Origin of the sequence: Amycolatopsis balhimycina FH 1894 (genome assembly GCF_000384295.1) — a bacterium.
In the GTDB taxonomy this organism is placed as follows: Bacteria; Actinomycetota; Actinomycetes; order Mycobacteriales; family Pseudonocardiaceae; genus Amycolatopsis; species Amycolatopsis balhimycina.
This window is the reverse complement of the sequence record NZ_KB913037.1, coordinates 9,680,220-9,735,819: the sequence shown is the minus strand read 5'-3', so window position 1 is coordinate 9,735,819 and position 55,600 is coordinate 9,680,220. Positions and strand designations below refer to the sequence as shown.

The window sequence follows — 55,600 nt, the reverse complement described above, 5'->3', positions numbered from 1 at the left end:
GGTTCGAAGTGCCGTTCTGGCTGCCGTTGAGCTTGAACTGCAGGTTCGCCTGCGCCGTCGCGGGGAAGGTGAACCGGCCGATCCCCGACCGCAGCGCGGTGGTCAGCTCGGTCGTGACGCCGTTGCCGAGCCCGGCCGAATAGTACCCGGGACTCGCGGATTCGTTGCTGTGGCTGAAGGAGACGCTCGCGCCGGTGTTCACCGCGCCGACGGTCGGCAGGATCGGGACGTCGCCGTCGGCGCCGCAGCCCGGCCCCGACAGGTGCGTCAGGCTGAAGCCGGTGATGGCGGAGTCCTTGTACTCGTAGCCGCCGCCGTCGGGGCGGCTGGGCGTGTCGGGACTCCACTGGAGCATGCCGAACGGGACGTCCGCGCCGGGGAAGTCGTCCGCGGCGTTGGACGTGCCGATGAACGGGTTGACCAGGGACGCCGGGTCGGTGACGAGCGGCGCCGCGGAGGCGGGTACGGGGATCATTCCGGCTACTGCCAGGAGGGTCGCGGCGGAAAACCGCGTGAAAGTACGCAAGACCATGTCACTTGTCCTTCGCCAGTGAGCACAAGTTCAGCCGATTGCGTGACGAAACGGTCCTCGCGCGCTGACACCGTTGTCAACGGTCCGTGGTGATCCTGTCGCGTTCCGGACATGACCGGGTGAACCGATGAGTTTCGCGCTCTCGGCCGTCAGTACTGAAGTCCACTGAGTTCGAGGAGACAACCCATGGCGAAACTGCTCTACGCGTTCAGCTGCTCGGTCGACGGGTTCATCGCCGGCCCCGGCGGGGACATGTCCTGGCTGACCCCATACCTGGGTCCCGACCCGCTGGTCGACGAGCTGATCCCGCGGATCGGCGCGCTGCTCGTCGGCCGGCGGACCTACGGCGGGGACGACCCCCACCGCGGCACCGAAGGCGAGGGCAAGGCATTCGGCGGCGGCTGGGAAGGGCCGCAGTTCGTGCTCACCCACCGCCCGGCGGCCGCGGCCCCCGACGTCACCTTCGTGGGTGATCTCGAGGAGGCCGTGACCGCCGCGAAGGAGGCCGCGGGCGGCAAGTACGTCAACGTTCTCGGCGCCGGCATCGCCCGGCAGTGCCTCGAAGCCGGGACGCTCGACGAGATCCTCGCGCTGCCCGTCCCGGTGCTGCTCGGCGACGGCGTGCGGATGTTCGGCCACCCGGGCGGCCGGACGATCAGGCTCGAAGTCCTGCGCCCGAACTGGTACCGCGTGGTGCGCTAGGGGTTCACAGCTCTCCGACGGCCTCTTCGACCTTGCGCTGCAGCTTGTTCATCCCGCCGAGCCACCGGTCGGTGTCGGTGGCGCGCACCGCGTAGTAGCCCGCGACCTCGGGGTGGGGCAGCACCAGGAACCGCTTCTCCTCGATCGCCGCGAACAGCGCGTCCGCCACCTGCTCCGGCTCGATCGCCGACGCGCCCATCAGCAGCTGCCCGGCGGTGCCGGTGCTTTCCAGCATCGCCGTGCGCACGCCCTGCGGGCAGATCGCCTGCACGGTGATGCCGCGGTGCCGGTAGGTCGCCGACAGCCATTCGGCGAACGCCAGCGCGCCGTGCTTGGTCACCGAGTACGGCGCCGAGCCGAGGCTGGTCAGCAGGCCGGCGGCGGACACCGTCGCGACGAAGTGGCCCTTGCCGCGCTCGAGCCACGCCGGCAGCAGCAGGTTCGCCGCGCGGACGTGGGACATGACGTTGACTTCCCAGGTGCGCGCCCACATCTCTTCGCCGCTTTCGGCTCCGCCGAAGGGCGCGATCCCCGCGTTGGCGCAGAAGACGTCGATCTCGCCAAGGGTTCCGCGGGCGCTCTCGACCAGCCTCGCGACGCCTTCGGGACTCGCGACGTCCCCCGCGAAGGCCGTCCCGCCGACTTCCTTCGCGACTTCGGCGGCCTTGTCGCCGTCGAGGTCGGCGACGACGACCTGAGCGCCGTCGGCGGCGAAGCGGCGGGCCAGCGCGGCACCGATGCCGCCGCCGCCCCCGGTGACGACGACGCCGGTCACAGGCCACCGCCGAGGGTCACGCCGCCGTCGAGGACCACGGTCTGGCCGGTGATCCAGCCCGCGTCGTCGGAGAGCAGGAACGCCACCGCGCCCGCGATGTCGGACGGCAGGCCGAGCCGCTTCATCGGGTACGCCGAGGCGACCTCCTCCTCGCGGCCCTCGTAGAGCGCGGTCGCGAACTTCGTCTTGACCACGGCCGGGGCGACGGCGTTGACGCGGATCTTCGGCCCCAGCTCGGCCCCGAGCTCGACGGTCAGCCGGATCAGCGCGGCCTTGCTGACGCCGTACATGCCGATGCCGGGCGAAGCGCCGAGGCCGGCAACGGAAGCGACGTTGACGACCGCGCCGCCGTGCTCCCCCATCCACGCGTCGCGGGCGCGCTTGGTCCAGGCCAGCGGCGCGAGCACGTTGACGGCGAGGATCTTCGCCGCCGCGGCCGGGTCGATGTCCAGCGCCGGGCCGTAGGCGGGGTTGATGCCGGTGTTGTTGACCAGGTAGTCGAGCCGGCCGAAGGTCTCGATCGTCTTGGCGACCGTCTCGTCCTGGTGGTCGGTGTCGTCGGACTTGCCGGCCACGAACATGGCGACGTCCGGGCCGCCGAGGGAGCTGACGGCCTCTTCCAGGGCCTCCGGCTTGCGCGCGGTGAGGCAGACCTTGGCGCCGCGCTCGACGAGCGTCTTCGCGATCCCGAGGCCGATGCCCCGGCTGGCGCCGGTGACGATCGCGACGCGATCCTTGAACGAGTTCACGGCAGGGTGTCTCCTTCGGCTGTGGTGCCCGGCACATACCAAGCAGTCGGTCAGTGGCCATTATGCGCGATCCGGTCACGGTCTCAAGCCGGACACACGTCACACCCGTCGGGTCGGCGATGCCCGGAACGTGACCTTTTCCCGATACCTTCCTCCGCACCGGACACCGAGGGGGCCCCGTGCGCAAGACCGGCCTGATCATCGCCGCGGCGGCACTGGCCCTGGCGGCCTGCGACCCCGGTCCCACCGCCGCACCGCCTCCGGCCCCCACCACGCTGAGCGCGCCGGCCGCCGACGCAGCCCAGCTCGTGGCGGGCATCCGGGCCGGCGTCGCCGAGACGCCGTCCGCCACCTTCGCCATGACCGCCGTGCTCGGCACCACCACCTCCGACGTTCCCGGCTCCCTCACCCTCGACGGTGGCCGGGGCAGCCTCACGATGGTGATCCAGGGGTTCGAGACCCGCGTGATCCACGGGCGCAGCTACACCCGGATGCCCCAGGAAGTCATCCCGGGCAAGCAGTGGATGGGTGCCGACCCCGACAGCGCCGACCCGGTCAGCCGGGCGATGTCCGGGGGCGAGCCGCTCATCCAGAAGCTGCCCGACGTCGGCTGGGCCCTGCTGGTGGTCGAGCGGTCCGGCCGGATCGTGTCGGCGGAGCAGACCCGGCTGGGCGCCCTGCCGGTCAACCACTACCGCCTCGAAATCGACGGCGCGAAGGCACCGGAGCTGTTCCCGGAGTTCGCGCACCGGACCGTGAACGGCCAGGTGGACAAGCCGATGACCGCCAAGCTGCCGGCCGAGCTGTGGCTCGACGCGGCGCGGCGGCCCGTGCGGTTCGCCATCGACCTGACAGCCGCGTCCCCGTCGAATCTGCAGGGCGACCCCACGCTGAAGGCCACGACCGACTACCGCGACTGGGGCAAGGCGGTGGAGATCCCGGTGCCGCCCGCCGACCAGGTCGCCGACATCACCGAACTCTTGAAGAAGATGGGTACCTGACCCCGGTCCTAGCCGGGGTACAACGTGGGACCGGCGACAGCGCCGCCGCCACCAGTTCCGGGCCGTCGAGCAGGACCAGATCTGCCGGGGGCCTACCGGCAGCTGGTCTCCGCCGCGAGCGCGCACTACGCGCGTGCCCAGGCCGAAGCCGCCGTCCGCGCCGGTGGGGTCGTGGCCGCCGCGGGCCCCGAGCTCGCCGCCCGCTTCGCCGCCGACCCCGCGCTGTTCTCCGCCGACCGCTTCCACCCCTCGGCCGCCGGGTACGCCGTGATCGCCGACGCGCTGGCGCCGCACGTGCCGGCCGCGGCCGCGCACCTGGCCGCGTAAGAACCGTCAGCGGCGCGCGGAGAGCTCGGCCGGGTGCAGCTCGTACAGCGCATAAGCCTTGCGGATCACCGGCTGGGCCACGTTCCGCACGCGCACCCCGCCGGGCGTCACGCCCTGCTCGCACCCGAAGTGGGCGTGGCCGTGCAGCGCGAGGTCGGCGCCCACCTCGTCGATCGGCTCGCACAGCAGGTACGAGCCGAGGAACGGGTGGATCTCCGGCGGCTCGCCGTGCAGCGTCCCCGGGATCGGCGCGTAGTGCGTCAGGGCCACGACGACATCGGTGTCGAGGCTTTGCAACGCTTTGCGCAACGAATTGGCCGACGCCATGGTGTGCTCGACGAAGTCCTTCATCTCGCGCTCGCCGAAGCGGCTGGCGCACTTGCCGGCGAACCCGCCGCCGAAGCCCTTGACGCCCGCGACGCCCAGGGAGCCGTCCGGCAGGTCGAACCGGGCCGCCTCGCCTTCCAGCACCTCGACGCCGGTCTCCCGCAGCAGGTTGGCGATCACCTCGCCGGAGTCGCTGTGGTGGTCGTGGTTGCCGAGGACGGCGGCGATCGGCACGCCCAGCCCGGCGAGCTCGTCGGCCACCACGCGGGCTTCGTCGATCGTGCCGTGCCGGGTGAGGTCGCCGGCCAGCAGCAGGACGTCGGCGGTGCCCGCCAGGTGTTCCAGGGCCGGCCGGAGCAGGCCGCGGGAATCTTCGCCGAGGTGCACGTCCCCGACCGCGGCGATCCTCATGAAATCTCCTCCGCCCGCACCGGTTCCCGGACGTCGGCGACCCGGACGTCGTTGTGCACCAGCTCTCCCGTCAGGTACTCGTGGACGACGGCGTCCACCTCCGTCTTCCGCGCCGGACAGGTCACTTCGCCGGTCAGGTGGACGTGCTCGCCCCGGACGGTCACGTGCACGCCGAGCTCCGCGGTACGGGGGTCTTCGGCCAGTGCCCGGCTGAGCCGGGCGACGAGGTACTGCGGTGGTTCGGGCACGAGTGCCTCCTTCGGGTCGATCACGGCCAGGTCGCCGAGCAGGCTCAGGAACGCCCGGGCGTACGGGGAGGCCGACACCTGCACGGCGACCTCGGTCCACTCGACCTGCTCGCGCAGGTCCCGGGCGATCCGCAGCAGCGGCGCGAGGTCGCACCGGTGCGCGCTCAGCACGAGCAGCTTGTCCACCAGCAGGTCGGTGCCGGAGACGACCGGCGCCGCGGTGGACCCGATCCGCATCAGCGCGGCCCGGTCGAGCAGCTCGTCGGTCACCGGCCGGTGGTTGGGCCGGTGGATCAGGTCGACGAGGATGTCCCCGTCGTAGACCTTCGTCAGCCAGTCTTCCGGCGGGTGCACGCGCCGCAGCCCGGCGGCGGTGAGGACCTCCGCCGCGCGGTCCGCGTCGCCGGGCTTGAGGAACAGGTCGACGTCGTGGTCCGACGGCGGCCCGCCGCGGGCGTACACGGCCAGGCCGCCGGCGACGGCGAACCGGAGGCCCGTGCCGGTCAGCGCGGTCACGACGCGGGTCAGGCTCTGCAGCAGCGCCTCCGCTTCCATGGCTGGGGACTACCCGCCGCCGGGCCGGGCCTAACGCCGTTCACACGCTGGGCCGCTCCCGCAGCCACGCGCGGGCGCCGGCCAGGGTCGGGTACAGCGCGAGCGTGGCGTCCAGGTGGCTGAGCCGCAGGGTGCGCAGCACCGGCCGCCGGTCGGCGACGACCGCGAACGGCAGGTCCGCGGCGGCGGTCGCCGCGACGAGCTCGGCGATCACCTGCAGCCCCGCCGAGCCGCAGAACGCGATCCCGCCCAGGTCCACGATGAGCGCGCCCGGGCCGCCGTCGAGGGCCGCCCGGGCCCGCGCGCGCAGCATCGGCGCGGTGCCGAGGTCCAAGTCGCCGACCGCCGCGACGACGACGGCTTCGGGCAAGGTGCGGATCCGCACCGTCAGTACAGGCGTCCCGTCGTCGGCCACCGCGATCTCCCTCCATCGACGTCCAACCCTAGAACGTTTGCATCGTTTTGTCATCGATTTGCCGGGTAACCCGGGACAGGACGATCCCGCCCCGAGAAAGGACACGGCCGCGATGAGCACCGTCACCGAATCCGTCGACGTCGAGACCGACGTCACCACCGCCTACAACCAGTGGACGCAGTTCGAGTCCTTCCCGCACTTCATGGAGGGCGTCGACGAGATCCGGCAGCTCGACGACACCCACACCCGCTGGAAGGTCAGCGTCGCCGGGCAGACCCGCGAGTTCGACGCCACGATCACCGAGCAGCACCCCGACGAGCGCATCGCCTGGAAGTCGGACTCCGGCCCGACGCACGCGGGTGTCGTGACGTTCCACCGCCTCGACGACCGGCACACCCGGGTCACCGCGCAGCTCGACATCGACCCGGACGGCTTCGTCGAGAACGTCGCCGACAAGCTCGGCATCCTCGACCGCCGCGTCAAGGGCGACCTCGGCCGGTTCAAGACGTTCATCGAGGAGCGCGGCAGCCGGGAGACCGGCGCGTGGCGCGGTGACGTCGAACGTCCCGGGAACTGACCGCACCCACTGCCGCACTCCCCAGCCGCCCCCGCCGTTCCCTCGACGGCGGGGGCGGTCGTGCGCTGCCCGCGCGTCCGGTTTATCCCCGGAACACCCGGGTAGCCAGCCGCACTACCAGGCCGATGGTCCGCCATCGGCATCCACGAAAGGCGCGGAAGTGCCTCTCCCGCAGGAGGTCGAGATGACACAGGGACCCGGCGGTCAGTCACCGCCGCAGCAGCGGGGCAGCGGCTCGCCGTCGATGCCGGAAACCGCCAAGGACGAAGCCCGCGAAGTGGCTACCACGGCCGCCGACCGGGGTGGCGAGGTGGCGCAAACCGCCACGGACCAAGCGAAACACGTCGCGGCGCACGCCCAGCGGGAAGCCCGCGACCTCCTCCACGAAGGCCGTCAGCAGCTGCAGTCGCAGGCCAAGGACGGTCAGCGGAAGGCGGCCGAGAGCCTCCACCAGCTGGCCGGTCAGCTCGAGCGGATGGCGGAGCAGACCGACGCCCCCGGCGTCGCCGCCGACGTCGCGCGGCAGGTGTCCGACCGGACGCACTCGGTCGCCGACTGGCTGGAGCACCGGGAACCCGGTGACCTCCTCGACGAAGTGCGGCGCTTCGCCCGCCGCCGTCCCGGCTCGTTCCTCGTCGGCGCGGCCGTGGCCGGTGCCCTCGTCGGACGCCTCACCCGGGGCGTCGTGGCGCAGCAGAAGGAGGAAAGTTCGCCGAACGGCCAAGCGAGCATTCCGCAGCCGCACGCCGGCCCCGCCGCGACCCCGCACGTGCCGCAGCCGGGCACGACTCCCGCCGGGTACAACGCGCCTCAGCCCACGGAAGCCCTGCCACAGCCGAGCCGTCCGGCCGTGGCTCCCGGCGGATACGCCGGGCCCCAGCCCACGGAAGGCCTCCCGCAGCCGAGCCCCCGCTTCTCCGCGCCGGGGCAGGTGCCGTGATGACGCCGGGACCCGGGCCCGACCGGCCCGTCGACGTCGCCGACAGTTCGGTCGGCGAGCTGATGTCCAACGTCATGAAGGACCTCTCCACCCTGGTGCGGCAGGAGATGGAGCTGGCGAAGGCCGAAGTGAAGGCCGAGGCGGGCAAGGCCGCGAAGGGCGCGGGCATGCTCGGCGGCGCGGGGTTCGCCGGCTACATGGTCGTGCTGTTCCTTTCCCTGGCGCTGTGGCAGGGCTTGGCGAACGTGATGGACGCGGGCTGGGCGGCGCTCATCGTCGCGGTGGTGTGGGTGATCGCCGGCGCCGTGCTCTACGCGACCGGGCGGCGCGAGGTCCGCCGGATCAACCCGAAACCCGAACGCACCGTCGAGACGCTGCAGCAAGTCCCGGACGCACTGAAAGGCGGACGACCATGACCGAACCGGAGCGGCTCCGCCGCGAAATCGAAGGCACGCAACGGAATCTCAGCACGGACGTGAACGCCCTCACCGAAAAGGTGACCCCGGGCCGGATCGTCGAACGCCGCGTCGGCCGGCTGCGCACGGCGTTCGGCAACGCGCGGGACAGCGTCATGGGCACGGCGGCCGGCACGGCCTCGACCGCGGGCGACAAGGTGGGCTCGGTCGCCTCGGCGACCGGGGAAAAGGTGAGCTCGGCCGCCGACGCCGTCAGCGACGCGCCGGCGTCGATCCGCCGTGGCACGCAGGGCAACCCGCTGGCCGCCGGCCTGATCGCCTTCGGCGCCGGCTGGCTCGTGTCGTCCCTGCTGCCCGCGAGCGATCCGGAGCGCCGGCTCGCCGGCCGGGCGACCGACCTCGCCCGCGAGCACGTGGCACCGGCCGCCCAGCACGCCGCCGAAGAGCTGAAGGAGAACCTGCGCGAGCCCGTGCAGCAGGCGGCGGACTCGGTGAAGTCCGAAGCCGCGGACGCGGCGTCCACGGTCAAGGACGAAGCACGTTCGGCGACCGGCGACGTCACCGGCCGCGCCCAGGAGGCCCGGGAAAACGTGCGGTCCCAGGGCTGAGCCGCCACTCCGGGGCGCGGTCACCCGGCCGCGCCCCGGAGACCCCCGGCCGGCAACCCCTCAAGTCCTCAGAGGACTCAAAGTCCCCGGGCCCGTCCTCCGGTGATAATTTTTCCGGATACGCCCGTGCGGACCAGCCGTCGCGTCCCGCACGCACGGGCCGTTGCCGGGCCAGGGGCCGATCGGGCGGCGCGGGACCCGGGACTTTCGGCCGTTCAGGAGCCGTTCAGTCCCGCAGCGCGCCGGAATGCGAAGCACCACAAGGGTTCCCGGCGACCGTGTTGGTGGCCAGCGACCCGCGGTGCCGCGTATGGTCGTCCGGCGCAACCCTTGGGAGCGCTCCCAAACCGGCCCGGACGAAGGAGGACAGCGTGGTTCCCCGACGGATCCGCCCCCGCAAGACCCTGCTCTCCCTGGTGGTGACGGCGGTGACCGCCGTGCTGCTGGGCGGCGTGCTCACCGGCGTCGCCGACGCGCACGGTTCGGCCACCGACCCGCCGTCGCGCAACTACGGCTGCTGGAACCGCTGGGGCAGCGACTTCCAGAACCCTGCGATGGCGACCAAGGACCCGATGTGCTGGCAGGCCTGGCAGGCCGACCCGAACGCGATGTGGAACTGGAACGGCCTCTACCGCGAAGGGGTCAAGGGCAACCACCAGGGCGCGATCCCCGACCGCACGCTGTGCAGCGGCGGGCGTACGCAGGCGCCCCGGTACAACTCCCTCGACACGGTCGGCGCGTGGCAGATGGCGAACAAGGACAACCGGTTCACCCTCACCATCACCGACCAGGCCCACCACGGCGCGGACTACCTGCTGGTGTACATCACCAAGCAGGGCTTCGACCCGGCGACCCAGCCGCTGGGCTGGGGCAACCTCGAACTGGTCGCCCAGACGGGCCGCTACGCACCCGCGGGGCAGTACCAGGTCGCGGTGAACGCGGGCACCCGGACGGGACGGCACGTCGTCTACACGATCTGGCAGGCGAGCCACCTGGACCAGTCGTACTACTTCTGCAGTGACGTCAACTTCTCCGGACGCTAGCCGCTCCGGAGGCCGGGCGACCGGCCTCCGGAGTTCGTCACCGCGGCGCGTACCGGCCGAACCAGGCCGCCGCCGTGCGCAAGGGCGTCTCCACCGGCGCGATGGCCGGGTACCACGCCTTTTCCCACTCCAGGGAGACCCAGCCCGACCACGAACGCAGGAGTTCGCCGCACTCGCCGAGCGGGACCGCGCCCTCCCCCGGCGGCACCGGGGTGGGATCCTCGAGGCTGACGGCGTCCTTGACCTGGAAGTAGCCGAGGTAGGGGCCGAGCACCTCCCGGGTGACGGCCGGTGCCTCCCCGGCGCGCCACGGGTGGACCGCGTCCCACAGCACGGCGGCCAGGTCCGGTTCCCCGAACCCGGCGACCAGGTCCAGGGCCGCGGCCCCGGTGGGGTGCGAGTCGTGCGTCTCGACCAGCAGCCGCACCCCGGCGTCGCGCAGGTCGCCGAGAACCGCGCCGATGCGCGGCCGCGCGTCACCGTCGCCGCCCGGGAAGACGCGCACCGCCGGCGCGCCGATCCGGTGCGCCAAGCCGATCAGTGCCTTCAACTCGTCGACCACGGGTTCGTCGGCACCGGGCGCGGCGACCTTCGCGTAGCCGGCCAGGGCGGCGATGGCCAGCCCCTGGTCGGCCAGGAAGGACCGCACCCGGTCGGCGGCGTGGCCGGACAGTCCCCAGTGGACTTCCTCGTCCGGGTGCACGCGCAGTTCCAGGCCTTCGCAGCCGTGCGCGAGCGCGGTGCGCGCGGCTTCCCGCACGGGAACACCGGGCATGCCCAGCGTGCTGACCGCGAACCGCCACCCCATCGACGACCTCCGCTCGTTCCGGCGACCGTCCGAGTGTAAGCGCTTTCTTCGGCATTCGGCTCCGGGCATGCCGCTGCCCGCACCCGGGGTCACCTCGGGTGCGGACAGCGGAACCGGTGCGCCAAGCCTCGTTCGCGGCTTCGGGCTCGCCGGCCTACTAGCCCTTGTTCTGACTCCGCCCGGCAGGCGCACGACCGTTCGCGACGTCGGGCTTGCCGGCCTGCGTCGGCTGAGCCGCCGCCGGCTTCTCGGTCTGCTGCACGGGCTTCGCGGTCTGCGGCGAAGCCGGCTTGCCGGCCGCAGGCTTCGCAACCTGCTCCGCCGGTTTCGCGGCCGGCGGCGTCGCAGCCGCCGGCTTCTCGGTGGGCAGCGCAGCCGTATTACCGCTCGCCTGCGACGCCGGCTTCTCGTCCGGTTGCCCGGCGGCGTCCGCCTCGGCCAACGGGTTCGACCGCCGGACCTGCACCACCGCCACGATCGCCGCCGCCACCGCGCCCATCGCCACCAGCCACGGCCAGCGGGCCCGCTTGGTGCGTTCGCCGCGGGCCACGCTCTTGGCTTCCTGGAGCGCCACGGCCAAGTCCCGCTTCGCGGCCGTCACGACCTTCCGGCGGGCGCGGCCCGACTCCCCCGCCGAGCCCACGACGGCCGCGACCGCCTGCGCCGCCTTGCGGCCCGGGTCGCGCATCTTCGCCGCCCTGGCCAGCACCTCGTCGCGGGCGGCGGTCGAGTTCGCCAGCACGTCGCGGCGCGACGACCGCGTGCTCTTGTCGAGGTCCTTGGTCGCCGCGCGGCCGACCTTCGCGAGTTCGTCCTTGCTTTCGGCCAGCTTCCGGTCGGTGATTTCGACCGCCCGCACGGCCGCCGCCGCTCCCACCCGTGCGGCCTCCGCGGCGAGATCCCGTACGCCGGCCGCCGCCGTCTTCACCGATCGCCCGACCGGGGCGTCGCCCTGGCTCATGTGATCACCTCTCACTCGTCGCAGCAGGCTGGGCCTGCTCAGCTCACACCTGTGGGCTACCCACCGGAGGGCCGTCCGGAACCTGGAACACCCATCGGCGTCACGCCGGGCAGGCGAACGGCCGTTGCGGACGGCTCTTGCCGGGCCCTACGGTGACGACCCGGTGGTTCAGCCGCGAGCCGCCTGCCCGGACCCGTTGACAACGTTGTCGCAACCAGTTTCCGGAGGTTCCCCAGGTGACCGAATCCGACTTCGATCGACGCGAAGTGCTGCGCGCGCTCACCCTGCTGGGGGTCACGGGCGTGACGGCTGGGCTGTTCGGCGGATCCGCCGAAGCGGCCGGCCCGAGCCCGCTGGACCTCGAGTTCACGGTCGAAGAGCAGTTCCGGCCGTTCGCCCTGATCGCCCCGAAGTTCGTCCAGGTCGACACCCGGGCCCGGCCCGGTGCCCTGGTCGAGACCGGAGCACGGCCGAAAGCTCCCTACGGAACGGTGACCGTCGAAGTGGCCGCACCGGGCTCCCGGGTCGTCGCCGGGCTGGCCGGGAACGGCGTCTCGGTGCTCGGCACCTACGACGACGCCGTGGGACAGGCGGCCATCGAGGTCACCACGCCCGCCGGGACCACGGTGGTCAAGACCACGGCGGCGAAGCTGACGGCGCCGTTCGGTTTCGCCGTGGTGGTCAACGAAAACGCGGTCACGGTCCTGGCCGGCACGGGCACCGGGTGGCGGCCGCTGCTGACCGAACGCGACCAGGTCCGGGCGCGGATCGACCTGCGCGACCCCGCGGTGCTGCGCAAGCTGTCCTACGCCTACGGCAGCCGTGGGCCGGCGCGGCTCGGCCGGGTCCGGGCCGGCTACTTCGGCCAGGCCGGCGTCCGCGATCCCCACGTCGTGCAGTACGCCGACGGACGGCCCTACATCCGCCACGGCAAGCTCTACCTGACCATGACCAACGCCGGGCTCGGCTTCTTCCAGCAGGCCCACTGGGCGGTTTGGACGCTCGACCTCGCCGATCCGACGAAGCTGGAGCAGGTCGCGACCCTGTTCTTCGCGCGCGACGGCGTCGTGCTCGGCGACCACGCCGGCCAGATCGTCCGCGACGACGAGCACGACCGGTTCATCCTGCTCATGAGCTCGTGGGGCGACTTCGCCTTCACCGGCGTGCACGTGCGCCACGCCGTCACCCACGCCGACGTGCTTTCCGGCGTGCACGTCCTGCCCACCGAACAGCTCCCGCTGCCGACGAGCGTCAGCTCATGGGACCCCGCGCTGACGAAGATCGACGGCCGCTGGCACATCGCGTTCGTGGAAAGCCCGGCGCAGCAGCCGGCCTTCGTGTTCCACCCCGCGCTGGCGGCCGCCGCCCCCGGCGCCGACTACGACCGTGGCCTGACGCTGCTGGGCGCCGACACGTCGGTCACCCAGACCGAAGGCACCATCCTGCAGCGGGTGGGCGGCCGGTGGTACCTGTTCGCCAGCGACGGCAATGCCCGCGAATACCCGGTCTACGACCTGCGGCTGCGCAAGCTGGGCACGCTGAACGCGCCGTACGGCACCAACATCCCGCACCCGATGCTCGTGCGGATCGGCGATCGGTGGTGGCTGACCACCTTCGACGGCACCCAGTACGCCGAAGACGTGCTCGGCTACGGCGGGCACGGCGACTTCATCCTGATGCGCGCCTGATCAGGCCGGCCGCGCGGGCAGGCCGGCGGCGGTGACGAGGTCCGGATCGAGGAACTTGACGGCCCGGGAGAAGCGGTCTCCGGTCATCGTGAACACCCACAGGCCTTCGGCGCGCAGGGTCCCCGAAGCGTCGGGCCGGTAGCTGCCCGCCGCCGGCTGGCCGTTGGCCCGCGTGGGCAGCAGCCGGACGGTCCCGCCGGCGGCGAAGGCGTGCCGCTCCAGGAACGGCAGGCACACGTGCACCCCCTTGAACCAGACCGGGTGCGGCACGGCTTCGAGGCTGAAGTCGTCCTGGACGACCGCGCGGATGGCGGCGGCGTCCGCGGCCTCGAAGGCCGCGATGTAGCGGTCGAGCAGCGCCCGCTCGACGCCGGCGTCCGGCGTCCGCGGCGGCGGACCGTCCGGATCCAGGGCGTCGAGCCTGCCGCGGGCGCGTTGCAGCAGGCTCTTGACGGCGGGAACGCTGACGCCGAGGGCGTCGGCGATCTCGGCGGCGGACCAGGAAAGCACCTCCCGGAGCAGGAACGCCGCGCGCTGGCGGACCGGCAGGTACTGCAGTGCCGCGATCAGCGCCAGCCGCACCGACTCGCGCAGCACGACGACGTCCCCCGGATCGCCGGGCTGGTGCCCGAGCACGGCGTCGGGCAGCGGCTCGAGCCACGCGAGCGAGTCGTCACCGTGGACGCGGGCGTCCGGATCGTCTGCCGGTGCGCCGAGCCCGGCGGGCAGCACGCGCCGGTTCCGGTGGTTCAGCTCGGTGAGGCAGGTGTTGGTCGCGATCCGGTAGAGCCAGGTCTTGACCGACGAGCGCCCTTCGAACGCGTCCACGCCCCGCGCCGCCTTGAGATAGGTCTCCTGGACGACGTCCTCGGCGTCGTGGTACGAGCCGGTCATCCGGTAGCAGTGCGCGACCAGGGCCGGGCGAAGCGCGTCGAACTCGTCTCGCCACCACGCGTTTCCCGCCCGCGGGATCGTCTCCGAAGACACAACGCCCTCCCTGTTCGTGGGGTCCTGTTCATTGGACATCACCCGGCGGCAAAAGGAATCGGTCCTGGTGCAGCTGATCGCGGCCGAGGGCCGCGAGCAGGCGTTCCCCGGCCGGGCGGCCCGGCGGCAGGGCGACCGGATCGGCGAACACCCCGCGCCGGGTCGTGTCGTCGACGACCAGGGGCAGCACGGCGAGCAGCCGGGTGGCGAGCTCACCGGGGACGGGCCGGCGGGCGACGTCCCAGCCGTGGACGGCCGCCTCGATCGCGCCCACGACGACCAGCCGGTGACAGGGCAGCGGCAAGCCGTCGACGGCGACCGAGCGCCGCCCCCGGAGATCGCGGGCCGCGGCGCCGAACGAAACCGCCGCCCGGCCGAGCTCGCGGCGCAGCGTCCGCGCCGTGACCGGCCCGGCAGGCGGGGTGACCGGGCACGGCACGGCGCCGGAGGCCAGGGCCGTGGCCAAGCACCGGAGCGACGCCGTCAGGTGGGCCAGCGCGTCCGCGACGGTCCAGCCGGCGCAGGCCGACGGGCGGCGAAGATCGGCGAGACCGATCCCCGCCGCCGACGTCACCGCGTAGTCCAGGGCCGAAGCGAGGACCACCTCATCGACGGGGCGCCCGGCCATCCGGTTCCTCGGTCCGGCGCAGGGTCTCGAGGGCGCCGCGCAGCTGTCCGGGTCCCGCGCGGTAGAAGCGGGGCCCGTAGGACACCCTGGCGACCCCCAGCGCCGCCAGGGTGTCCAGGTCCAGCGCGGCGCCGGTGTTGCCGTTGACCGGGCCCGGCACCTCGGCGACCAGCCGGGCGACGTCGTCACGGCTCGTCATCCCGATCGGGTAGACGCAGTCGGCACCGGCCTGCCGGTACAGCCGGCCCCGCCGGATCGCTTCGGCCGGCCGGGTTTCTTCGGGAATCCCGCTGGGCGGCAGGAACGCGTCGATGCGCGCGTTGACGACGACCGGGACGCCGGACGCGTCGGCGGCCGCGCGCACCCGGGCCAGCCAGTCGGCGTGCTCGGCAGCGTCGACGAGACCCCCGGCCCGGTGGTCGGTGTCCTCCAGGTTGCAGCCGACGGCCCCGGCCTCGAGGAGCCGGTCCACCAGCTCGTCCGGCTGGAGGCCGTAGCCGGCCTCGGCATCGACGGTCACCGGAACGGGCACGACGGCCGCGATCCGGGCGGCGGCGGCGAACATCTCCCGCCAGGGCGCCTTCTCGCCGTCCTGGTGGCCCAGCACGTCGGCCACGGCGGCGCTGGAGGTCGCCACAACCGGGAACCCGGCCTCGACGACGAGTTCGGCGCTGGCCTCGTCCCAGGCGTTCGGCAGGACGAGCAGCTTCCCGTGGTGGAGTTCGCGCAGCAGGTCGGCGTGGGCTTTCAAGTCGGACATGGACTCGCTCCTTCGGTTCGCGGCGCGGGGCAGCACCGGTTCCGAAGTCTTGGACGTCGAGCGGCCCCGAAAGGAATCGGAGCGCGGCCCGGGTCAGTGCCGCCCGGGTTCACCGGCCTTGCTGCGACGCGGCGGCGTGCGTGCCGAGATCGTCGAGGGTGAGCGGGTGCCGCGGCGGCTGTTCGAGGACGGTCCGGCGGGTGACGACCTGGCCGGGGCCGACATGCAGCAGCTGACCGGGCTGCAGGTGCTGCCAGCCGGGATCTTCGTCCATCGGCTCACTGGCGACGACGACGGCGCGGTGGTGGGCGAGCGGCCCGGAGCGGGCCCGGATGCGGCCGGCGGCACTGGCGTGTTCGAGGTGGCGGTCGCCGTGCGGCCCACCCGGCGCCCTGGCGAGGAAGCAGAGGTCGTGGGTGTCCGGGTACCGCAACGCCCACAGCTCGCTGGAGGTGGTCAGAACGAGGTTGAGCGCGTAGACGGGCAGGTGCGCGGCGGCCCACCGCGCGGCGGCGGTGATCCCGGCGCCGACGTCACCGTCGTGCTCGTCGATCTCCCGCGTGACGAGGGCGAAGAACCGCTCGGAGTCGGTGTCGCCTTCGACGAGGTCCCGGTAGTCGCCGAGCCGGGCTTCCAGCGCCGGCAGGTCGCCGATCACGCCGTTGTGGGCGAAGAGACGGCCGTGTTGCGTGAAAGGATGGGTGTTCCGGGGCTCGACACCGCCGGTCGAGGCGTAGCGGATGTGCGCGAGGAACGTCACCGACTCACACTGCTTGGCTTCGTAGGCGAACTGCTCGTCCGCGTAGGCGGCGAGCGGCTGTTTCCAGATCCGCGGCGCACCATCCGCGCCGAAGACCCCCAAACCGGTCCCGTCGGGTTCCCGCCGGCTCTGCGCGGCCAGGCTGTCCGGGGCTTCGAGCAGCCAGAAAGTGGCGTGAACCCGTTGTGGCGCAGCGGACAAACCGAACAGACGACACATCCCGCATCCTCCCGCTTCCGTAGCAGAGTTCCCGGATACCCGCGGCCGGCGGGCCGAACCGGATCGGACTGGATCCACCGGGCATGACCTCGTGGGTGTAGGCCCGTAGCCGTGTGGCTGCGGGCCTGTCCCCTATTCGGTTACGCCGCGACGGGCAGCGGTTGGTGGAGATTGTTTCGCCTGGGTTTTCGCCGCTTGTCCAAGAAGATCGGCGGCAGGAACTCCGGGAGACCGTCGGCGGCGATGCGGACTTCCCACCCGGAGCGATGCAACAGCCTGTGGTGGTGAGCGCACGTCAGCACCAGATTCCCCAGCTCCGTCGGACCACCATCCGCCCAATGGCGGACGTGATGGCCCTGACAGTGGCGGGGTGGGCGATGACACCCAGGAAATGCGCAGCCCCGGTCGCGCAGATACAGGGCGTGCCGGAGTGCGGGGCTGACCAGGCGACGCAGGCGCCCCAGGTCCAGCGGTTCGCTCTTCGTACCGAGGACCGCGGGGATGATGTTGCAGTCACAGGCATGCAACCGGGCCTCCGCCGCCGAGATCGTCCCGACATCACCGAGCAGCGCGGTGCCCACCCCGGACTTCAAATCCTCCAAGGAGACCGTGACCATCACGTGCGCGCGTTCACCGGCCTGCCTCGGCAACTCCGGAGAATTCAACGCCAGATCGACCGCGTCGGAGAACGCATCACCGTAACGTTCCTGCGGCGAGCGCAGGTCTGGGCCCTCGTCGGTGCTGCGGCGCTGCGCGAGAGAGTCGAGGAGCGCGCTGGCGCGGGCGCCGGTCTCATCGTCGAGTTTGCCGCTGATCTCCCACATCCCGGTTCTCTTACGCCGCAACGACAGTTCCCGGGTCGGGATGGCGATTTCGGTGTCGTCCGGCTCGGTGCCGTCGGGGTCGAGATGGGCCAGGATCCGGGCGCCCAGGGCAGCGACCTGCCGATGCCCGGCCTCCTCAGCAAAGCCGAGCAGATGCTGCTCGGCACCCTCACGATGCTCAGGCGGAACATCCTGCAACACCCCGACAATCACATCGATCATCGGGTCACTCAACCGCCCCGACCGAGCCACAACCCCAGTCGCAGCAGCGATCGCGGGAATCGGAGCGCCATCAAGGCTCACACCGGGATTGACCGCCCGCGCCCGCTTCACCATCCGCTCGGCCGAGGACTTCGGAACATCAGCCAGATGCTCGAGAAGGCGGGGGACCGATCGGTAACCGAACAGCTCCAGCACACCGCGCTGCTCGATCTCCACCAACAACGCCCCAACTTCAGCCTCAGCAGACCGGATGGACGCGAACAGGGCACCGAGACGGCCGGCGAGTGCCACCGCATCGGCTTGCCAGATCACGCGTTCGGCCATAACTCAAGAATACCGCCAATCGAACACCTGTCATCACACGATCAGGTACCACCAAAGCCAACCTGTCACAGCACCGGAACACCGACGAGAAAAGACGGAAGGGCTCGGTGCGTGGGGAATCGGCGTTGCCGACCACAACGAGAAAACAACCCGAGGAGCGCCGATTCTCCACGCCACGGCGAAGCCGCATCTTGAAACCCAGCCACAAGAGATGTAACCGAGGTCACCACCCACACGATGCAAGGAACCCCACCCACGTAGGGTGCGAGAAGAACGCCGACAGAGGAACAAAGGAGCACAATGGACGGCGTAGCCACGGCCACCGACGAGGCGAAAGCCGAACTGGCGCCGTTAGCCCGGCTACCGGTCCTGCTGCTCGCGGCAGGACCGGCAACGGCACTGCTGCTCACAGCAGGCCGCTACGGCTACTTCGGTGACGAGCTGTACTTCCTCGCGGCCGGCAGGCACCTGGCCTGGGGATACGCCGACCAGCCACCTCTGGTGCCGGCACTGGCCTAGGCGATGAACGCCCTGGCCCCGGGCTCGCTAGTGGTGTTCCGGCTACCGGCGATCCTCGCGACAGCGGCCGGGGTAGTCGTCACCGCGCTGACAGCGCGCGAACTCGGCGGAAAACGCAAGGCGCAGGCCCGCGCGGCGGCGGCGTACGCGATCTGTGGGCAGTTCGTCGGCAGCGGCCACTACCTCGCCACGTCGACGATCGACCCGCTGCTGTGGACGCTCGTGCTGTGGCTGCTGGTCCGCTGGGTCCGCACCCGGAACGACGCCCTGCTGGTCTGGCTCGGCGTCGTGACGGCCGTGGCGCTCAACGACAAGCTGCTCATCGCGGCCTTCTGGGCAGTGACCGCGTTCGCGGTGGCCGTGTTCGGCCCGCGAGAGCTGCTGCGCCGCCCCCAGCTCTGGCTGGGTGCCCTGATCGCCGCGGTCTCGCTGGTGCCCACGCTCCTGTGGCAGCGCGCGAACGGCTGGCCGCAGCTCGGCATGGGGGACGCGGTCGGCGCCGAGGTCGACGCCGCCGGCGGCCGCGCGAGCTTCGTCCCGAACCTGCTGGCCGGCGCCGGGTGGGTGATCGGCGCGCTCGGGGTGCTCTACGGCGTCGCCGTGCTGCTCGGGAGCAAGCAGCTGCGGCCCTACCGGTTCCTCGGCTGGACGGCGCTGGGTGTCGTCACGGTCTTCCTCGTCGCGAACGGGCGGTACTACTACGCGGCCGGGATGTTCGGCGTGCTGTGGGCGGCCGCCGCCGTGCACTTGGAGGCCAGGGAGCCCGCGCTGTGGTGGCGGTGGGTGCCGACCTGGCCCGTTTTCGTCGTGTCCGCCCTGTTCAGCCTGCCGTTCACGCTGCCGGTCTGGCCGGCGCACTGGCTCGTCGAGCACCCGGATGTGCCGCGGCCCGCCTACGCCGCCGAGGAGATCGGCTGGCCGGACCTCGCCGACGACGTCGCCGCGCTGCACCGGACCGCGCCCCCGGGGACGGCGATCGTCACCGGCGGCTACTGGCAGGCGGGTGCCCTCAGCCGGTACGGGCCCGAGCGCGGGCTGCCCGAGGCGTACAGCCCCAGCCGGGGCTTCTGGTACTTCGGCCGTCCGGCCGACGACGCCGGCAACGTGCTCTTCGTGGGCTACGACCCGTCGAAGCTCGCGAAGTACTTCGGTGACACCAGGATCGTCGGGCAGGTCGGCAACCGGCTCGGCGTGCGCAATGCGAGCGAGCACATGCCGGTCTGGCAGCTCACCGGCCGGACCGCGAGCTGGGCCGAGATCTGGCCGCGGCTCAAGGACATGAAAGCCTGAGTGGTCGGTTCCGGAAGTTCCCCGAAACACTTCCGAAACCGCCCACCAAGCCCTACTTCTTGACCGACTGCATGCAGTAGGTGGTCACCGCGAAGGAGCCCTTCATGCTCCAGGAAGCCGCCTGGTCGGCGCCGGGGAAGTCCTTGCAGATCTCCTCGACGGTCTTCGACAGACCGTCCATCTTGGTCAGGCCGTCCACCTGACCGAGCACCTTCGCCGCACCCTTCTTGCAGGGGGCGAGGTGGAGCTCGTCGTTGGCGCCGGTCGCCATGCACTCGCCGACGGCGGGCTTCCGGTTGTCCGGGTTCTTCAGGTCTTCCAGGCACAGGACCTTCGACGACAGGCTGCCCTGCCGCTTCCACTCCATCGAGGCGGCCGCGGACGGGACCTTGGCGCAGACCGCGGTCGTGAGCCCGCCCAGCGCGCCGCCGTCCTCGACACCGGCGACCTTGTAGCTCGCCTCCGGTCCACACGGGACCTTTTCGGTGTGGGCGGCATCGGAGAGGTCTCCCTTGACGCAGTCACCCACCACCGGCATGCCCTTGCCCGGGTTCTTCACGTCCTCCAGGCAGAGCAACGTGCCCTCCGAGGACTTGACGCCCTCCCAGTACGCGACGGTCGCGGTCGGGAACTGGTCACAGCCGCCGCCGACGGTCAGTGCCAGCTGAGACTGGTTCGCGACCTTGCCGACGATCTTGTAGCTGGCCTCCGGGCCACAGGCCACCGAGGTCACGCTGTCGGCGTTGTCCGTGTTGCCCTTGAGGCAGTCGCCGACGTTGCTGCTCTTGGCCGTGGACGAGGTCAGCCCGATCACGACCACGACCGCGAGGAACACGAGGGGAACACCGATCCGCAGCGCGAGTTTGAGGCCACCACGCTTCTTGGGCGGCAAGCCGAGCGGCGGAGGCGTCGGGTACGGCGCGGGCGGGTACTGCGCGGATGGGTACGGCGCGGACGGGTACGGCGGCAGGGCAGCCCCCGAGGCCGGGGGCCCGAAGGGATTCGCTTCCGGCGCGGGCTGCTGCGGTCTGTCTTCGGGCATCGTCATGGAAGGTCTCCCCCAGGTCTGAGCATGATTGCCAGCAGATCTTAGCCGGAGTTCAGTCTGTCGCCCCAGCCCGGATTGGCGCGACGCGCGTCCTGGGCGCCGCGCAGCGGGATTCCCCCGCCCCCCAACGATTCCAGGCGCGACCGCTAAGGCGTCCAGCCGGTGGCCGCGGCCCACTTCTCCGCCCGGCCGAACGCGGCGTTCACCCACTCCTGCTTCTCGTCGGCGTAGGCCTCGACCGTGCCGTCGGCGGCGTGCGCCTCGGCCAGCCGCAGCTTCACGTCGCGGTAGTCGTCGCGCTCGTCCGGGTTCGCGCGCAGGAAGTCGCGGAAGAGCAGCGCGAGCCGCCACGCCGGCGTCTCCACCGACCGGACGTGCAGGTTCACCGGGCGCTTCGGGTCGGCGCCGACGTGCAGGCACTTGGGCCACGGCTCGCCGCCGTCCTGGGCGTCGTCGCACCAGTCGCCCTCCAGCCGGGGGAAGCCGGCGTCGGACAGCAGCTCCCGCAGCGTGTTCGCGTCGTCCAAAGTGGACACCGTGAGCTGCAGGTCGAGGACGTCCTTGGCGGGCAGGCCGGGGATGGCCGTCGACCCGATGTGGTCGGCGCGGCGGGCCGGCTCCCCCGCCACCGCGCGGACTCGGGCGAGGACGCGCTCGGCCTGCGCCGGCCAGGTGAGGTCGTACGCGGCGATCTTCGGCGACATCGGCGGCCGCGGCCGGCGCAGCCGGACGTTCGCCTCGAACGGCACCAGCCGGTCCGCCCACAGCGCGTCGACCTCGGCGAGCACGGCGTCTTCGGCACCGCCGTTGTCCAGCCAGACGTCGGCGACGGCGCGGCGCTGCTCGGCGCTCGCCTGCGCCCGGATGCGCGCCCGCGCGTCCTCCTCGGCCATCCCCCGGGCCGAAACCAGCCGCCGCACCCGCACCTCGACCGGCGCGTCGACGACCACGACCAGGTGGTAGGCCGTGGCCAGCCCGTTCTCGACCAGCAGCGGGATGTCGTGGACGACGATCGCGTCCGGCTTCGCGGCGGCCATCAGCTCGCCGGTTCGGGCGCCGACCAGCGGGTGCACGATCGCGTTGAGCCGGCGCCGCGATTCATCGTCGGCGAACGCCTTCGCGGCGAGCACGGGCCGGTCGAGCGAGCCGTCCGCGGCGAGGATCCCAGGGCCGAACTCCCCGACCAGCCGGGCCAGTCCCTCGGTGCCGGGCTCGACCACCTCCCGCGCGATCCGGTCGGAGTCCACCAGCAGGGCGCCGTGTTCGGCGAGCCGGTTCGCCACGGTCGACTTGCCTGCCCCGATCCCACCCGTCAACCCCACACGCAACATGCCGATCACCCTAGTCACGCACGACAGCGCGCCCGGCGGGACGTCGGCGACGCAGAGGAACGGGCGATCCGCAAGTCGATCGTGACGCGTGACTCAACCGATATACGGACACGCCGCGTTGCTTACCCACCTTGCCCGCCGCCAGTGCGTACGGTGCGCGCGACGAGGTCGTCCACGCGGAGGAACCGATGGCGGACAGCAAGCACGCCGGGAGGCACCGGCTCGGCACGCCGGGGCTGGTGCACTGCGTTCTTCATCGCCCGGTGGCCGACGCACTGGCGGACTACCGCCGCACCTGGCTGAGCGCCCTGCTGGTCCCGGCCAAGCACAGTTTCGCCGGCCTTCGCCGCAAGGCTCGCGCCGCCGCGCTCGAGCGCATCTGGGTGCCGGCCGTCCGCCCGCGCACCCCGGTCGCGGTGGTCGCGCGCGCCGCCTGACCGCCGCTCAGCGACCGGTCTCGCGCGTCTCGATCGCGATCTCCGACGACAGCGTGCGGTGCACCGGGCACTTGTCGGCGATCAGCATGAGCCGGGCCCGCTGGTCGTCGTCGAGGTCGCCGTCCAGTTCGATCTCGCGGGTGATCCGGCTGAGCATGCCCCGCTCGGTTTCACACCGTTCGCAGTCCTCGGCGTGGATGCGGTCGTGCCGCAGCCGGATCGTCGCCCGGGTCAGCGGGATGCCCTTGCGGTCGGCGTACATCCGCAGTGTGATCGCCGTGCACGAACCCAGCGAAGCGAGCAGCAGCTCGTACGGGTTCGGGCCGGCGTCCACGCCGCCGACCGCGACGGGTTCGTCGACGAGCAGTGTGTGCGTCGCCGTCGTGACCTGCTGTGTGTAGGTGCCGTCGCCGGTCGCCGTGACGACGACCGTGCCGGGCTCGGGGTGGTTCATCAGTGTCCGTCCCTCCCGGGGACGCCGCACATCCGGACATCCCGCGCATTCCCAAGACCGGGGCGGATATCGTATCTTCTGCTGCGGATGGGTCACCCGGACGCCGCTTGCGCCCGGCTGCTGCGAAGGGGGTGCGCCGTGGCCACCAGGCATTTGCCGACGCGGCCGGCCGAACAGGGCAGCCGCGAACGCCATCTCGACGCGGCGTTGTCCGTGCTGCTGGACCGGGGTGTCCCGGGCCTGACCGTGCGCGGCGTGGCCGAGGCCGCCGGCGCGTCGACCCTCTCGGTGTACGCCCGCTTCGGCGGCCGCGCGGGCCTGCTCGACGCCCTGTACGAGCGCACTTTCGACTCGCTGCGGGAGCTGCTGGAGGGGCTGCCGCCGTCGAGCCCGGACGGTGTCGGCGACCTGCTGCACCTGGCGCTCGAATACCGGGGCTTCGCCCTGGAGAGCCCGGCCCGCTACGGGCTGATGTTCGAACGCCCGGTCCCCGGCTTCGACCCGGACCCGGCCCTGCGGTCGGCGGTGCTGCGGACGACGTTCGGCATGTTCATCGCCCGGGTCAACCTGGTGTGCCCGCCGGGTGCGGACGCCCGCTCGACGGCGTACCAGCTGTGGACGGCCATGCACGGCCTGGTCAGCGCGGAGCTGATGCTGGCTTCGCGGACGCCGTTGCCCGACTGGTTCATCCCGCCGACCGAAGAGGCGCACGAGCAGATGTACCGCCAGGCGGTGACGGCGATGATGACCGGCCTCGGCCTGCGCAACCGCTGACCGGCAGAGCAAAAGACCGAACGACGGAACCCCCGGTCCGAAGTGGACCGGGGGTTCCGTGGTCTAGCTCAGAGCGCTAGTGCTCACGCACCACCGGAGAGCTTCTCGCGGAGCGCCGCGAGCTGCTCGTCGGAGGCGAGGGTGCCACCGCTGCTCTTCGTGTCGGCCGGGGCCGAGCCCGAGGAGGTGTAGCTTTCCGCGCCACCCTCGATGCCGGTCGCCGCGTCGGCAGCCGCTTCCGCGTCCGCCTCGACAGCCTTCACGACCTGCTTCATGTGGGCCTCGTAACGAGTGTGCGCCTCGGCGTACTGGCGCTCCCACTCCTCACGCTGCTTGTCGAAGCCTTCCTGCCACTCCTGGGTGTCCGGGTCGAAGCCTTCGGGGTAGATGTAGTTGCCCTCGGCGTCGTACTCGGCGGCCATGCCGTACTGGGTCGGGTCGAACTCGGTGTCCGGCGTGACACCCTCGTTCGCCTGCTTCAGCGACAGCGAGATGCGACGACGCTCGAGGTCGATGTCGATGACCTTGACCATGACGTCGCCGTTGACCTGGACGACCTGCTCCGGGATCTCCACGTGGCGCTCGGCCAGCTCGGAGATGTGGACCAGGCCCTCGATGCCCTCTTCGACGCGCACGAACGCACCGAACGGAACCAGCTTGGTGACCTTGCCCGGCACGATCTGACCGATCGCGTGGGTGCGGGCGAACTGGCGCCACGGGTCTTCCTGGGTCGCCTTCAGCGACAGCGAGACGCGCTCGCGGTCCATGTCGACGTCCAGGACCTCGACCGTGACCTCCTGGCCGACCTCGACGACCTCGGACGGGTGGTCGATGTGCTTCCAGGACAGCTCGGAGACGTGCACCAGGCCGTCGACGCCACCCAGGTCCACGAAGGCACCGAAGTTGACGATGGACGACACGACGCCCTTGCGGACCTGGCCCTTGGCGAGCGCGTTGAGGAACTCGCTGCGCACCTCGGACTGGGTCTGCTCGAGGTAGGCGCGGCGGGACAGGACCACGTTGTTGCGGTTCTTGTCCAGCTCGATGATCTTCGCCTCGAGCTCGCGGCCGACGTACGGCTGCAGGTCGCGCACGCGGCGCATCTCGACCAGGGACGCGGGGAGGAAGCCGCGCAGGCCGATGTCCAGGATGAGGCCACCCTTGACGACCTCGATGACGGTGCCCTTGACGGGCTCGTCCTTCTCCTTGAGCTCCTCGATCGTGCCCCAGGCGCGCTCGTACTGCGCGCGCTTCTTGGACAGGATCAGACGGCCTTCCTTGTCCTCCTTCTGGAGAACGAGGGCTTCGACCTCATCGCCGACGGTGACAACCTCAGCCGGGTCGACATCGTGCTTGATGGAGAGCTCACGCGAGGGGATGACACCCTCGGTCTTGTAGCCGATGTCGAGCAGGACCTCGTCGCGGTCGACCTTGACGATCGTGCCTTCGACGATGTCGCCGTCGTTGAAGTACTTGATCGTCTTGTCGATAGCCGCGAGGAAATCTTCCTCCGACCCGATGTCGTTGATGGCGACCTGCGGGGCCGCGTTCGGGGCGGTCGGGGCGATGGCGGTGTCGGTGGTCATTAGGCGGGTTGCTCCGGTGGATGGGAATCGAGGGTTGGCAGTTGTCAGCGCGATGTGTCGGCGCGATGGGAGCATACGACGACCCTGCGAGCAAACGTCCACCATGAACGACCGCGGCATTGACCCCGCATACGGTGCGCGACCCGAGTCCCAACCAGAAGCTGAGCGGAAGGCAGCGCGAACCCACTGCGCTAACACTTATCCTACGCGGCAGCCGCTAGGCGGCACAATCAGGGTCCCCCGTCGATCGCTAAGGTCCTCGCGGAAGCAAACCGCACGTACGAGGACGCAGGTGGAGCAAGCAGGCCACCGGGACCGGAGACACCATCATGCCACCGGAGGAGCCACCCGCGCCGGGGCGCCACGACGCCGCCGAGCACCGGCTGGGCACCACGGCGGTCGCCTACCGCGAGGTCGGCGGGCCGGAGGCCGCGGCCGCGAACCTCGCGTGGTGGGACGCCGACGCCGACGACTACCAGGCCGAGCACGGCGGGTTCCTCGGCGACGCCGACTTCGTCTGGTGCCCGGAGGGCGTGCGGGAGGCGGACGCCCGGCTGCTCGGCGACGTCCGGGGCAAGCGCGTGCTGGAGGTCGGCTGCGGGCAGGCCGCGTCCTCGCGCTGGCTGGCGGGCCAGGGCGCGCACGCCGTGGCGACCGACCTGTCGGCGGGCATGCTCCGCCACGCGCGGGCGGGCAACGAGCGCACCGGCCTCGCCGTGCCGCTGGTGCAGGCCAACGCCGAGCACCTGCCGCTGGCGTCCGGCAGCTTCGACGCGGCCTGCTCGGCCTTCGGCGCGGTCCCGTTCGTGGCGTCGGTGGACGCGGTCTTCGCCGAGGTCCACCGGGTGCTGCGGCCCGGCGCGCCGTGGGTGTTCTCGGTGACTCACCCGATGCGGTGGATCTTCCCCGACGACCCGGGCCCGCAGGGCCTCACCGTCACCCAGCCGTACTTCGACCGCACGCCGTACGTCGAGGTCGACGACGACGGCACCGCCACCTACGTCGAGTACCACCACACCCTCGGCGACTACGTCCGCGCGCTGGCCACGGCCGGGTTCACGCTGACCGACCTGGTCGAGCCGGAGTGGCCCGAAGGGCACACCCGGGTCTGGGGCCAGTGGAGCCCGCTGCGCGGCCGGCTCTTCCCGGGCACCGCGATCTTCCGCACGCACCGCTCGTGAACCCCCTGGAGGCGGAGCAGAACGCGCGCTTCGCCGCGCTCGATCCGCTGCTCCCGCCGATCGCGGCGCCGCCGGCGGCGAGCGAGCCGCTGCTGACGGCCGCGGGCGGCCGGAAGGCGGGCGGGCTGCTGACGCACGTCGTGCACGCCACGGGGGCGTGGCCGGCGCTGTGGGGGCCGTCGGAGATCTGGGACCTGACCGCGGTGCCGGGCGACAGCGGCGCGGCGGGCCTCGCCGCGCTGCTGGGCGCGTGGCGCGACCGGATGCGCGGGACGCCGGCCGGCCCGGACTCCGGCTGCACGCTGACCTGGCCGAGCCGCGACGCCGAGGCGTCGGCGGTGCTGCTGGCGCACGGGTTCGCGCCGATGACGTGCCTGGCGGTGCGGGCCGCCGTCCCGCCCGGGGCGCCGGGGCCGGCCCGGGTGACCGTCCGCCTCGCCGGGGAGGGCGACATCGACGCGCTGACCGAACTGCGGCTGGCGGAGTGGCGCTACACGTCGCTGGTCGGCACCGCGGTGCCGCGGCCGCGCGCGCGGGCGCTGCTGCGCGCCGAAGTCGTCCGTTCCCTGCGCTTCAGCGGCCTGGTCTGGCTCGCGGAGGACGACGGCGTACCGGCGGGGATGGCCTCCTGCGCGCTGGCCTCGCCGTCACCGGGCGACAGCATGCACGGACGGCTGTTCCCGGGCCGCTGGGGGTACGTCGACACGCTGTCGGTCGCGCCCGCGGCGCGCGGCGGCGGGGTCGGCCGGGCACTGATGGCGGTGGCGCACGACGACCTGCTCGGCCGGGGCGTGCGCGGCACGTTCCTGTTCTACCACCCGCCGAACCCGCTCTCGCCGGTGTTCTGGCACCGGCAGGGCTATCGTCCACTGTGGACCATGTGGATCCGGCGCCCCGCCTGGTCCTGATCTCGCACTCTCCGGGGGGAACCATGGACATCGCCGAGCCGCTGCTCGCGGCGCACCGGGCGCGCTTCGCGGCGGTCGACGCGCTGCTGCCGCCCGCCCCGCCACCGGCCGATGGCGAGCGCCTCGACGCGGCGACCGCGGACGGCACGCAGGTCACCGGGGTGCTGCAGCGGCACCGGCTCGCGCCCGGCGACGTCCCGATGCTGTGGTCGGCCGCCGACACGTGGCAGTTCTTCCCGTACTTCGGCGACACCGGCACCGAAGGCGCGGACCTCCTGCTGCGCGCCCTGAAGGGCCGCCTGGAGACCGAGGAGACCGGCGACGACTCGGCGTGCGTGGTCGTCTGGCCCAGCCGGGACGCCGAGGCGATCCGCGCCTTCCTCGACCACGGGCTCGTCCCGCTCTCCGCCATCGGCGTACGCACCGCTCCCCCGGCCGGCGCCGAGCCGGGGGTCACCATCCGCCGGGCCGGGCCCGGCGACTTCGCCGCGGCGCTGGAATTGGCCGTGGCGACGTTCGACTACACCGGGCTCGTCGCCGCGCCGCGCCGGGACAACACGGCCGAGCTGCTCGCGCCGTCGCTGCGGGACGCTCTCGCCGAGGACGAGCCGGCCGTCTGGCTGGCCGAAGAGGACGGCGAAATCCGCGCGCTCGCGCACTGCGCGTGGGTGGACACGCTGCCGGACACCGAAGCGGGTGAGCTGCTCCCGACAGGACGCTGGGGGTACGTGAACAACGTCGTGACCGCCCCCGGCGAGCGCGGCGGCGGGTTCGGCCGGGCGCTGATGGCCCACGTGCACCGGGAGCTGCACCGGGGCGGCGCGACCCGCACGTACCTCTACTACAACCCGACCAACCCGCTGTCCTCGGTGTTCTGGCACCGGCAGGGCTATCGTCCACTGTGGACGGCCTGGGAGGTGCGCCCGGCGGCGGCGCTGCGCTGACCCACGATCTGGTGAGCCACCCACAAGTGTGACGTGCGTCCGGTGATCTTGCCGCCGGCGCCCGCCGGGACTAGCTTTTGAACTGACCGGTCAGTTCAAAAGTTCTCGAAGCGGGAGAAACCGTGCAGGTCCGAGCCGATCGGGTGTCCCTCGAAGGGCACCACGGCACCTTGTTACCGCCCACCTCGCTGACCGTCGGCGAGGGCGACCTGGCGATCGTGCACGGCGAACCCGGCGTCGGCGTCACGGCGTTCGGCCTGGCGCTGGCCGGGCGGCTCAAGCCGACCACCGGCACGGTGCACGCCGAGGGCGTCGACGCGGGCCTGCCCGAGCTCGTCGCGGTCGTCGACGCGCCCGGTGTCAGCGAGCCCGACGACGCCCTGCCCCTGCGTGTGGTCGTCGGCGAAGAGCTGGCGCTGGCCCACCGCCCGGCGGGCAAGGAGGACGTCGCCCGCTGGCTCGCCGGCCACGACGCCGCGCCGTTCGCCGGCACGCGCTTCGAGAACCTCACACCGGTGCTGCGCACGCGGCTGCTCACCGAGCTGGCCGCGGAGCGCAAGGGCGTGCGCGTGCTGGTGCTCGACACCCCGGACCGGCACACGAGCGACGTCGACGGCTGGGCCGGGCTGGCGCGCGAGCAGGCCGAGCGCGGTTTCGCCGTGGTCGTGCTGGCCGCGACCACCCCGCTGTCCGCGCTCCCCTTCGCACCCGCGCGCATCGGCGCCACCGAGCAGCCCGAGCCGCGGCACCACTCCCCCGAACCCAGCCCCGAACCCGAACCCACCGAAGAGCTCACCGTGAGCACTGACGGAGACCCCGCATGAACGCCTTCCGGATCGCGCGCAACGAGCTGCGCCGCCTCTCCACCGGCACGTTGCCGAAGCTCGCCTTGGTCGCGCTCGTCCTGGTGCCGCTGCTCTACGCGTCCTTCTACCTCTACGCGAACTACGACCCGTACGGCCGGCTCGACAAGCTGCCCGCCGCGGTCTTCACCAGCGACACCGGCGCGAAGGACTCCAGCGGCCAGCAGCGCAACGTCGGCCGCGAGGTGACCGACGAGCTGGTCAAGTCCGGCACCTTCCAGTGGCACGAGGTGTCCGAGCCGGACGCGCGCGACGGCGTCCGCGACGGCAAGTACTCCTTCGCGATCGGTATCCCGAGCGGCTTCTCCGCGTCGCTGCTTTCGGTCGGCAACTTCCAGCCGCAGCAGGCCACGATCACGCTGACCACCAACGACGCCAACAACTACCTGTCCGGCACGATCGCCAAGCAGGTCGCCGAGCAGGTCCGCAAGACGATCGCCGAAAAGGTCGGCAGCGAGGCCGCGGACCGGTTCCTGGTCGGCTTCTCCACGATCTACGGCAAGATCCAGGAGGCCTCGACGGGCGCGTCGCAGCTCGCCGACGGTGCCACGCAGCTCAAGTCCGGGCAGCAGCAGCTCGCCGACGGCGCCGCCAAGCTCGCGGACGGCTCGTCGACGCTGGCGACCGGCCTGAGCACGTTGAAGAGCGGTACCGCTGCCCTGCCCTCGCAGACGCAGCAGCTCGCCGGCGGCGCTTCGCAGGTGGCCGCCGGGGACCAGAAGGTCGCCGACGCGGCGTCGATCGCGGCGAACGCGTCGTCCGACATCCAGGGCAAGCTCGACTCCTACCGCACCCAGCTGCAGACGGACCTGCGCGACGCGGGGGTGCCGGACGCCCAGGTGCAGGCGATCCTGGCCAAGGCCGACCAGCTGCGCTCCCCCGTCGACCAGGCGAACAGCAAGATCCAGCAGGCCAACGGCGACCTCGCGAAGCTCGCCGACGGCGCCCGCCAGGTGTCCGACGGCGCGGCCAAGCTCGCCGCGGCGTCCCCGCAGCTGGCGAGCGGCATCGCCCAGGCGTCCGACGGCGCGAACCAGCTGCGTGACGGCGCTTCGCAGCTCAACGACGGCGAGAAGACCGCCGTGAACGGCACGAACCAGCTCGCGGACGGCGCGGTGAAGCTGCGTGACGGTCTCGCGGCCGGGCTCAAGCAGATCCCGAACCCCGACGACCCGACCCGCGCGGCGACGGCCAACACGATCGCGGACCCGGTGGCGGTGAACGCCAACGGCGAGGCGTCGGCGGGGACGTACGGCGCCGGCCTCGCGCCGTTCTTCATCTCGCTGGCCACCTGGATCGGCGCGTTCGTGCTCTTCCTGATCCTGCGCCCGCTCTCGACGCGCGCGCTGACCGCGGGCGCGGCGCCGTTCCGGGTCGCGGTCGGCGGCTGGCTGTCCTCCGCGCTGCTGGGCACCGCGCAGGTGGTCGTCCTGTTCGGCGCGGTGACCTGGCTGGTCGGCATCCACATCGCCCACCCGCTGCCCGCGATCGGGTTCGCCGTGCTGGTGTCGCTGACGTTCACCTCGGTGGTGCACGCGCTCAACGCGTTCTTCGGCGCGGTCGGCAAGTTCCTCGGGCTGGTGCTGCTGGTCCTGCAGCTGGTCAGCGCGGGCGGCACGTTCCCATGGCAGACGATCCCGGACGCGCTGTACCCGCTGCACGTGGTGCTGCCGATGGGCTACGCGATCGACGGCTTCCGCCACCTGTTCTACAGCGGCGCCACGACGACGCAACTGCTCGGCGACATCGGGGTCCTGCTGGCCTACCTCGTGGGCGGGGTCCTGGTCTCGACCCTGGCCGCGCGGAAGCGTCGCGTTTGGACGGTGTCCGCGCTCAAGCCCGAGCTGAGCCTGTGAGCGGCGGGACGAAGCAGAAGCTCTTCGAGGCCACCCTGGAGCTCTCGAAGAGCCGTGGCCTGGTGGGGCTGACCGTCGACGACATCGCCGCGGCGGCAGGCGTCGCGAAGGGCACGGTGTACTACAACTTCGGGTCCAAGGACGGGCTGGTCGACGCGCTGCTGCGGTACGGCGTCGACATGCTCGCCGGGCGGCTGCGCGCGGCGGTGACGGACGCGGACCCGCTGGAAGTGATCGAGGCCCAGGTCGACACGACGCTGGAGTTCATCGCCCGGTACCCGGGGTTTTCGCAGATCCTGGTGAGCGAGCTGTGGCGGACGCCGGGCCAGTGGCACGGCACGCTGTCGTTGCTGCGCGAGGAGATCATCTCGATCGTGAAGCACCAGCTCGCGCGGCTGGAGGACGCCGGCCGCCTGCCCGCGGGAGTGGAGATCCCGACCGCGGCGGCCGGGCTGTTCGGCACGATGCTGGTGGTGGCGCTGGACTGGCAGGTGTTCGGGCCCCAGCGGACGCGCACCGAGGTCCGTGACGCGGTGATGGTGCTGATCCGCGGCTTGGGCCGCCGCTAGCCGGCGGCGCGCGCTTGTGCCCGGTACCGGCCGGGTGTCCGGCCGACGAGAGTGGTGAAAGCTTCGATGAAGCTGGTCGGGTTCGCCCAGCCCAGCCGCGTCGCCGTGTCGGTGACCGAGGTGCCCGCGCAGAGTTCGAGCAGCGCGCGCTGAACGCGCAGCAGCGTGCGCCACTGGTGGAAGCTCATCGACAGCTCGCTGCCGAACAGCCGGCTGAGGGTTCGTTCGCTCGCACCGGTCCGGCGTCCCAGCTCGGCCAGGGTCGCCGGGCTCGCCGGATCGGCGTGCAGCAGATCGGTGACGGCCTTGAGGCGCGCGTCGCCGGGCTCCGGGAGGCGCAGGGGTTCCTGCGGGGCACGAGCGAGCTCCGTGATGACCACCTCGAGCAGCAGACGGGCGCGGGAGCTGCCGGCCGGTTCGTGGTCGCCGAGCACCGCCAGGTAGGCCTCGCGCAGCAACGCACTGGCCGCGAACACCGAGGGCTGCGCCGGCAGCCGCCCGGCCAGTGCCGCCGGAACCCGGAGCAGCCCGACCACGGTCTGCCCGTGTGAGCGGCTGCTGTGCACGTGGAACGGCGGCACCCAGGTGACGCGGTTCGCCGGCGCCACCCAGGTGCCGGCCGCGGTCGTGGTGACCAGTGCCCCGGAGGTGGCGTACCTGAGCTGGCCGAAGTCGTGGAAGTGCGCGGCGACGTCCGCACCGTGGGCCAAGGGCCCGCAGACAGCCGCATCGTCGGTCGAGGGCACCGGCTGGGTCACGGCATCCACCCTAGCCAAATTGGCGGGTTGCCGGAGAATTCCGGCGGGACACCGGTGGTACGCCTTCGTCGCGGCGGCCATCGTTGAGGCATGCGAGTCATCACCCAGCACACGCTCGGCGGCCCCGAGGTCCTCACCATCGTGGACGCACCCGAGCCCCGGCCCCTGCCGACCGAAGTTCTCGTCCGGGTCAAGGCGATCGGGCTGAACCCCCTGGAACCCCGTCTGCGCGCCGGCGAATTCCCGCTGCTCGGCCCGCCGCCGTTCGTCCTCGGCTGGGACATCAGCGGCGTGGTCGAGGCGGCGGCGCAGACGTGGCGGTTCCGGCCCGGCGACGAGGTGTTCGGGATGCCGCTGTTCCCGCGGGCGGCCGGCGCGTACGCCGAGTTCGTGGCCGCGCCGGCGTTGCACCTGGTGCGCAAGCCCGCGTCGCTCTCCCACGTCGAGGCGTCGGCGTTGCCGGTCGTCGGGCTGACGGCGTGGCAGGGCCTGGTCGACCTCGGCGGCGTGACCGAGGGCGACCGCGTCCTGATCCACGGCGGAGGCGGCGGGGTCGGCCACGTCGCGATCCAGATCGCGAAATCACTGGGCGCGCACGTGATCACCACCGCCGGCGCGGGCAAGCGGGAGTTCGTCGAAGGCTTGGGCGCCGACGAGGTCGTCGACTACACGGCGGCCGACTTCACCGAGGTGGTCGGCGACGTCGATCTCGTGCTCGACACGCTCGGCGGCGACACCGCTTCGCGCTCGCTCGGCGTGCTCCGGCCGGGCGGGCACCTCGTGACGGCGGTCGCCGAGGAGGACACGGCACTCATCGCGAAGTTCGAGGCGGCCGGCATGCGCTTCAGCGGCATCGCGGTCGAACCCGATCCGGTCGCCCTGCGCCACTTGGCCGCGCTGGTCGAACAGGGCAAGCTCCGGGTCCACGTGCAGGAGACGTTCCCGTTCGAGCGCATCGCCGACGCACACCGGCTGATCGAGCGCGGTCATCTCCGGGGCAAGATCGTCCTCACCGTCTGATGCTCCCGGGCATGGGCCGCGGGGGCGCCCCCGTTTTCCACGCTACCGGCCGCCACCGACAGTTTCGGCGCCGCAAGTTCGTGAAGGCCACCTTGAGGAACTCTATGTTCCTCAAGGTGGCCTTCACGGAATCGAGCAGGCTCAGCCGCGGTCCTCGATGCGGGCCCGGACCGCCGCCGCATAGCTGTCGACTGCCGTGGCCGCCGCCGTCAGCTCGCAGGGGCCGTCGATCAGCAGCCGCTTCGCCGGGAGGTACGCCTGCTCCAGGTCGGGGTCGCCCAGCAAGCCTTGTTCGCGGGCGAGCTGGTTGTCGGCGGCCAGGCGGGCGCGCAGCTCCTCGCGGCGCGCGACCAGGCCGTCCAGCACCGCGCGCTGGCGGCGGCCGTCCTCGACCGCCGGGGCCACGGCGTGCTCGTGGCCGTCGATGTGGCGCTCGACCCACTCGGCGTCGCCGTCGACCTCCGCCGAGCGAAGCTGCTTCAGCGCGCTCCGCAGCCGTTGGGCCCGGGCCGGCAGCATCGCGACGCCGGTGAAACGGGTCGCCACGCGCAGCTGGTACGCCTCGATCTCGGCGAGCTCCTCCACCGCCTTGGTGAGCACCTCCAGCCGGCCGGCGAGGTCGTCCGGGGCCGGGCGGGCACCGTTGGTGCTCGCGCGCACGGCCGCCACCCCGGGCGAGGACTCCTCCCGGAAACCGAGCAGCAGGCGCAAGCCGAGCTCGGCCGCGCGCCCGGCGAGCGGGGCGAGCACCTCGCCGACGAGCCGGTCGGGCTCGGCGGAGTCGTCGATCGCGTCGACGACCAGCGTGCGGCCGGCGACGCCGGTCGTGAGCCGGTCGGCGATCCGGTGCCGGACGGCGTCCGCGGTGCGGCCGGTCGCGTCGACCGCCAGGTCCACGCTGCCCGCCGGCGGCATCGGGCCGAGCGCGGGCGGCAGGCCGGGCACGCCGAGGGACCGTTCCCGGTCGGCGAGGACGATGCCGAACCGCAGTGCCGCGGCGGTCGGCGAACCGGCCTCGCCGGTGTCGACGACCCAGACCGTGCCCGGCTCGGCCTTGGCGAACCAGTCGACGACGCGCTGCACGAAGGAGACGTCGACGGCTTCGCCCACCGGGCGCGAGAAGCTGGCGTCGACGGCCGGGCCGCCCGAGGCCCAGATGCTGAGCTGGGGCAGGTGCCCGAGCATGGTCTCGACGGGCACCATCCAAGTACCGGTGTCCTTGCCGACGACCATGCCGACGAAGTGGCCGGTCGCCTCGTCGAGCACCGCCGTGCCGCCGAAGCCGGGGCCGAGCGATTCGGCCTCGGCGGTGCGGAACAGGCGGACCCACTCGCCGCCGGTCTGTTCCGGGCCGCCGAGCCGGGCGTGCATCCAGCGGCCGACCGAACCCGGCGGGAAGCCGAAGACGCGGACGAGCTGGTGCTCGCCGAGGGGCATCCGGTGCAGCGGGGCACGGAACACGCGGGATTCGGGGCGTTCCAGGCGCAGCAGGGCGAGATCGCCGTGGCCACCACCGTCGGAAGGCACCCAGCAGCCCTCGACCACGGCCGCGGCTCCGGGCAGTGCCTCGGCCAGGCCGACGAAGTCGACGCTCAGCGCGGCTCGCGGACCTCCGGCGGTCTCGACGACGTGCGCGCTGGTGAGCACGTGGTACTCGTCGAGTACCGTGCCCGCGCCGCACACCCGGCCGAGTTCGTCGTGCAGCCGGACTCGCCAGCGTCGTCGCTCACGCTCGAACCCCATTCGGCGGACCCTACGCCGTGATCGCCGGGGTGTGGGCGCCGACCTCCCTACCCAGCGGTAATGGCTCACCCGAACGGAGTCCTCCGTTGGTCGGAACGCCGAGCGGTGTTGCGCACACGTGAGTATTCCGGTCAGACGCGTCCGAAAATCCGGCTGCCGGGAGCGGCCGGGTTGTCACCCGCCCAGAACTCGTACCAGTGCCCGGTGAACTCGTCTCGGGAGAGACGGCCGTCGCCGTCGAGGCCGAGGTGGGCGAAGACTTCGCCGTCCGGGGTGGCACCGCTCCAGGCCTCGATCATGCGGCGATACTCGGGCACCGAGATGACACCGTCGCCGTTTTCGTCGACGGCTTCGAACATCGCGGCGGCCGTACCGGTGACGGCGCCCGGCATCTTCGGGAGTTCGTCGACGACCTGGAGCACCTGCTCGAGCGTGACCTTGCCGCCGTGGCCGGCGGCGTCGTCCAGGGTGCCCCACCAGCCCATCATGATCGCGGCGAGCCGCTCCCCTTCGGGCGTGCCGGAGTCCGTGCCGCGGAGGCCGAGCCACCTCGCCGTGAGGGCCCGGAAATCGGACTCGGTGAGGTAGCCGTCGTGGTCGGCGTCCAGGGCGCCGAAGACGAGCGAGATCTTGCGCCGCTGGAAGTCACTGGCCATGGCTCCCAGCGTCGCCGCGGCGACGCGCCCCGACGACGTCCGCCCGAGTACTTCGGCGCCACGACCCGGTGATCCGGGTCGTGGCGCTGAGTAGGCACCCGGTCAGTGCGCGGCGTCGTTCCAGGACCGGCCGTAGCCGACCGAAACCTCCAGCGGCACCGCGAGGTCATACGCCGAGCCCATCCCCTGGCGCACGAGCTTCTCCAGCTCGTCCCGCTCGCCGTCGGCGACTTCGAGCACGAGTTCGTCGTGGACCTGCAGCAGGATCCGGCTCTTCAGCTTCGCCTTGACCAGCTCGCGGTGGACGTTGAGCATCGCGACCTTGATGATGTCGGCCGCGCTGCCCTGGATCGGGGCGTTGAGGGCCATGCGCTCGGCCATTTCGCGGCGCTGGCGGTTGTCGCTGTTGAGGTCCGGCAGGTAGCGGCGGCGGCCGAAGACCGTTTCGGTGTAGCCGTTCTTCGCCGCGACGCCGACGACCGAGTGGAGGTAGTCGCGCACCCCGCCGAAGCGGTCGAAGTAGGCCTCCATCTGCGACTTGGCGTCTTCGGTGGAAATCCGCAGCTGCTGCGAAAGCCCGTACGCCGACAGCCCGTACGCGAGGCCGTACGACATCGCCTTGACGCGGTAGCGCAGCTCCGGCGTGATCTCCTCCGGCGGCATCGAGAACGCCCGCGACGCGACGAACGTGTGCAGGTCCTCGCCGCTGTTGAACGCCTCGATGAGGCCCTCGTCCTGCGAGAGGTGCGCCATGATCCGCATTTCGATCTGGCTGTAGTCCGCGGTCATGAGCTCCGTGAAGCCCTCGCCGACGACGAAGGCGTCGCGGATGCGGCGGCCTTCCTCGGTGCGGACCGGGATGTTCTGCAGGTTCGGCTCGGTCGAGGACAGCCGCCCGGTGGCCGCGATCGTCTGCAGCAGCGTGGTGTGGATGCGCCCGTCGTCGGCGACGGACTTGATCAGCCCCTCCACGGTGGTGCGCAGCTTGGTCGCGTCGCGGTGCTCCAGCATGTGCTGCAGGAACGGGTGCTCGGTCTTCTCGAACAGGCCCTGCAGCGCCTCGGCGTCGGTGGTGTAGCCGGTCTTGGTGCGCTTGGTCTTCGGCATGCCGAGCTCGTCGAACAGCACGACCTGCAGCTGCTTCGGCGAGCCGAGGTTGATCTGCTTGCCGATCACCCTGTACGCCTCTTCTGCGGCCTGCGTGACCCGCGAAAGGTAGTGCGCTTCGAGTGTCGTCAGCTGCTCGAGGTCGACGGCGACGCCGGCGATCTCCAGCTCGGTGATGACCTCCAGGAGCGGCAGTTCCAGCTCGGCGAGCAGCTTCGCGCCGCCGATCTGCTCCAGCTCCTTCTCGAGCGCGCCGGCCAGCTCGAAGATGGCGCGGGCCTTGACCAGCTCTTCCTGGATCTCCTTCTGCTCCAAGCCTTCCGCGCCGCCGTCGAGCAGCGACAGCTGACCGTCGCCGCCGTCGGTCTCCGAGCGCAGCTCGCGGTGCAGGTAGCGCAGGGCGAGGTCGTCCAGCTCGAACGTGCGCTGCCCGGGCCGTACCAGGTACGCCGCCAGCGCGGTGTCCATCTCCAGCCCGGCCAGCGCCCAGCCGCGGGCGCGGATCGCGTGCAGCGGGACCTTGAGGTCGTGACCGGTCTTGCGGATCTTCGGGTCGGCGAACCACGCGGCCAGCGCCGCGTCGTCGGCCTGGTCCATCGCCGTGACGTCGACGTACGCGCCTTCGCCGTCAGCCGCCGCGAAGGCGACCGCGCGCAGGTCGGACCGGACCGACGTGCCCACCGTGCGGAAGGCCAGCGCCACCGGACGGCCCTCGCCCGCGTGCGCGGCGAGCCACGCGCCCAGCGCACCGGGCGCGAGCGCCTCGCCCGACACCTCGAAGCCTTCGTCGGCCTCCGGCTCGGCACTCTGCAACGTCGCGAACAGCCTGTCCCGCAACACGCGGAACTCCAGCTCGTCGAACAGCGCGTGCACCGCCTCGCGGTCCCACGGGCGCAGCTCCAGCCCGGCCGGGGCGATCTCCAGTTCGACGTCGCGGATCAGCTCCGTCAGCTGGCGGTTGAGCTGGACCGAGCTGAGGTGCGCCCGCAGCGCGTCGCCGACCTTGCCCTTGACCTCGTCGACCCGGTCGATCAGGTCGTCGAGCGAGCCGAACTGCCTGATCCACTTGGCCGCGGTCTTCTCGCCGACACCGGGGATGCTCGGCAGGTTGTCCGACGGGTCGCCGCGCAGCGCGGCGAAGTCCGGGTACTGCCGCGGGGTGAGCCCGTACTTCTCCTCCACGGCGTCCGGGGTGAACCGGGTCATCTCCGAAACGCCGCGCTTCGGGTAGAGCACGGTGACGTGCTCGGTGACCAGCTGCAGCGCGTCGCGGTCGCCGGTACAGATCAGGACGTCGAAGCCGTCCGCCGTCGCCTGCGTGGTGAGCGTGGCGATGATGTCGTCGGCCTCGAAGTTCTCCTTGACCAGCGACGGGATGCCGAGCACGTCGAGGACCTCCTTGACCAGGTCCACCTGGCCGCGGAACTCGTCCGGCGTCGCGCTGCGGTTCGCCTTGTAGTCGGCGTAGGTCTCCGAGCGGAACGTCTTGCGCGAGAGGTCGAACGCCACCGCCAGGTGGGTCGGCGCTTCGTCGCGCAACAGGTTGATGAGCATCGAGGTGAAGCCGAAGACGGCGTTCGTCACCTGCCCGGTCTTCGTCTTGAAGTTTTCCGCGGGCAGCGCGAAGAACGCGCGGTAGGCCATCGAATGGCCGTCGATCAGCAGCAGCTTCGGCCGCTCGGCGAGGCTGGTGTTTCCTGTGGCGTTGGCAACGGTCGTCTTCTCACTCGGGCTCACGGGCCCGAGTCTAGGCTGAGGGTCCGACACTCTTACGTGTCGCATAGGAACAGGAGCTTTGTGTGACGGAAAGTGCCGCCCCCATCGACGTGGACCGGCTGTCGGGGATCGATCCGGCCGCCGCGGACCAGCAGCTGAACGACAAGGTCGGCATGAAGCTCCTGGAAGCCACCGCCGAACGCGTCGTCGGCACGATCCCGGTCGAGGGCAACCTCCAGCCGTACGGCCTGCTGCACGGCGGCGCCAACGCCGTGCTCGCCGAGGCGCTGGGCTCGACGGTCGCCGCGCTCAACGCGGGCCCGGGTCGCGCGGCGATGGGGCTTGAGCTGTCCTGCACCCACCACCGGGCCGTCCGGTCGGGCACCGTCACCGGCGTGGCGACGCCCCTGCACGTCGGGCGCGGCACCATCACCGCGGAAATCGTGCTGACCGACGACGAGGGCCGCCGCACCTGCACCGCCCGGCTCACCTGCGTCGTCCGGGACCGCCCGCCGGGCGCCTGAGCCCCGTGGACCTCGACGTCGCCCAGGTCCGGGCGTTCGTGGTGACCGCGGAGCAGCGGCACTTCGGGCGGGCCGCCCAGGCGCTGTTCCTCACCCAGCAGGCGCTGTCGAAGCGGATCCGGAAGCTCGAAGACGCCCTCGCGACGCCGTTGTTCCTGCGCACGCCCCGCTCGGTCGAGCTGACCGCCGACGGCGAACGGTTCCTCCCGCACGCGCGCGAGCTGCTACGGGTGGCCGACGCCGCGGTGGCCGCGATGGGTGCCGAGGACCGGCCACTGCGCCTCGACCTCGTCGACCACCGGCTCTCCCCCATGTACCTGCTTCGCCGGCTCGCCGCGCACGAGCCGGGGCTGCGCATCGACCGGGTCGCCGGCCGCGGGTTCGCGAACGCGATCGACCCGCTGCTGTCCGGCGAGCTCGACGCCGCCTTCGGCCGGGTGTCCGGCTGCGGGCGGCCGCTGCCGGACGAGCTGGAGCACCGGCCGGTCCGGCTCGAGCCGCTGGTCGCCCTGCTCGCGCCGGAGCACCCGCTGGCCGGGCAGGACGTGCTGCGGCTCGACGAGCTGCGCGCCGACGGGATCTGGCTGCCCGGGCTCAGCGGCCCCGCCGAATGGCTGTCCTACCTGAAAGAGCTGTGCGAAGAGTTCGCCGTGCCGATCGACGACTCCGGCGTCAGCTACGACCTGCGGCACACGCTCGAGCAGACGCGGTACGGCAAGCGGCGCGTCACGCTGGCCGGCGCCGACATGGAACTGGCCCCTGACCTCAACCTCGAGGTCCTGCCGTTCGAGCCGTCACCGTTGTTCCCGTGGTCGCTGATCTGGCGGCGCGGGAAGGCACACCCGGCGCTGCGCCGGCTGCTGGCCGTGGCCGGGCGCACCAGCCGCGAAGAGGACTGGTGCGCCTACGATCCGGACCACGCCTGGCTGCCGGCCGACGACCTCAGCCTCGCAACCGCCGCGCGAACCACTCGGTGAACGCCGCGTCGACGCGGGCCGCCGCCGGCGTCCCCGGCGGGAACTCGTGCGCCATCCCGCCGACCGCCACCAGCTCGGCGCCCAGCTTGTCGCGCAGCGCCTGCGCCGGCTCCCGCACGGCGACGTCGTCGTCCGCGCCGGTGACCAGCAGCAGCGGCGCGGTCAGCTCGCCGGCCCGGTCCACGTAGTCGTAGCGCGCCGCGACCGCGCGGGACCGCTCGGTCCACGAGTAGGTCACCCCGAAGCGCCGCTCGTTGGCGGCGATCATCGGCGCGAGCTGGACGACCGGGCTGGCCACCGCGGCGGCCGCGATCCCGGCGTCCCCGCGCGCCAGCACCTCCAGGGCCACGATCGCCCCGGCCGAGCCGCCGAACACCCCGAGCGGCCCGGTCGCGCCCGGCAGCCGGTCGCGCAGTTCCGCCAGCGCGGCCGGGAACTCGCCCGCCGCCTGCTCGGTCACCGGCTCGAAGACGTTCAGGACGGCGTCCTCGCTCGCCCGCCGGAAGACCTCTTCGGGACCGCCTTCGGGCAGCCGCGCCCCGGAGAGTGGCAGCCCGAAGTACACGCGCCAGGCCTGGAGGCCCGCCATCGGCACGGCCTCGGCCATCGCCCGTTCACTGGCCGGCACGTCCATCAGGTGCCAGCCCGCCACCAGCGCCGCCGGCGCGTCCGGGTCCGCCGGCGGCACCGCCACGAACGGCACCCCAGCCGCCACACCCTCGACCATCTCGCCCATCCCGCACTCCTTCGTTTCCGGTTCCCCCCAAGCAAACCGCCGGGGAGCCGGGCGGGTCCAACAGCCGTTCCGGCGCCGCCGACAACCGATGGTTGTGACTCCGGACGCAAACCGGCCCCGCACGCCGAAGCGCACGGGGCCGGTGGCGAGCCTGCCCGGATGTCAGCCGACGCCCAGGTAGGCCTCCTTGATGCTGTTGTCCGCCAGCAGCTCCTTGCCGGTGCCGGACTTGGTGATCCGGCCGGTTTCGAGCACGTACGCCCGGTGGGCGCGGGACAGCGCCTGCTGCGCGTTCTGTTCCACCAGCAGGACCGTGGTGCCCTGCTTGTTGATCTCCGTGATGATCCGGAAGATCTGCTGGATGAACTGCGGCGCGAGCCCCATCGACGGCTCGTCCAGCAGCAGCAGCTTCGGCTTCGCCATCAGGGCGCGCCCGATGGCGAGCATCTGCTGCTCGCCGCCGGACATCGTGCCGCCCAGCTGGGTCTTGCGTTCCGCCAGCCGCGGGAACAGCTCGAACACCCGCTCCAGGTCCGCGCTGAGGTCCTTGCGGTCCTTGCGCGCGTACGCGCCCATGTCGAGGTTCTCCATCACCGTCATACCGGGGAAGATGCCCCGGCCTTCCGGTGCCTGGGAGATCCCGCGGACCACGCGGAGGTCACCCCGCAGCTTGGAGATGTCCTCGCCGGCGAAGGTGATCTTCCCGGAGGAGATCGGCCGGATCCCGGAGATGGCCCGCATCGTCGTCGACTTGCCCGCGCCGTTCGCGCCGATGAGCGTGACGATCTCGCCCTCGTTCACCGTGATGGACAGCCCGGTGACCGCCTGGATCCGTCCGTAGTGGACGGACACGTCCGACAACTCAAGCAACGTCATCGTCAGGCACCCCCAGGTAGGCCGCGATCACCGCGGGGTTCTCGCGGATTTCGGCCGGCACGCCTTCGGCGATCTTCTTGCCGAACTCCAGCACCACGATCCGGTCGGTCACGCCCATCACGAGCTTCATGTCGTGTTCGATGAGCAGGACCGTGTAGCCGTCGTCGCGGATCGTCCGGATCAGGCCCATCAGATCTTCCTTCTCCGCCGGGTTGAAGCCCGCCGCGGGCTCGTCCAGGCAGAGCAGCTTCGGCTCGGTCGCCAGCGCCCGCGCGATCTCCAGGCGCCGCTGGTAGCCGTAGGGCAGGTTCTTCGCCCGGTCGGCCGCCCGGTCGGCGATGCCGACGAACTCCAGCAGGGCCATCGCCTTCTCGACGGCGGCCTTCTCCTCGCGGTGGTGCCGCGGAGAGCGCACCAAGGCCCCGAGCAGGCTGGTCTTGTGCCGCGCGTCGGTGCCGACGACGACGTTCTCCAGCGCGGTCATCTCGGCGAAGAGCCGGATGTTCTGGAACGTCCGGGCGATGCCGAGCTGGGTGATGCCGTGCCGCGACGCCTTGCCCAGCGCCTTGCCTTCGAGCCGGACCTCGCCCGACGTCGGCCGGTAAACGCCGGTCATCGCGTTGAAGCAGGTCGTCTTGCCCGCGCCGTTGGGGCCGATCAGGCCGAGGATCTCGCCGCGGCGGATGTCGAAGGAGATCTGGTCCAGCGCGACGAGACCGCCGAAGCGCATCGTCACGTCGTCGACCTCGAGGAGCGTCTGCCCCACCTCGACGTCGATGTCGCGGTCCGGCGCGACGACCTCGGCGACTTCGGCGTCGTGCTCGGCCCGTTCCTCGACCGACATGTGCTGCAGCTCGGCGACGATGCCGCCCTCGGCGGTGACCTCGGGGCCGCCGTTCTGGGGGTCGGTCATGGCTTGCTCCCCGGGGTCGGTTCGGTCTGCAGCGCACCGTCACTGCTGATCTGCTCGCCCCGGCCCAGCAGGCGCTGGTACGCCTGCCTGCCGTAGGCCAGCAGCCGCTGGCGTGCGCCGAGCAGGCCCTGCGGGCGGAAGATCATCAGGATGATCAGCGCCAGACCGAAGATCAGGTACTTGTACTCGGCGATCGCCTGGAACCGCAGCGGCACGTAGGCCACCACACACGCGCCCAGAATGACACCGACCTTGTTGCCCGAGCCGCCGAGGATCACCGCGGCGAGGAACAGCATCGACGTGACGACGTCGAACTTCTGGTTGTTCACGAAGCCGAGCTGGCCGGCGTAGAGCGCCCCGGAAAGGCCGCCGATCGCCGCACCGCTGATGAACGCCCAGATCTTGAACTTGAACGTCGGCACGCCCATGATCTCGGCCGCGTCCTCGTCGTCCCGGATGGCCACCCACGCGCGGCCGACCCGGCTGCGCTCCAGGTTCCCGACCAGGAACAGCACGGCGATGATCAGCGTGACGCACAGCCAGTACCACGGGATGCCGTTCGAGTTGTTGAACAGCGGCGACCCGTCGGCGTTCGTGCCCGGCGGGTGCCCGACCTCCTTGAACCCGGAGTTGCCGCGCAGCGGGCCGACGTTGTCGGCGAGCAGGCGGACGATCTCGCCGAACCCGAGCGTCACGATCGCCAGGTAGTCCCCGCGCAACCGCAGCGTCGGCGTCCCGAGGATCACGCCGAAGACCATCGTGACGGCCATCGCGATCGGCAGCACGACGAGGAACGGCAGGTGCGACAGCGACGAGTCGGGGCTGGTGAACAGCGCCATCACATACGCGCCGATCGCGAAGAACCCGACGTACCCGAGGTCCAGCAGGCCCGCCTGGCCGACCACGACGTTGAGGCCGATGGCGACCAGCGCGTAGCGGGCCACCTCGAACATCGCGATCGGGAAGTCGTACCCGGGCTGCGTGGTCAGGATCGGCGGGTTCAGCACCGGCAGGAAGTAGATGAGCACCACCAGCGGGATCAGGACGACCCACTGCTGCACGCGGCTGAGGTTGTTCCACCGCTCGCTGAGCGAGCGTTTCCGGACGGCAGGCGCCGCCGGAGGAGTCGTGGTCGTCGTCATACCCGGGCCTTTCCGAGCGACTCACCGAGGATGCCGGTGGGCCGGATCATCAGGACCAGCACCAGCAGGACGAACGCGACGATGTCGCGCCAGCCGCCGCCGAACAGCGACTGGCCGTAGTTCTCGACGACGCCGAGCAGCAGGCCGCCGAGCAGCGCGCCGCGCAGGTTGCCGATCCCGCCGAGCACCGCCGCCGTGAACGCCTTGATGCCGAGGAGGAAGCCGCCCTGGTACCACGCGCCCTGCGGGATCTTCATCATGTAGAACAGGGCCGCCGCGCCGGCGAGCAGGCCGCCGATGAGGAAGGTCAGCATGATGACGCGTTCCTTGTTCACGCCCATCAGCGTCGCGGTGTCCGGGTCCTGCGCCACCGCGCGGATGCCGCGCCCGAACTTGGTCTTGTTGACGAAGTAGTTGGCGGCCAGCATCAGCACGATCGAAGCGATGACCGTGATGATCGTGACGTTGGTGACGCTGCCGCCGAAGAGCGTGAAGACCTCTTCGTTGCGCATCAGGCGGATGCCCAGCTCCGGGTTGCCGTGGCGCCAGATGAAGATGAGCTGCTGCAGCACGAACGACGCGCCGATCGCGGTGATCAGGAACACCAGCTTGGGTGCCCCGCGTTTTCTCAGCGGACGGTAGGCCACCCGTTCCAGGATCACGGCCGTGCCCCCGGAAACCGCCATCGACGCCAGCAGGGCGAGCAGCAGGAAGCCGACCAGTTCCACCACCGACAGCGTGGGCGTGTTGCCGGGCCGGAACCCGAGGCCGTAGAAGGTGAACCACGTCGCGTAGACGCCGTAGATGAAGACTTCGGAGTGGGCGAAGTTGATGAGCTTCAGAACGCCGTAAACGAGCGTGTAGCCCAGCGCCACGAGCGCGTAGATGCTGCCGTAGGCGAGCCCGTCGAACGTGTTGTTCCAGAACTGGTCCAGGAACGCGCTCACGTCGAACTTGATCCAGGTATCGCCCTGGGCCAGGACGAGCGAGCTCAGATCATGAGTCAATGACACACTAGTTCTCCATGTGGGACCGGGGTGCAGGCCCGGCGGGATCGAGCCGCCGGACGTGCACCCCGGTAATCAGAACGGAAGCGTTGCGCTACTTGATCTCGGTGTTGCGGACGATCTTCCCGCCCTCGACCTTGTAGGTCCACACGGTCGTGCTGGAGAGCTCGCCCTTGTCGTCCCACTTGAAGTGCTTGGTGATGCCCTGGCCGTCGTAGCTCTTCACGAAGTCGAGCAGGCCGGCGCGGTCCTTCTTGCCCGAGTCGATGCCCTTGAGCAGGATCGTCGCCAGGTCGTAGGCCTCGGGCGAGTAGGTGCCCGGGTCCTTGCCGACCGCGGCCTTGTAGGCGTCGGTGAACTTGGTGAACTGGTCAGCCGGGACACACGGGCAGGTGAAGTACGCGCTCGCGGCGGCCTCGCCGGCACCCTTGACGAACTCGTCGTCCTTCACGCCGTCCGGGCCGACGAACTTGGCCTTGACGCCCGCGTCGTTCAGCTGCTGCGCGAAGGGCGCGGCTTCCTGGTAGTACCCGGAGTAGAACACCGCGTCCGGCTTCTCGCTCTTGATCTTGTTGACCACGGCCGAGAAGTCGGTCTGCTTCGTCTTGACGCTGTCCTGGCAGGTGCCCTTGTCGCCGAGCGCCTTGATGGTCGAAGCCGCCAGGCCCGTGCCGTAGTCGGAGTCGTCCTTGATGACGCACACCTTGTTGGCCTTGAGGTCGCCGGTGATGAACTTCGCGGCGGCCGGGCCCTGGGTGTTGTCGTTGCCCAGACCGCGGAAGAAGGTCTTCCAGCCGTTCTGGCTCAGCGTCGGGTTGGTCGCCGACGGGGTCACCGTGACCAGGCCCGCACTGTTGAAGATGTTGCCCGCGGCCTTCGACTCACCGGAGAACGGCAGGCCGACGACGCCGATGATCGCCGACGTGTTGACGATCTGCGTCACGATGCCGGGCGCCTTGTCCGGCGTGCCCTCGGTGTCGAACTGCTCCAGCTTGACCTGGCAGCCCGGGTTGGCCTTGTTGTGCTGGTCCACGGCGAGCTTCGCGCCGTTCAGGATGTTCTGGCCCAGCGCGGCGTTGGCGCCGTTGATCGTGCCCGCGTACGCGATGGAGGTAGGGGCACACTGCGCCTTGCCGTCGCCGGCCGGGTCGGCCGCGTCGGCTGCGGCGGACGGGGCCGCGGCCTGGGACTGCGAGCTCGAGCTGTTGCTGCCCGAGCCACTGTCTGTCCGTGCCGAACACGCGCTGAGGGCGATGGCCCCGACACTGGCCAGCACGATGACCCTCGCAAGTCGTGCTTTCTGCACTCGTTCCTCCAAATGCCACCTGGCCGCCCGGTCGGGCGGCTGTCCCGGCGTGGGACCTGACTGGCCGCTGAAAGTAGCCGCCTCGGGGGCCGTTGCACAGAGTCACACGCGCTCTTGTAGCCACATCGTGACGGTCGTCACGAGTATTAACGTATGATTTACACCCGCTTGTCGTAAGCAGACCAGCGGGTCGTGACTCTCGGTGCGCAACAGCCCGCAGACCGCCCCCTTGACGCCTGGTTCAAGGTGTGCAGAGTCTACGGACCCGGCTTCGATCATGACGCCAGACCACGCCGAGAAGGTGCGCAAAGGTACCAAGTACGCCCATTCGGGCACCCGGAGCGTCACAAAAGCGGGGGTGGCCGTGGCCGAACCCCCGCTTTCGTGGTTGGGAGTCAGCTCCCGATGCTCTCCACGACGGCTTCCGCGACAGCCTTCATCGTGGTCCGGCGGTCCATCGCGGTGCGCTGGATCCACCGGAAGGCGTCGGGCTCGGTGAGCCCCTGCCTGCTCATGAGCAGCCCCTTGGCGCGGTCGATGACCTTCCGCGTCTCGAGCCGGTCGGTGAGCCCGGCGACCTCGGCCTCGAGCGCCTGCAGCTCGGAGAACCGGCTGACGGCGAGCTCGATGGCAGGCACGAGGTCACGCTTCGCGAAGGGCTTGACAAGGTAGGCCATGGTGCCGGCATCCCGAGCACGTTCGACGAGATCCCGCTGGCTGAAGGCGGTGAGGATGACGACGGGCGCGATCCGGTCGCCGGTGATCTTGGAAGCGGCCTCGATGCCGTCCAGCTTGGGCATCTTGACATCGAGGATCACGAGATCAGGCTTGAGATCGGTGGCCAGCGCGATGGCCTGTTCGCCGTCACCTGCCTCACCGACAACCTCATAACCCTCTTCACGCAGCATTTCGACGAGGTCCAGCCGGATGAGCGCCTCGTCCTCCGCGACGAGCACCCGACGCTGCGGCACGGTGGCAGCACCGTTGGCCTCGGTAGCCTGATCGGTCACCGGGGTCCTCCTGAAGACTTGGCGGGACGTTCGGTTTTCGCGGCTTTCCCGCGAACTTGAAGCCTACCGGGAACGATCCAGTCGAAGAGATGGCGTTCACCACGTAGTGGCCAGCGCGACACAGCGGTCCCCAGCCCCGAGCGCGGGCGGGGTCAGGTGATCCCGTAGAGTCACCACGTCGCGCCCCCGTAGCCCAACTGGCAGAGGCAACGGATTCAAAACCCGTCCAGTGAGAGTTCGAATCTCTCCGGGGGCACGAACAGCAACCTCACAAGGCCGCCCGCTGGGCGTTCCTTGCGAGAGCATCTCCTCGGTGATCCTTTCCGCTGCGCCGGTGATGTCCGGCAGCTGATCTTCGGGAAGTGTGATCTCCAGTGTCGCACGATCGCCGCCAGCGTCAATCCGGATGGTCAGCTGCGTGACCTCGAACAGCGTCCGCAGCAGCCGTTCCGGTGCCGTCGCCAGGTTCAGGGCCAGGTACGGGAGCGCATCGATCAGGCCCTTGTCCTCAGCTGTCGGCTTGGCTGCTGTGGCTCCGCCAGCTTGTTTGAGGTCGGCCAGCGCACTCGCCGCACCCGCCCGTTGCTGTTCCAGTTCGTTGTAGCGGCCCCTCAGGGCCTTCGTGAACGGGTCATCAGGATCACCGTCGGCGGCCTGCCGCAGGATGGAGTTCTGCTTCTTGGTCAGCTCGTCGAGGGCCTTGGCCAGCCGCTGAGCCTCCGCCTCTCGATCGCGATCGGCCTGGTCATCGACGCCCGCCAGCTCGGTCTCGAGAATCGCCCGGCGGTCCGAGCCGAACACGCGGTCGGCGAAGAACCTGGAGACGGCGTCGAGGACGGCATCCTCACGGAAGTACAGCGCCTTCTCGTGACCGAGGTACTTGTCCGGCCGACCTCGGTTCGTGTTGCTCGGTCGGCACAGGTAGTACGACTTGCCGTGCCGCGGTACGCCGATCATCCGTCTCCCGCACGAGCAGAACAGCATCCCGCGGAACAGGTAGGTCCGCTTGGTCTGGGGGTGGACGTTGCGGTCACCGCCGGCGCGAGAGCCCTTCTTGGCCTGCCTGCGAGCCGTGAGCTCGTCGTACATCCACTTCGGGATCAGTGGCTCGTGGGCGGGCTCGAGCGACCAGACCCACTTCACCGGGTCGTTGACCTTGCCGTGGCGTGACCGCGTGGCGCGGCGGTTGTAGACCTGGTAGCCGGTGTACTTGGGGTTGCGGAGGATGTCGTAGACGCTGGAGCGGCTCCACGCCCCGCGCGCTCGCTCCGGTCCCGGCGGCACGGGCGGCGGGTGGTTGGCCAAGTCCCGATTGAGGAGCGTGGCGATCGCGTCGCCACCCAAGCAGTCGTAGTAGGCCCAGGAAGCGATCTGGGTCACAGTCTCACTCCGCACGCCGTCGGGTTCGAGGCGAGTCTTCGTAATCCCCTTCGCGGCCTTCGCCGGGTTCGGATGCCGGAATGTCTTGGCCTTGTAGCCGTAGCAGGGCTTGCCGATGTTCCATCCCTCGCGGACGTGGGTGCAGGTGCCTCCCCAGGACTGTTCGAGGGTGTTCAGGACCTCGTACTCCGCGACGGACTGGTTGATCCGGCGCTGCAGGATCCGCTGGGCTCGGCTGCCCGAGACGCTGATGGTCTCGTTCGCGGCGAACAGCGAGACCTCGCACCGTTCGAGGTCTCGTTCGACCGAGAGTCCTTCGAAGGCCCGGCGCGCGACTCGCGCGATGCTCTCGCAGATGACGACGTCGAACCGGCGGTCCGGTCTCGCAGCCTCGGCCAGCAGGTCGGCGATGCCCCCGTCGCGGGCGATGGGGATGTCGAAGCGGTCGTAGTGGTCGCCGCGGCCACGCCGGTCCAGTTCCATCCGCCCGGACTCGACGTCGTAGAAGTGCGCGACGATGACCCAGGATTCGGGCAAGGCGGTCTTGGAGTTGCCCAGCTGGCGCAGGATCGACTGGCGGGGATCCTGCTGCTCCTCTGTGGAGGTTCGTCCCAGGAAGGCGACGCGGACCTCGTCTCGGAGCAGGGCCAGGGGCATACCCAGGGGCGAGACCGCGTGGTCGGACAGTCCCGATGGCCCCGAGACACCGGGCCGGAGGGGTTGGCCAAAACCGGGCCGCCCTGGAACAGGAGGGTTGACGATCACACGGTTGGGTGAATTCATGACGATCAGGCATCCTTGGCGGGTTCAGCGGACGAGGCGTCAGCAGCCCAACGAAGAAGATCTGCCGAGGCGCGAGCAAGCCGGGCGCGCAATCCTTCAGCGCTTGCCCCACCGACAAGCTCAACGCGGCCAGAGAAATGACATTTCTCCCCGCGGGAACGATCCTGATCGTAACACCAAGTAGGACCACTCTGGCGCCATGCCATTTCCGTCACCACGACGTGTTCAGGGCCCGATTCCCCTGCCGAGACTGCCACTTCGACCACCGAGACCGTTCGCGAGACCGGGGCGAGACAGGCACGACTTCAGTTCACGTGTCTCGAGACCCACGTCAGGGATTTCCTTTGAGCGAGACACGCGAAAAGGCGTGGTCGACAATTCACCAGCGGCTCGCCTGAATACTTGCTCGCTACGACCGGTCGGCCAGCAGCGTGCTCACCAGAGCGCTGGTTTCCTCATCGAGCTCCAACTCAAGTGAGGCCGCGAGGGCGACGAGCTTGTCGGCCGTTTGGCGAACGGCTGCGAGATTGCCCGCGCGGTACTCGATGCGGAGCAAGTCTCGGTAAAGGATCTCGCTCACCGGCTCGGCAAGCAGCCCGCGCATGGCTGCCCGGCGTGCCGCGGGGAGGTCGCCGGCCTTCTGGTAGGCGTCAGCAAGGGTGTGAGCGACATCGACGATCGCATCGATCATCTCCCGCTGGTGCCACGAGCTCCACGCGTACCTGCCGGCCGGGACGTTGCCGAACGGGGTTCCCCGCACCAGATCGAGAGCTTGCTGCAGGTCCGAGACCGCGCTGTCTCGGTCGGCGAGACCACTGCGCGCCAGGTCTCGGAAGACGCGCCAGTCGGAGGTGAACGAGTCCGACATCCGGTAGCCGCCGTGACGGGCGTCGACGTTCGGCACGTACAGCTCGTCCTTCTCGTCCCGCCCGAGCCAGGTGCGGAGGCGGGAGATGTAGCCCTGCCGGGTCGCCGCGGACCACGGCTGGGTGTCCGTGCCGAGCTGGCGGGAGATCTCGTCGGCTGTCACGCCAGGGTGCAGGGCAAGGAACGCGGCCAGCTCGGTCAGGCGGTTGAGCTTCTTGCCCTCCACGGCTTGCGGGTCGGCTCCGTGCAGCCGCACCGGACCCAGCATCTGGAGGGAAGGCATTGCTGCCACTGCGGGACGCATCACGACCGGCCTCGTCGGCTCGCGGGCCTGGTGCGGCTCTGGCACCCCCTTTTTCTCCGGCGGGACGCCTCGGAACTCGCGGTGCAGTACCTGCTTGGGCTCATCCGCCTCGGCGAGGGCTGATACGAGTTCGCTGACCTGCACCGGTGAAAGCCTCTGCAGCTCGATGTCCTCGCCCAAGACCTCTACCGCTGTGAACCGGGTCGTCACGTCGAGGTGCCACGCACCGGGCAGCACGACGTCTTCGTCGTGAGCTGCCACGACGGCGTCCAGGCGAAGGGGCAGAAGGCGTTGCACGACGTCGCCGGTCAGCGGGATGGCCGACAGCAGCACCTGAGGCCGGTCCGGTTCGGGCTCGAGCGACTCGATGGCGTCTTCCCAGCCCGACGTGAACCGGAGTCGATCCGGGTGGGCCTCGGCTGAGGTCCTTCCCACGCCGACCAGCGTGATCTGCGTCCAAGCGGTCCATGGAGCCACGGCGAGGTCCCAAGCCATGGCGAGCAGGACAGGCTCGATCGCCTCACGGTCGCCGCCGAGGGTAAGGACGCCCGCTTCTCGCAGGTCAATCAGGACGAGGTCGCGCTTCTGGGTGTACCCGAGGGATACCAATGCCGGATACGGCGGCGGGACGTCGTCACCGTCGAGATTCGCAGTCGAGTCCAGGCGCCACTCTGTCTGCCCTGACTTGACGAACGGCTCGATCGGCTTGCTCTTCGCGGCGAGCCGAAGCGTGATGCCCTCTGCCCCGATCTTCACGGCTCGGAGCTTCGGCAAGTCGTCTCCAACGTGTCCCGCAAGCGTTTGCAGCGCCCGGGCCAGGTCCTCCACAGTGGTCGGATGCGCGGCTGAATGGAGAGCGTGTTCAAACGGGCCAGACTCTTTGATGTGGATGCGGTGTCCGGGACGGCGGCGCCGCTGTGCGCGGCGTCGCCGGATCACCAGCAGGGTGAGCAGGCCGGCGGCGAGGACGCCACCGACGCTCGTCAGCACGGCCGATGATCCATCGTCTGCATCGGCGGTCGGCGTCACGGTCTTCGGGGGCTGGCGGGTCGGGGTCGGAGTTTCGCCGCCAGGCGGCTTCGGCGGTTCGACGGGTTGAGGCGGCGGGGAAGGTGGTTCGGCCGGCGGACATGACTCGGGGACGCGGGCGAACACTGCGGCGGCCGCCGCCCCGCCGCCGCCTGCGGCAGGCTTCGGCGGGCGCGGTATGCGTAGAACGTCGCCGGGGTGGATTGTGTCGGGATCGTCCAGCAGGTGTCCGGTCGGCTGAGGTCGTCCGCGGTTGAGGTCGAAGATCTCGTGGTAGCGGCCTGCGTCGCCCAGCTGTTCGCGGGCGATCTGGGTCAACGTCTGGCCCGGACGCACGATGACCTCTTCGCAGTCGGGATCGCCCGGCAGATGGAGAACCCAGCCGGGCCGTAGCAGGCTGGGGTCTTGGAGGGAGCGGCCGTCAGGCTGGCGGACCCCGCGGTTGAGGTCGAAGACCTCCCGGTAGCGCGCCGCGCTGCCGAGTTCGGCGGCGGCGATCTTCGTCAGGCTGTCGCCGGGGATGACCACGTGCGTGGACGGAGTTCCGTCGGCGGCCAGCTCCGTAGCCTCAGCCGCTGTGCTGGTCAGTACGAGGAGTAACACGGCCGCAGCCATGTGCTGTGCCCACGCGGAGCCGGGAAGCCGTGGGACATTGGCACCGCAGAGCCGGGCAACCACTTCCAGCGCGATCGCGACCACCAACTGGAGCCAGGCGACGAAGCCCGCGCCGACCAACAGCAGCAGGAAGAGCTGGCCGGAGTCCTCGCTCGTCAGCCACGTGACGACCTCGGACGCCGACGGCATGTGGTCGGGCACGTACACAGACCGGAAGTGCCACAGCGCCATGGGCGGGACCGCGATGATCGCGATCAGCGCGGCAACGCCGACGAGCAGCCTCGCAGTCGTTCGCATCGCGCTCCTCCTAACCTGCGGAAACCACGACCGCCGTTCCGCTTCCGTGGACGGTGAACTCGGAGATTCCGATCGAGCTCAGGAAGACGGTCGGGCGGGTGATCGCGGTTTCGACGAAGAGGCGGCCGTCGGTCCAGCGTGCCGTCCCGCTTACCCCGGACGCGGTGAGGTAGCGCTGTGCCTCGACCACGGCCAGCTGGGGATCCATGTCCGGGTCGGTGCCCGCGGCCAGCGCGCGGGTCCGTAGTGCCTGGCCTCCGGCTCGCGCTGCTTCCTCGGCAATCGACGTCGCCTGGGAGTAGTGTCAACGGTCATTGGGAACTCCGGGCGGGCGGACAGCTGGTCTGCGGGCTGGCGGACAGTACTTGTCCGGGCTGATGGACAGCGGTTCTCCGGATCTTGGTTAGGTCAAGGGGACCACCCCCTTGCCCGCGATGGCTTCGGCGAGGCGGTGGCTGTCGCCTTTGGTGGTGACCAGGTGGGCGTGGTGCAGTAGCCGGTCGACGGTGGCCGTGGCGAGGGTTTTCGGCATGATCGAGTCGAACCCGCTGGGATGGATGTTGCTGGTCACCGCGATCGAGCGGCGTTCGTAGGCGGCGTCGATGATCCGGTAGAACGCCTCGGCGGCGTCCTGCCCGGCGGGCAGCATCCCGATGTCGACGACGATGAGGTCGCAGCCGCAGATCCGGGAGATCGTGCGGGCCACCGAGCCGTCGACCTTGGCTTTGCCGACCGCGGCGGTCAAGGTTTCCAGGGTGAACCAGGACACCCGCATGTCGTTCTCGATCGCCGAGTGCGCGAGGGCTTCCACGAAGTGCGACTTCCCGGTGCCCGACGGCCCCGCGACGGCCAGGTTCTCTTGTCTTCCAATCCATTCCAATGTGGACAGTGAGTTCTGGGTAGCCTCGGAGATCGAGGATTCCTCGGCGCGCCAGGAGGAGAACGTCTTGCCGGTGGGGAAGTTCGCGGTCTTGCGCCGCATCCGCCGGGTCGCGGCGCCGCGGCCGGTGACCTCCTCGCCGAGCAGGACGCGCAGCACCTCGGCGGGATCCCAGCGTTGCGCCCGCGCGGTGGCCAGGACGTCGGGTGCGGCTTTGCGCAGGTAGGGCAGCCGCATCCGGCGCAGCACCAGGTCCAGTTCCTCAGGCAGGGCGGGGGCTTTGGGGCTGCTCACTGGCCGAACACCTCCCAGCCGCTGGTGCCCGGTTGCGCGGAGTGGGCCTCATCGGCCACCACCACGTCACTCGGCGGCCCGGAGGAGGTCAGGTGGTCCAGGATCGAGGCGAGGTCGTCCTCGGCGAACCGGCCCGCGATCGCCGCCAGCCCCAGCGCGTCGTCGACCCGGCCGGCATCCAGGATCGCCGCCAGTTCCACCGCGCGGGCCATCTTGACCCGGATCCGGGTCACCCCGGTCGCAGCGGCTTCGACCAGCCACCGGCAAGCACCCTCGCCGAGGGCGAGGAACGCGACCTCCTCCGGAGTGCGTGCCCTGACCTTCGGCGGGCGAGGCAGATTCCCGCCCGGATGGTGCGGGTAGTGCGCGTCGTCGATGCGCGGAGAACCCGGAGTGGACAGCACATGCCGGGCGATCTCGGTCAGCCCGGCGGTGGTGTCGCCGACGATGACCAGCTCGTCGCCGGTGACGCGGGCCCAGACCTTGCTGCCCTGGTGCCCGTCGGGGGTGGAGTAGCGCACCGACCCGAACCGGATCGTCTGGTCATCGTCGACCAGGCGCTCCTCGCCGAGGGCGATCGCGTGCGGTTCGGCGGGCAGGACGTGCAGATGCTGCAGTTCGGTGGCCAGCCGGACATCCGGAGCGGCCCCGGTCTCGCGGTGGGTGCGGGCGTTGACCCGCTCGCACCACTCGACACACGCGTCCGCCAGGTCGGCGAACGTCGAGTAGGCGGGCAGCAGGTTCGCCGTGGTGGGCACCAGGTCCGCCTTGGCGATCTTGACGGTGTGCTCGGCGCCGCCCTTGGACTCGGGGTCGAACGGCTCACACGTTTCGACTTTGCAGCCGTAATACCGGCCCGCGGCGACGATCTCAGGGTGACGTACCGGCACCCCGGCGACCCGGTCCATCGTCACCGTCCGGGGGTTGTCGGTCAGCAGATATGTTGGTGCGCCACCGATCCGACGCAACGTCGCATCCACACAGGACACCAGAGTGCCCAAGGTCTGGTCCCATGCGGGCAGCACCACGCGGAAGCGCGACCACGACAGCCACGCGCAGAACAACTGCGTGCGCCGCCCGCCGACTCGAGGGCCCTCACCCCAGTCGAACTGCATCCACATCCCCGGCTCCGGGGTCCACGGCCGGTACTTGCGGCGGTGGCCGGCCTTCCACGCTGCTTTCGCCTCGGCGACCGCGCGCCGGGTCGTGCGGTCGGTGCCGGTGAACCCCATCGCGACCAGCCGCTGATGCACCACATCGGCGCGGACCCGGCCCTGGGAGTTCGCCACCAGTTCCTCGATCTTGCCCAGGAACGGGTCGATCCCACGAGCCCGCCGCGCCGGGGTGAACGGGTCACCACCCGCGTCGCGGATCGCGACATAACGGGCGACGGTCTTCTCATCCACCCCCGCCAGCTCCGCTGCCGAGTGCGCACAGCGTGTCAAATCGAACGCTTCCAAGATGTCCATGATTTCCCTGTCAGACTTGGTCAAGGGACTCCTCCGGCCGCACGGGCGGGCAACTGATCAGCAACCAGAGCCAACCCCGCCGGAGGGGTCCCTACCTGCATTGATGTCAGGCGTGTCCCGGAGATCTCATGTCCATCGACCCGGAGATTTCATGTCCGCCCACCCGGACCGAACTGTCCGCCCACCCGGATTTTTTCATGTCCGCTGGCAGAGTAGGCCTGTCCTTTGCGGGTTCCATCGACGGCGAACCCGACGCCGACCAGCACCGCGGTGCTCAAGCCGAGGATCAGCACCGATGTTGATCCGCGTTCTCCACGCAGCGACCTCATGATCGAGCTCCGTACCGGTCGATCGGTGAGCGGAACTCCGATCGGAGTGTCTTCGAGCCGATCCCCGGAAGCAGATCGACCAAGGGCACAACGCAGGTGACGGTCGCGACGACATATCCCGTCTCCCCGAGCGACTTGGCGAAGTCGCGGGCGTCGACGGCCACGTTCAGGCTGGTGCACGCCAGTCTCTGCTCGGTAAGCACCGCGCGGGCGTGGCGGTCCGCCGTGATCGCAGCAGCCTGGCCGTCGCGAGCGATCGACGCCGCCCGGGCGGCGGAGCGAGCGGCGTCGTCGA

At 70.9% G+C, this 55,600-nt stretch carries 55 protein-coding genes, 1 tRNA gene and 2 pseudogenes (2 of these 58 only partly in view); 23 read left to right on the top strand and 35 right to left on the bottom strand.

All coding sequences use genetic code 11. From position 1 onward, the window contains the following. A protein-coding gene (locus A3CE_RS0144930; RefSeq protein ID WP_020646677.1) for a lectin crosses the window boundary here: on the bottom strand, positions 1-475 show its 5' portion. Its footprint begins 2,123 nt before the window's first position; only the first 475 of its 2,598 coding nucleotides appear in the window; it begins with the start codon at positions 473-475; its stop codon lies beyond the left edge, outside the window. Between the two features lie 243 nt (positions 476-718). On the opposite strand from A3CE_RS0144930, the gene A3CE_RS0144925 reads away from it, so the two are divergent. Beyond that, on the top strand, positions 719-1,234 hold the full coding sequence (locus A3CE_RS0144925; protein ID WP_020646676.1) for a dihydrofolate reductase family protein: 516 nt from the start codon (positions 719-721) through the stop codon (positions 1,232-1,234). 4 nt (positions 1,235-1,238) lie between these two features. Here A3CE_RS0144925 and A3CE_RS0144920 read toward each other — a convergent pair whose 3' ends face one another. Continuing rightward, entirely contained in the window at positions 1,239-2,009 is a 771-nt protein-coding gene (locus A3CE_RS0144920) for an SDR family oxidoreductase (protein WP_020646675.1), read from the bottom strand. Continuing rightward, the gene (locus A3CE_RS0144915; RefSeq protein ID WP_020646674.1) at positions 2,006-2,758 is read right to left on the bottom strand and encodes an SDR family oxidoreductase; all 753 of its coding nucleotides are present in this window, start codon (positions 2,756-2,758) and stop codon (positions 2,006-2,008) included. The genes A3CE_RS0144920 and A3CE_RS0144915 overlap by 4 nt, the downstream gene beginning before the upstream one ends. A gap of 179 nt (positions 2,759-2,937) precedes the next feature. On the opposite strand from A3CE_RS0144915, the gene A3CE_RS0144910 reads away from it, so the two are divergent. Together A3CE_RS0144910 and A3CE_RS59470 are read left to right on the top strand one after the other, a co-directional pair. Then, positions 2,938-3,759, top strand: coding sequence for an SCO4651 family lipoprotein (locus tag A3CE_RS0144910; protein ID WP_020646673.1), 822 nt, complete (start codon positions 2,938-2,940; stop codon positions 3,757-3,759). Between the two features lie 24 nt (positions 3,760-3,783). Next, complete coding sequence (locus A3CE_RS59470; RefSeq protein WP_260473780.1) at positions 3,784-4,086, top strand: SGNH/GDSL hydrolase family protein; 303 nt, start codon at positions 3,784-3,786, stop codon at positions 4,084-4,086. Between the two features lie 6 nt (positions 4,087-4,092). Here the strand turns inward: A3CE_RS59470 and A3CE_RS0144900 are convergent, their stop codons facing one another. Genes A3CE_RS0144900 through A3CE_RS0144890 form a run of 3 tightly spaced genes read right to left on the bottom strand, consistent with a single transcriptional unit; the run spans position 4,093 to position 6,042 of the window. Beyond that, the gene (locus A3CE_RS0144900) at positions 4,093-4,824 is read right to left on the bottom strand and encodes a metallophosphoesterase family protein (RefSeq protein ID WP_020646671.1); all 732 of its coding nucleotides are present in this window, start codon (positions 4,822-4,824) and stop codon (positions 4,093-4,095) included. Next, positions 4,821-5,627, bottom strand: a complete 807-nt coding sequence (locus A3CE_RS0144895; protein WP_020646670.1) for a nucleotidyltransferase family protein — start codon at positions 5,625-5,627, stop codon at positions 4,821-4,823. Before A3CE_RS0144895 ends, A3CE_RS0144900 begins: the two co-directional genes overlap by 4 nt. A 40-nt stretch (positions 5,628-5,667) precedes the next feature. Beyond that, on the bottom strand, positions 5,668-6,042 hold the full coding sequence (locus A3CE_RS0144890; RefSeq protein WP_020646669.1) for an STAS domain-containing protein: 375 nt from the start codon (positions 6,040-6,042) through the stop codon (positions 5,668-5,670). A gap of 112 nt (positions 6,043-6,154) precedes the next feature. Here A3CE_RS0144890 and A3CE_RS0144885 point away from each other — a divergent pair, with 112 nt between their 5' ends. The 5 genes from A3CE_RS0144885 to A3CE_RS0144865 all read left to right on the top strand — a co-directional run bounded on the left by A3CE_RS0144885 (position 6,155) and on the right by A3CE_RS0144865 (position 9,626). Then, positions 6,155-6,619, top strand: coding sequence for an SRPBCC family protein (locus A3CE_RS0144885; RefSeq protein ID WP_020646668.1), 465 nt, complete (start codon positions 6,155-6,157; stop codon positions 6,617-6,619). A gap of 184 nt (positions 6,620-6,803) precedes the next feature. Next, on the top strand, positions 6,804-7,559 hold the full coding sequence (locus A3CE_RS0144880; RefSeq protein WP_020646667.1) for a hypothetical protein: 756 nt from the start codon (positions 6,804-6,806) through the stop codon (positions 7,557-7,559). Then, positions 7,559-7,975: a phage holin family protein gene (locus A3CE_RS0144875; RefSeq protein ID WP_020646666.1), complete on the top strand. Its 417-nt coding sequence runs from the start codon at positions 7,559-7,561 to the stop codon at positions 7,973-7,975. Before A3CE_RS0144880 ends, A3CE_RS0144875 begins: the two co-directional genes overlap by 1 nt. Then, entirely contained in the window at positions 7,972-8,583 is a 612-nt protein-coding gene (locus A3CE_RS0144870; protein WP_020646665.1) for a DUF3618 domain-containing protein, read from the top strand. Before A3CE_RS0144875 ends, A3CE_RS0144870 begins: the two co-directional genes overlap by 4 nt. A gap of 371 nt (positions 8,584-8,954) precedes the next feature. After that, the gene (locus A3CE_RS0144865; protein WP_020646664.1) at positions 8,955-9,626 is read left to right on the top strand and encodes a lytic polysaccharide monooxygenase auxiliary activity family 9 protein; all 672 of its coding nucleotides are present in this window, start codon (positions 8,955-8,957) and stop codon (positions 9,624-9,626) included. Between the two features lie 37 nt (positions 9,627-9,663). Here the strand turns inward: A3CE_RS0144865 and A3CE_RS0144860 are convergent, their stop codons facing one another. Beyond that, complete coding sequence (locus A3CE_RS0144860; protein WP_020646663.1) at positions 9,664-10,434, bottom strand: sugar phosphate isomerase/epimerase family protein; 771 nt, start codon at positions 10,432-10,434, stop codon at positions 9,664-9,666. A gap of 157 nt (positions 10,435-10,591) precedes the next feature. After that, on the bottom strand, positions 10,592-11,395 hold the full coding sequence (locus tag A3CE_RS0144855) for a hypothetical protein (RefSeq protein WP_020646662.1): 804 nt from the start codon (positions 11,393-11,395) through the stop codon (positions 10,592-10,594). A gap of 236 nt (positions 11,396-11,631) precedes the next feature. On the opposite strand from A3CE_RS0144855, the gene A3CE_RS0144850 reads away from it, so the two are divergent. Then, on the top strand, positions 11,632-13,083 hold the full coding sequence (locus A3CE_RS0144850; RefSeq protein ID WP_020646661.1) for a hypothetical protein: 1,452 nt from the start codon (positions 11,632-11,634) through the stop codon (positions 13,081-13,083). On the opposite strand, the gene A3CE_RS0144845 is transcribed toward A3CE_RS0144850, so the two are convergent. The 5 genes from A3CE_RS0144845 to A3CE_RS0144825 form a co-directional block, all read right to left on the bottom strand. Then, complete coding sequence (locus tag A3CE_RS0144845; protein ID WP_020646660.1) at positions 13,084-14,070, bottom strand: RNA polymerase subunit sigma-70; 987 nt, start codon at positions 14,068-14,070, stop codon at positions 13,084-13,086. It abuts the gene before it with no gap. 28 nt (positions 14,071-14,098) lie between these two features. Continuing rightward, positions 14,099-14,698: a maleylpyruvate isomerase N-terminal domain-containing protein gene (locus A3CE_RS0144840; protein ID WP_020646659.1), complete on the bottom strand. Its 600-nt coding sequence runs from the start codon at positions 14,696-14,698 to the stop codon at positions 14,099-14,101. Beyond that, positions 14,676-15,458 (bottom strand): isocitrate lyase/PEP mutase family protein, encoded by a 783-nt coding sequence (locus tag A3CE_RS0144835; RefSeq protein WP_020646658.1) that lies wholly within the window; start codon positions 15,456-15,458, stop codon positions 14,676-14,678. The genes A3CE_RS0144840 and A3CE_RS0144835 overlap by 23 nt, the downstream gene beginning before the upstream one ends. A gap of 109 nt (positions 15,459-15,567) precedes the next feature. After that, positions 15,568-16,437, bottom strand: a complete 870-nt coding sequence (locus A3CE_RS0144830; protein ID WP_020646657.1) for a class II glutamine amidotransferase — start codon at positions 16,435-16,437, stop codon at positions 15,568-15,570. A gap of 140 nt (positions 16,438-16,577) precedes the next feature. Next, the gene (locus tag A3CE_RS0144825; RefSeq protein ID WP_020646656.1) at positions 16,578-17,807 is read right to left on the bottom strand and encodes an HNH endonuclease signature motif containing protein; all 1,230 of its coding nucleotides are present in this window, start codon (positions 17,805-17,807) and stop codon (positions 16,578-16,580) included. A gap of 300 nt (positions 17,808-18,107) precedes the next feature. Here A3CE_RS0144825 and A3CE_RS52810 point away from each other — a divergent pair. Further along, a pseudogene (locus A3CE_RS52810) lies at positions 18,108-19,616 on the top strand (ArnT family glycosyltransferase). Between the two features lie 52 nt (positions 19,617-19,668). Here the strand turns inward: A3CE_RS52810 and A3CE_RS53815 are convergent. Further along, positions 19,669-20,664 (bottom strand): LppU/SCO3897 family protein, encoded by a 996-nt coding sequence (locus tag A3CE_RS53815; protein WP_020646653.1) that lies wholly within the window; start codon positions 20,662-20,664, stop codon positions 19,669-19,671. Between the two features lie 146 nt (positions 20,665-20,810). Then, positions 20,811-21,995, bottom strand: a complete 1,185-nt coding sequence (coaE, locus tag A3CE_RS0144810; protein ID WP_026469473.1) for a dephospho-CoA kinase — start codon at positions 21,993-21,995, stop codon at positions 20,811-20,813. 188 nt (positions 21,996-22,183) lie between these two features. Here coaE and A3CE_RS0144805 point away from each other — a divergent pair, with 188 nt between their 5' ends. Continuing rightward, on the top strand, positions 22,184-22,432 hold the full coding sequence (locus A3CE_RS0144805; protein ID WP_026469472.1) for a hypothetical protein: 249 nt from the start codon (positions 22,184-22,186) through the stop codon (positions 22,430-22,432). A gap of 7 nt (positions 22,433-22,439) precedes the next feature. On the opposite strand, the gene A3CE_RS0144800 is transcribed toward A3CE_RS0144805, so the two are convergent. Continuing rightward, complete coding sequence (locus tag A3CE_RS0144800) at positions 22,440-22,886, bottom strand: OsmC family protein (protein WP_020646650.1); 447 nt, start codon at positions 22,884-22,886, stop codon at positions 22,440-22,442. 138 nt (positions 22,887-23,024) lie between these two features. Between A3CE_RS0144800 and A3CE_RS0144795 the strand changes: the two genes are divergently transcribed. Further along, a complete protein-coding gene (locus tag A3CE_RS0144795; RefSeq protein WP_026469471.1) occupies positions 23,025-23,660 on the top strand; it encodes a TetR/AcrR family transcriptional regulator in 636 nt (211 codons plus the stop codon). An 83-nt stretch (positions 23,661-23,743) separates the two neighbouring features. Here A3CE_RS0144795 and rpsA read toward each other — a convergent pair whose 3' ends face one another. Further along, entirely contained in the window at positions 23,744-25,246 is a 1,503-nt protein-coding gene (gene rpsA, locus A3CE_RS0144790) for a 30S ribosomal protein S1 (RefSeq protein WP_020646648.1), read from the bottom strand. 329 nt (positions 25,247-25,575) lie between these two features. On the opposite strand from rpsA, the gene A3CE_RS0144785 reads away from it, so the two are divergent. From A3CE_RS0144785 to A3CE_RS0144760, 6 genes are all read left to right on the top strand, one after another. Next, a complete protein-coding gene (locus tag A3CE_RS0144785; RefSeq protein WP_020646647.1) occupies positions 25,576-26,427 on the top strand; it encodes a class I SAM-dependent methyltransferase in 852 nt (283 codons plus the stop codon). Then, positions 26,424-27,335: a GNAT family N-acetyltransferase gene (locus A3CE_RS0144780; protein ID WP_020646646.1), complete on the top strand. Its 912-nt coding sequence runs from the start codon at positions 26,424-26,426 to the stop codon at positions 27,333-27,335. The genes A3CE_RS0144785 and A3CE_RS0144780 overlap by 4 nt, the downstream gene beginning before the upstream one ends. A 23-nt stretch (positions 27,336-27,358) precedes the next feature. Beyond that, on the top strand, positions 27,359-28,279 hold the full coding sequence (locus A3CE_RS0144775) for a GNAT family N-acetyltransferase (protein ID WP_026469470.1): 921 nt from the start codon (positions 27,359-27,361) through the stop codon (positions 28,277-28,279). A 122-nt stretch (positions 28,280-28,401) separates the two neighbouring features. Beyond that, the gene (locus A3CE_RS0144770; protein ID WP_020646644.1) at positions 28,402-29,103 is read left to right on the top strand and encodes an ABC transporter ATP-binding protein; all 702 of its coding nucleotides are present in this window, start codon (positions 28,402-28,404) and stop codon (positions 29,101-29,103) included. Continuing rightward, the gene (locus tag A3CE_RS0144765) at positions 29,100-30,998 is read left to right on the top strand and encodes a YhgE/Pip family protein (protein ID WP_020646643.1); all 1,899 of its coding nucleotides are present in this window, start codon (positions 29,100-29,102) and stop codon (positions 30,996-30,998) included. Before A3CE_RS0144770 ends, A3CE_RS0144765 begins: the two co-directional genes overlap by 4 nt. Continuing rightward, entirely contained in the window at positions 30,995-31,567 is a 573-nt protein-coding gene (locus A3CE_RS0144760) for a TetR/AcrR family transcriptional regulator (protein WP_020646642.1), read from the top strand. The genes A3CE_RS0144765 and A3CE_RS0144760 overlap by 4 nt, the downstream gene beginning before the upstream one ends. Here the strand turns inward: A3CE_RS0144760 and A3CE_RS0144755 are convergent. Next, a complete protein-coding gene (locus tag A3CE_RS0144755; protein ID WP_043791444.1) occupies positions 31,564-32,325 on the bottom strand; it encodes an AraC family transcriptional regulator in 762 nt (253 codons plus the stop codon). The two genes, A3CE_RS0144760 and A3CE_RS0144755, sit on opposite strands and share 4 nt — an antisense overlap. Before the next feature lie 90 nt (positions 32,326-32,415). On the opposite strand from A3CE_RS0144755, the gene A3CE_RS0144750 reads away from it, so the two are divergent. Beyond that, positions 32,416-33,345 (top strand): NADP-dependent oxidoreductase, encoded by a 930-nt coding sequence (locus A3CE_RS0144750; RefSeq protein ID WP_020646640.1) that lies wholly within the window; start codon positions 32,416-32,418, stop codon positions 33,343-33,345. 141 nt (positions 33,346-33,486) lie between these two features. Here A3CE_RS0144750 and A3CE_RS0144745 read toward each other — a convergent pair whose 3' ends face one another. The 3 genes from A3CE_RS0144745 to polA all read right to left on the bottom strand — a co-directional run bounded on the left by A3CE_RS0144745 (position 33,487) and on the right by polA (position 38,588). Next, complete coding sequence (locus tag A3CE_RS0144745; protein WP_020646639.1) at positions 33,487-35,088, bottom strand: trypsin-like peptidase domain-containing protein; 1,602 nt, start codon at positions 35,086-35,088, stop codon at positions 33,487-33,489. Between the two features lie 131 nt (positions 35,089-35,219). After that, complete coding sequence (locus tag A3CE_RS0144740) at positions 35,220-35,744, bottom strand: EF-hand domain-containing protein (RefSeq protein WP_020646638.1); 525 nt, start codon at positions 35,742-35,744, stop codon at positions 35,220-35,222. Between the two features lie 102 nt (positions 35,745-35,846). After that, entirely contained in the window at positions 35,847-38,588 is a 2,742-nt protein-coding gene (gene polA, locus A3CE_RS0144735; RefSeq protein WP_020646637.1) for a DNA polymerase I, read from the bottom strand. 62 nt (positions 38,589-38,650) lie between these two features. Here polA and A3CE_RS0144730 point away from each other — a divergent pair, with 62 nt between their 5' ends. Beyond that, positions 38,651-39,091: a PaaI family thioesterase gene (locus A3CE_RS0144730; protein WP_020646636.1), complete on the top strand. Its 441-nt coding sequence runs from the start codon at positions 38,651-38,653 to the stop codon at positions 39,089-39,091. Positions 39,092-39,096: 5 nt separating this feature from the next. Beyond that, entirely contained in the window at positions 39,097-40,068 is a 972-nt protein-coding gene (locus tag A3CE_RS0144725; protein ID WP_020646635.1) for a LysR family transcriptional regulator, read from the top strand. On the opposite strand, the gene A3CE_RS0144720 is transcribed toward A3CE_RS0144725, so the two are convergent. From A3CE_RS0144720 to A3CE_RS0144690, 7 genes are all read right to left on the bottom strand, one after another. Further along, complete coding sequence (locus A3CE_RS0144720; RefSeq protein ID WP_020646634.1) at positions 40,034-40,804, bottom strand: alpha/beta hydrolase family protein; 771 nt, start codon at positions 40,802-40,804, stop codon at positions 40,034-40,036. The two genes, A3CE_RS0144725 and A3CE_RS0144720, sit on opposite strands and share 35 nt — an antisense overlap. Before the next feature lie 162 nt (positions 40,805-40,966). Further along, entirely contained in the window at positions 40,967-41,680 is a 714-nt protein-coding gene (locus tag A3CE_RS0144715; protein ID WP_026469468.1) for an ABC transporter ATP-binding protein, read from the bottom strand. Next, positions 41,667-42,593, bottom strand: coding sequence for an ABC transporter ATP-binding protein (locus A3CE_RS0144710; RefSeq protein ID WP_020646632.1), 927 nt, complete (start codon positions 42,591-42,593; stop codon positions 41,667-41,669). Before A3CE_RS0144710 ends, A3CE_RS0144715 begins: the two co-directional genes overlap by 14 nt. Next, the gene (locus tag A3CE_RS0144705; protein WP_020646631.1) at positions 42,590-43,735 is read right to left on the bottom strand and encodes a branched-chain amino acid ABC transporter permease; all 1,146 of its coding nucleotides are present in this window, start codon (positions 43,733-43,735) and stop codon (positions 42,590-42,592) included. The genes A3CE_RS0144710 and A3CE_RS0144705 overlap by 4 nt, the downstream gene beginning before the upstream one ends. Next, complete coding sequence (locus A3CE_RS0144700; RefSeq protein WP_026469467.1) at positions 43,732-44,748, bottom strand: branched-chain amino acid ABC transporter permease; 1,017 nt, start codon at positions 44,746-44,748, stop codon at positions 43,732-43,734. Before A3CE_RS0144700 ends, A3CE_RS0144705 begins: the two co-directional genes overlap by 4 nt. Before the next feature lie 88 nt (positions 44,749-44,836). Next, the gene (locus A3CE_RS0144695; RefSeq protein WP_020646629.1) at positions 44,837-46,018 is read right to left on the bottom strand and encodes a branched-chain amino acid ABC transporter substrate-binding protein; all 1,182 of its coding nucleotides are present in this window, start codon (positions 46,016-46,018) and stop codon (positions 44,837-44,839) included. A 425-nt stretch (positions 46,019-46,443) separates the two neighbouring features. Beyond that, entirely contained in the window at positions 46,444-47,058 is a 615-nt protein-coding gene (locus A3CE_RS0144690; protein ID WP_020646628.1) for an ANTAR domain-containing response regulator, read from the bottom strand. Positions 47,059-47,240: 182 nt separating this feature from the next. Between A3CE_RS0144690 and A3CE_RS0144685 the strand changes: the two genes are divergently transcribed. Further along, a tRNA-Leu gene (locus A3CE_RS0144685) sits at positions 47,241-47,314 on the top strand. Between the two features lie 623 nt (positions 47,315-47,937). Here A3CE_RS0144685 and A3CE_RS60030 read toward each other — a convergent pair. Beyond that, a pseudogene (locus tag A3CE_RS60030) lies at positions 47,938-48,438 on the bottom strand (recombinase family protein); the annotation flags it as partial. A 135-nt stretch (positions 48,439-48,573) separates the two neighbouring features. On the opposite strand from A3CE_RS60030, the gene A3CE_RS59090 reads away from it, so the two are divergent. After that, entirely contained in the window at positions 48,574-49,215 is a 642-nt protein-coding gene (locus A3CE_RS59090) for a hypothetical protein (RefSeq protein ID WP_245589709.1), read from the top strand. A gap of 415 nt (positions 49,216-49,630) precedes the next feature. Here A3CE_RS59090 and A3CE_RS0144670 read toward each other — a convergent pair whose 3' ends face one another. The 6 genes from A3CE_RS0144670 to A3CE_RS0144650 form a co-directional block, all read right to left on the bottom strand. After that, entirely contained in the window at positions 49,631-52,333 is a 2,703-nt protein-coding gene (locus A3CE_RS0144670; protein WP_020646627.1) for a LysM peptidoglycan-binding domain-containing protein, read from the bottom strand. Between the two features lie 10 nt (positions 52,334-52,343). Beyond that, positions 52,344-52,541 carry a hypothetical protein gene (locus tag A3CE_RS52800; RefSeq protein ID WP_020646626.1) on the bottom strand — a complete coding sequence of 66 codons (198 nt, stop codon included), beginning with the start codon at positions 52,539-52,541 and terminating at the stop codon, positions 52,344-52,346. Positions 52,542-52,736: 195 nt separating this feature from the next. Next, positions 52,737-53,507: an IS21-like element helper ATPase IstB gene (gene istB / locus A3CE_RS0144660; RefSeq protein ID WP_020638425.1), complete on the bottom strand. Its 771-nt coding sequence runs from the start codon at positions 53,505-53,507 to the stop codon at positions 52,737-52,739. Next, complete coding sequence (gene istA, locus A3CE_RS0144655; protein WP_020646625.1) at positions 53,504-54,976, bottom strand: IS21 family transposase; 1,473 nt, start codon at positions 54,974-54,976, stop codon at positions 53,504-53,506. The genes istB and istA overlap by 4 nt, the downstream gene beginning before the upstream one ends. Positions 54,977-55,125: 149 nt before the next feature. Further along, complete coding sequence (locus tag A3CE_RS52790) at positions 55,126-55,305, bottom strand: hypothetical protein (protein ID WP_125592342.1); 180 nt, start codon at positions 55,303-55,305, stop codon at positions 55,126-55,128. Beyond that, positions 55,302-55,600, bottom strand: partial view of a hypothetical protein gene (locus tag A3CE_RS0144650; protein WP_020646624.1) — the 3' portion only. The gene runs 118 nt beyond the window's last position; 299 of the gene's 417 nt are visible here — the last part of the coding sequence; its start codon lies off the right edge, out of view; it ends in the stop codon at positions 55,302-55,304. Before A3CE_RS0144650 ends, A3CE_RS52790 begins: the two co-directional genes overlap by 4 nt.

Excerpts from the sequence above, each read along its gene's own strand:
- A3CE_RS0144715 (WP_026469468.1), bottom strand. The coding sequence starts at position 41,680 with ATGACGTTGCTTGAGTTGTCGGACGTGTCCGTCCACTACGGACGGATC.
- A3CE_RS0144880 (WP_020646667.1), top strand. The coding sequence starts at position 6,804 with ATGACACAGGGACCCGGCGGTCAGTCACCGCCGCAGCAGCGGGGCAGC.
- A3CE_RS0144785 (WP_020646647.1), top strand. The coding sequence starts at position 25,576 with ATGCCACCGGAGGAGCCACCCGCGCCGGGGCGCCACGACGCCGCCGAG.
- A3CE_RS0144745 (WP_020646639.1), bottom strand. The coding sequence starts at position 35,088 with ATGGGGTTCGAGCGTGAGCGACGACGCTGGCGAGTCCGGCTGCACGAC.
- A3CE_RS0144855 (WP_020646662.1), bottom strand. The coding sequence starts at position 11,395 with ATGAGCCAGGGCGACGCCCCGGTCGGGCGATCGGTGAAGACGGCGGCG.
- A3CE_RS53815 (WP_020646653.1), bottom strand. The coding sequence starts at position 20,664 with ATGACGATGCCCGAAGACAGACCGCAGCAGCCCGCGCCGGAAGCGAAT.
- A3CE_RS0144720 (WP_020646634.1), bottom strand. The coding sequence starts at position 40,804 with ATGGGCGAGATGGTCGAGGGTGTGGCGGCTGGGGTGCCGTTCGTGGCG.
- A3CE_RS0144835 (WP_020646658.1), bottom strand. The coding sequence starts at position 15,458 with ATGTCCGACTTGAAAGCCCACGCCGACCTGCTGCGCGAACTCCACCAC.
- A3CE_RS0144710 (WP_020646632.1), bottom strand. The coding sequence starts at position 42,593 with ATGACCGACCCCCAGAACGGCGGCCCCGAGGTCACCGCCGAGGGCGGC.
- A3CE_RS0144860 (WP_020646663.1), bottom strand. The coding sequence starts at position 10,434 with ATGGGGTGGCGGTTCGCGGTCAGCACGCTGGGCATGCCCGGTGTTCCC.
- A3CE_RS52790 (WP_125592342.1), bottom strand. The coding sequence starts at position 55,305 with ATGAGGTCGCTGCGTGGAGAACGCGGATCAACATCGGTGCTGATCCTC.
- A3CE_RS52800 (WP_020646626.1), bottom strand. The coding sequence starts at position 52,541 with ATGGATCCCCAGCTGGCCGTGGTCGAGGCACAGCGCTACCTCACCGCG.
- coaE (WP_026469473.1), bottom strand. The coding sequence starts at position 21,995 with ATGTTGCGTGTGGGGTTGACGGGTGGGATCGGGGCAGGCAAGTCGACC.
- rpsA (WP_020646648.1), bottom strand. The coding sequence starts at position 25,246 with ATGACCACCGACACCGCCATCGCCCCGACCGCCCCGAACGCGGCCCCG.
- A3CE_RS0144750 (WP_020646640.1), top strand. The coding sequence starts at position 32,416 with ATGCGAGTCATCACCCAGCACACGCTCGGCGGCCCCGAGGTCCTCACC.
- A3CE_RS0144870 (WP_020646665.1), top strand. The coding sequence starts at position 7,972 with ATGACCGAACCGGAGCGGCTCCGCCGCGAAATCGAAGGCACGCAACGG.
- A3CE_RS0144925 (WP_020646676.1), top strand. The coding sequence starts at position 719 with ATGGCGAAACTGCTCTACGCGTTCAGCTGCTCGGTCGACGGGTTCATC.
- A3CE_RS0144840 (WP_020646659.1), bottom strand. The coding sequence starts at position 14,698 with ATGGCCGGGCGCCCCGTCGATGAGGTGGTCCTCGCTTCGGCCCTGGAC.
- A3CE_RS0144765 (WP_020646643.1), top strand. The coding sequence starts at position 29,100 with ATGAACGCCTTCCGGATCGCGCGCAACGAGCTGCGCCGCCTCTCCACC.
- A3CE_RS0144885 (WP_020646668.1), top strand. The coding sequence starts at position 6,155 with ATGAGCACCGTCACCGAATCCGTCGACGTCGAGACCGACGTCACCACC.
- A3CE_RS0144900 (WP_020646671.1), bottom strand. The coding sequence starts at position 4,824 with ATGAGGATCGCCGCGGTCGGGGACGTGCACCTCGGCGAAGATTCCCGC.
- A3CE_RS0144805 (WP_026469472.1), top strand. The coding sequence starts at position 22,184 with ATGGCGGACAGCAAGCACGCCGGGAGGCACCGGCTCGGCACGCCGGGG.
- A3CE_RS0144775 (WP_026469470.1), top strand. The coding sequence starts at position 27,359 with ATGGACATCGCCGAGCCGCTGCTCGCGGCGCACCGGGCGCGCTTCGCG.
- A3CE_RS0144895 (WP_020646670.1), bottom strand. The coding sequence starts at position 5,627 with ATGGAAGCGGAGGCGCTGCTGCAGAGCCTGACCCGCGTCGTGACCGCG.
- A3CE_RS0144830 (WP_020646657.1), bottom strand. The coding sequence starts at position 16,437 with ATGTGTCGTCTGTTCGGTTTGTCCGCTGCGCCACAACGGGTTCACGCC.
- A3CE_RS0144875 (WP_020646666.1), top strand. The coding sequence starts at position 7,559 with ATGACGCCGGGACCCGGGCCCGACCGGCCCGTCGACGTCGCCGACAGT.
- A3CE_RS0144705 (WP_020646631.1), bottom strand. The coding sequence starts at position 43,735 with ATGACGACGACCACGACTCCTCCGGCGGCGCCTGCCGTCCGGAAACGC.
- A3CE_RS0144670 (WP_020646627.1), bottom strand. The coding sequence starts at position 52,333 with ATGCGAACGACTGCGAGGCTGCTCGTCGGCGTTGCCGCGCTGATCGCG.
- A3CE_RS0144740 (WP_020646638.1), bottom strand. The coding sequence starts at position 35,744 with ATGGCCAGTGACTTCCAGCGGCGCAAGATCTCGCTCGTCTTCGGCGCC.
- istA (WP_020646625.1), bottom strand. The coding sequence starts at position 54,976 with ATGGACATCTTGGAAGCGTTCGATTTGACACGCTGTGCGCACTCGGCA.
- A3CE_RS0144825 (WP_020646656.1), bottom strand. The coding sequence starts at position 17,807 with ATGGCCGAACGCGTGATCTGGCAAGCCGATGCGGTGGCACTCGCCGGC.
- A3CE_RS0144800 (WP_020646650.1), bottom strand. The coding sequence starts at position 22,886 with ATGAACCACCCCGAGCCCGGCACGGTCGTCGTCACGGCGACCGGCGAC.